43 protein-coding genes and 1 riboswitch (1 of these 44 running past the window's edge) are annotated in these 40,729 nt (G+C 33.7%); of the genes, 7 read left to right on the forward strand and 36 right to left on the reverse strand.

Annotated features, from left to right (window positions below; translation table 11 throughout):
* The 22 genes from BW929_RS05850 to BW929_RS05955 form a co-directional block, all read right to left on the reverse strand.
* Positions 1–368: the start of a flagellar hook-length control protein FliK gene (locus BW929_RS05850; RefSeq protein ID WP_076544437.1), read on the reverse strand. The gene continues 1,267 nt to the left of window position 1, outside the view; the window shows 368 of its 1,635 coding nt (coding positions 1–368); it begins with the start codon at positions 366–368; its stop codon lies off the left edge, out of view.
* A gap of 115 nt (positions 369–483) precedes the next feature.
* Positions 484–1,029 carry a MotE family protein gene (locus tag BW929_RS05855; RefSeq protein ID WP_234978069.1) on the reverse strand — a complete coding sequence of 182 codons (546 nt, stop codon included), beginning with the start codon at positions 1,027–1,029 and terminating at the stop codon, positions 484–486.
* On the reverse strand, positions 1,026–1,460 hold the full coding sequence (locus BW929_RS05860; RefSeq protein ID WP_076544439.1) for a flagellar export protein FliJ: 435 nt from the start codon (positions 1,458–1,460) through the stop codon (positions 1,026–1,028). Before BW929_RS05860 ends, BW929_RS05855 begins: the two co-directional genes overlap by 4 nt.
* Before the next feature lie 26 nt (positions 1,461–1,486).
* Positions 1,487–2,794, reverse strand: coding sequence for a flagellar protein export ATPase FliI (gene fliI, locus BW929_RS05865; protein ID WP_076544440.1), 1,308 nt, complete (start codon positions 2,792–2,794; stop codon positions 1,487–1,489).
* Positions 2,787–3,545 (reverse strand): FliH/SctL family protein, encoded by a 759-nt coding sequence (locus tag BW929_RS05870; protein WP_076544441.1) that lies wholly within the window; start codon positions 3,543–3,545, stop codon positions 2,787–2,789. The genes fliI and BW929_RS05870 overlap by 8 nt, the downstream gene beginning before the upstream one ends.
* Complete coding sequence (fliG, locus tag BW929_RS05875; protein ID WP_076544442.1) at positions 3,538–4,542, reverse strand: flagellar motor switch protein FliG; 1,005 nt, start codon at positions 4,540–4,542, stop codon at positions 3,538–3,540. The genes BW929_RS05870 and fliG overlap by 8 nt, the downstream gene beginning before the upstream one ends.
* A 20-nt stretch (positions 4,543–4,562) precedes the next feature.
* Positions 4,563–6,101, reverse strand: a complete 1,539-nt coding sequence (fliF, locus tag BW929_RS05880; RefSeq protein ID WP_076544443.1) for a flagellar basal-body MS-ring/collar protein FliF — start codon at positions 6,099–6,101, stop codon at positions 4,563–4,565.
* Between the two features lie 44 nt (positions 6,102–6,145).
* A complete protein-coding gene (gene fliE, locus BW929_RS05885; protein WP_076544444.1) occupies positions 6,146–6,442 on the reverse strand; it encodes a flagellar hook-basal body complex protein FliE in 297 nt (98 codons plus the stop codon).
* Between the two features lie 16 nt (positions 6,443–6,458).
* The gene (gene flgC / locus BW929_RS05890) at positions 6,459–6,884 is read right to left on the reverse strand and encodes a flagellar basal body rod protein FlgC (protein WP_076544445.1); all 426 of its coding nucleotides are present in this window, start codon (positions 6,882–6,884) and stop codon (positions 6,459–6,461) included.
* Positions 6,885–6,886: 2 nt separating this feature from the next.
* A complete protein-coding gene (gene flgB / locus BW929_RS05895) occupies positions 6,887–7,273 on the reverse strand; it encodes a flagellar basal body rod protein FlgB (RefSeq protein WP_076544446.1) in 387 nt (128 codons plus the stop codon).
* Between the two features lie 55 nt (positions 7,274–7,328).
* A riboswitch (cyclic di-GMP riboswitch) is annotated at positions 7,329–7,414 on the reverse strand.
* 92 nt (positions 7,415–7,506) lie between these two features.
* On the reverse strand, positions 7,507–7,860 hold the full coding sequence (locus BW929_RS05900; RefSeq protein ID WP_076544447.1) for a response regulator: 354 nt from the start codon (positions 7,858–7,860) through the stop codon (positions 7,507–7,509).
* A 139-nt stretch (positions 7,861–7,999) separates the two neighbouring features.
* Positions 8,000–8,494: a chemotaxis protein CheD gene (locus BW929_RS05905; RefSeq protein WP_084566106.1), complete on the reverse strand. Its 495-nt coding sequence runs from the start codon at positions 8,492–8,494 to the stop codon at positions 8,000–8,002.
* The gene (locus BW929_RS05910) at positions 8,487–9,089 is read right to left on the reverse strand and encodes a chemotaxis protein CheC (protein ID WP_076544448.1); all 603 of its coding nucleotides are present in this window, start codon (positions 9,087–9,089) and stop codon (positions 8,487–8,489) included. Before BW929_RS05910 ends, BW929_RS05905 begins: the two co-directional genes overlap by 8 nt.
* Before the next feature lie 27 nt (positions 9,090–9,116).
* Positions 9,117–9,599 (reverse strand): chemotaxis protein CheW, encoded by a 483-nt coding sequence (locus BW929_RS05915; RefSeq protein WP_158537715.1) that lies wholly within the window; start codon positions 9,597–9,599, stop codon positions 9,117–9,119.
* Between the two features lie 102 nt (positions 9,600–9,701).
* Positions 9,702–10,193, reverse strand: a complete 492-nt coding sequence (locus BW929_RS05920) for a chemotaxis protein CheW (protein ID WP_076544450.1) — start codon at positions 10,191–10,193, stop codon at positions 9,702–9,704.
* Between the two features lie 13 nt (positions 10,194–10,206).
* Positions 10,207–12,198, reverse strand: coding sequence for a methyl-accepting chemotaxis protein (locus BW929_RS05925; RefSeq protein WP_143414016.1), 1,992 nt, complete (start codon positions 12,196–12,198; stop codon positions 10,207–10,209).
* A gap of 25 nt (positions 12,199–12,223) precedes the next feature.
* Positions 12,224–14,215 (reverse strand): chemotaxis protein CheA, encoded by a 1,992-nt coding sequence (locus BW929_RS05930; RefSeq protein ID WP_076544452.1) that lies wholly within the window; start codon positions 14,213–14,215, stop codon positions 12,224–12,226.
* Between the two features lie 33 nt (positions 14,216–14,248).
* The gene (locus BW929_RS05935) at positions 14,249–14,638 is read right to left on the reverse strand and encodes a hypothetical protein (RefSeq protein ID WP_076544453.1); all 390 of its coding nucleotides are present in this window, start codon (positions 14,636–14,638) and stop codon (positions 14,249–14,251) included.
* Positions 14,639–14,652: 14 nt separating this feature from the next.
* Positions 14,653–15,060 carry a flagellar export chaperone FliS gene (fliS, locus tag BW929_RS05940; protein ID WP_076544454.1) on the reverse strand — a complete coding sequence of 136 codons (408 nt, stop codon included), beginning with the start codon at positions 15,058–15,060 and terminating at the stop codon, positions 14,653–14,655.
* A gap of 54 nt (positions 15,061–15,114) precedes the next feature.
* Complete coding sequence (gene csrA / locus BW929_RS05945) at positions 15,115–15,342, reverse strand: carbon storage regulator CsrA (RefSeq protein ID WP_076544455.1); 228 nt, start codon at positions 15,340–15,342, stop codon at positions 15,115–15,117.
* Positions 15,342–15,785, reverse strand: a complete 444-nt coding sequence (fliW, locus tag BW929_RS05950; protein ID WP_076544456.1) for a flagellar assembly protein FliW — start codon at positions 15,783–15,785, stop codon at positions 15,342–15,344. Before fliW ends, csrA begins: the two co-directional genes overlap by 1 nt.
* 32 nt (positions 15,786–15,817) lie before the next feature.
* A complete protein-coding gene (locus tag BW929_RS05955) occupies positions 15,818–16,087 on the reverse strand; it encodes a DUF6470 family protein (protein ID WP_076544457.1) in 270 nt (89 codons plus the stop codon).
* Between the two features lie 202 nt (positions 16,088–16,289).
* Between BW929_RS05955 and BW929_RS05960 the strand changes: the two genes are divergently transcribed.
* The gene (locus tag BW929_RS05960) at positions 16,290–17,057 is read left to right on the forward strand and encodes a glutaminyl-peptide cyclotransferase (RefSeq protein ID WP_076544458.1); all 768 of its coding nucleotides are present in this window, start codon (positions 16,290–16,292) and stop codon (positions 17,055–17,057) included.
* Between the two features lie 67 nt (positions 17,058–17,124).
* Here BW929_RS05960 and BW929_RS05965 read toward each other — a convergent pair whose 3' ends face one another.
* From BW929_RS05965 to BW929_RS06000, 8 genes are all read right to left on the reverse strand, one after another.
* The gene (locus BW929_RS05965; protein WP_076544459.1) at positions 17,125–18,477 is read right to left on the reverse strand and encodes a tetratricopeptide repeat protein; all 1,353 of its coding nucleotides are present in this window, start codon (positions 18,475–18,477) and stop codon (positions 17,125–17,127) included.
* Between the two features lie 143 nt (positions 18,478–18,620).
* The gene (locus tag BW929_RS05970) at positions 18,621–19,733 is read right to left on the reverse strand and encodes a sugar ABC transporter permease (protein WP_084566107.1); all 1,113 of its coding nucleotides are present in this window, start codon (positions 19,731–19,733) and stop codon (positions 18,621–18,623) included.
* Positions 19,734–19,735: 2 nt separating this feature from the next.
* The gene (locus tag BW929_RS05975) at positions 19,736–21,268 is read right to left on the reverse strand and encodes a sugar ABC transporter ATP-binding protein (protein ID WP_076544461.1); all 1,533 of its coding nucleotides are present in this window, start codon (positions 21,266–21,268) and stop codon (positions 19,736–19,738) included.
* A 90-nt stretch (positions 21,269–21,358) separates the two neighbouring features.
* Positions 21,359–22,456 carry a sugar ABC transporter substrate-binding protein gene (locus BW929_RS05980; protein ID WP_076544462.1) on the reverse strand — a complete coding sequence of 366 codons (1,098 nt, stop codon included), beginning with the start codon at positions 22,454–22,456 and terminating at the stop codon, positions 21,359–21,361.
* A gap of 330 nt (positions 22,457–22,786) precedes the next feature.
* The gene (locus BW929_RS05985) at positions 22,787–23,935 is read right to left on the reverse strand and encodes a response regulator transcription factor (RefSeq protein ID WP_076544463.1); all 1,149 of its coding nucleotides are present in this window, start codon (positions 23,933–23,935) and stop codon (positions 22,787–22,789) included.
* 1 nt (position 23,936) lies between these two features.
* Entirely contained in the window at positions 23,937–25,691 is a 1,755-nt protein-coding gene (locus BW929_RS05990) for a sensor histidine kinase (RefSeq protein WP_076544464.1), read from the reverse strand.
* An 11-nt stretch (positions 25,692–25,702) separates the two neighbouring features.
* Positions 25,703–26,725, reverse strand: coding sequence for a substrate-binding domain-containing protein (locus BW929_RS05995; protein WP_076544465.1), 1,023 nt, complete (start codon positions 26,723–26,725; stop codon positions 25,703–25,705).
* Positions 26,726–26,837: 112 nt separating this feature from the next.
* Positions 26,838–27,041, reverse strand: a complete 204-nt coding sequence (locus BW929_RS06000; RefSeq protein ID WP_076544466.1) for a putative motility protein — start codon at positions 27,039–27,041, stop codon at positions 26,838–26,840.
* A 173-nt stretch (positions 27,042–27,214) separates the two neighbouring features.
* Here BW929_RS06000 and BW929_RS06005 point away from each other — a divergent pair, with 173 nt between their 5' ends.
* The 4 genes from BW929_RS06005 (at position 27,215) to gndA (ending at position 31,602) form a co-directional block, all read left to right on the forward strand.
* Positions 27,215–27,850 (forward strand): lactate utilization protein, encoded by a 636-nt coding sequence (locus BW929_RS06005; protein WP_076544467.1) that lies wholly within the window; start codon positions 27,215–27,217, stop codon positions 27,848–27,850.
* A gap of 71 nt (positions 27,851–27,921) precedes the next feature.
* Complete coding sequence (gene zwf, locus BW929_RS06010) at positions 27,922–29,451, forward strand: glucose-6-phosphate dehydrogenase (RefSeq protein ID WP_084566110.1); 1,530 nt, start codon at positions 27,922–27,924, stop codon at positions 29,449–29,451.
* Between the two features lie 56 nt (positions 29,452–29,507).
* Entirely contained in the window at positions 29,508–30,164 is a 657-nt protein-coding gene (locus tag BW929_RS06015; RefSeq protein ID WP_084566111.1) for a cyclase family protein, read from the forward strand.
* A 40-nt stretch (positions 30,165–30,204) separates the two neighbouring features.
* Positions 30,205–31,602 carry an NADP-dependent phosphogluconate dehydrogenase gene (gndA, locus tag BW929_RS06020; RefSeq protein ID WP_076544469.1) on the forward strand — a complete coding sequence of 466 codons (1,398 nt, stop codon included), beginning with the start codon at positions 30,205–30,207 and terminating at the stop codon, positions 31,600–31,602.
* Between the two features lie 108 nt (positions 31,603–31,710).
* Here the strand turns inward: gndA and BW929_RS06025 are convergent, their stop codons facing one another.
* The 3 genes from BW929_RS06025 to BW929_RS06035 are packed head-to-tail and all read right to left on the reverse strand — an operon-like array spanning position 31,711 to position 35,292.
* On the reverse strand, positions 31,711–32,685 hold the full coding sequence (locus BW929_RS06025; RefSeq protein WP_076544470.1) for a YbgA family protein: 975 nt from the start codon (positions 32,683–32,685) through the stop codon (positions 31,711–31,713).
* A gap of 24 nt (positions 32,686–32,709) precedes the next feature.
* A complete protein-coding gene (locus BW929_RS06030; RefSeq protein WP_076544471.1) occupies positions 32,710–33,486 on the reverse strand; it encodes a DUF1295 domain-containing protein in 777 nt (258 codons plus the stop codon).
* A gap of 12 nt (positions 33,487–33,498) precedes the next feature.
* Positions 33,499–35,292 carry a DAK2 domain-containing protein gene (locus BW929_RS06035; protein ID WP_076544472.1) on the reverse strand — a complete coding sequence of 598 codons (1,794 nt, stop codon included), beginning with the start codon at positions 35,290–35,292 and terminating at the stop codon, positions 33,499–33,501.
* A gap of 178 nt (positions 35,293–35,470) precedes the next feature.
* Between BW929_RS06035 and BW929_RS06040 the strand changes: the two genes are divergently transcribed.
* On the forward strand, positions 35,471–36,538 hold the full coding sequence (locus BW929_RS06040) for an ArsR/SmtB family transcription factor (protein WP_076544473.1): 1,068 nt from the start codon (positions 35,471–35,473) through the stop codon (positions 36,536–36,538).
* A gap of 79 nt (positions 36,539–36,617) precedes the next feature.
* Positions 36,618–37,190 (forward strand): hypothetical protein, encoded by a 573-nt coding sequence (locus tag BW929_RS06045; protein WP_076544474.1) that lies wholly within the window; start codon positions 36,618–36,620, stop codon positions 37,188–37,190.
* A gap of 57 nt (positions 37,191–37,247) precedes the next feature.
* Here the strand turns inward: BW929_RS06045 and BW929_RS06050 are convergent, their stop codons facing one another.
* Genes BW929_RS06050 through BW929_RS06060 form a run of 3 tightly spaced genes read right to left on the reverse strand, consistent with a single transcriptional unit; the run spans position 37,248 to position 40,185 of the window.
* Positions 37,248–38,285, reverse strand: a complete 1,038-nt coding sequence (locus BW929_RS06050) for an ATP-binding cassette domain-containing protein (protein ID WP_076544475.1) — start codon at positions 38,283–38,285, stop codon at positions 37,248–37,250.
* Positions 38,285–38,980, reverse strand: a complete 696-nt coding sequence (locus BW929_RS06055) for a GTP-binding protein (protein WP_076544476.1) — start codon at positions 38,978–38,980, stop codon at positions 38,285–38,287. The genes BW929_RS06050 and BW929_RS06055 overlap by 1 nt, the downstream gene beginning before the upstream one ends.
* Positions 38,977–40,185 carry an ABC transporter substrate-binding protein gene (locus tag BW929_RS06060; protein WP_076544477.1) on the reverse strand — a complete coding sequence of 403 codons (1,209 nt, stop codon included), beginning with the start codon at positions 40,183–40,185 and terminating at the stop codon, positions 38,977–38,979. The genes BW929_RS06055 and BW929_RS06060 overlap by 4 nt, the downstream gene beginning before the upstream one ends.
* Positions 40,186–40,729 lie beyond the last annotated feature (544 nt).

Consider the following 40,729-nt stretch of genomic DNA (forward strand, 5'->3'; position numbering starts at 1 on the left):
AGATCTGAAATACTAAGATTATTATTCTGCAAATTTAGCATTAACTGTCCCAACATTGCTCTCTGCTCCCTATTCAAACTAACATTCTGAAGCATTGAGAGAAGTTCTGAAGGAACTTTTTTGCTGTCTTTCTGCAAAACTTTCTTCAACTTTTTAAAGAATCCCTTTTCATCAAGCTTAGCCTTTTTATTCTGACTGGATATAGGTTCTCTGGCAGAATAAGTTTTTCTTTTTTGAGATTGACTGTTAATTTCACGCATAGTCTTAGCAAAACTTTTAGAATGCCCGGATTCAAGATTTTCTTTACCTGGCGAAAAAAAGTCTTTGTTTGAGCTTTGAATTATATTATTGACTATCGCTTCTGTCATTTATTCACCTCCTTTCACAAAGTTTTCTTTTATATACAAAATGATAACTTTGTATTTGGGCATTGAGCCCGTCACACTAAGTTTTCTTTATATATACCTAACTTTCAGAATTAATTTATTCTAAACCCAGCTGGCTGATAAACTTTGCAGCCTGCTGCTGGGGCATAGCCTCTAATATTAAAGCAGCCTGTTCCTCTTTCAATCTACTTAAAACTTCAACTGCCAGATTATTTTCCAGTTCCTGAATTACAGCTGCTGCTGATCCTGGTTCCATCCGGCGATAAATGTTAGCGATTTTTTCTAACCTTGCTTCCCGATTATTCTTTTCAGTCTTTAAAGACTTATAATCTGATTCTAAATTTGCAAATTGATTATTTTGCTCTGCTAATTTTTTATTTAATTCTTCAATTTGAGTTTCTAATTCCGCAATTTTACTATCTTTTTCAGAAATTGTATTTTTAAGAGAATTATTTTCTTCTTTTAAAGAATCAAGCTCTGACTGAGTAATTAAATAATCTTTAACAAACGGAGTATTATTAGCAAGATTACTCACAGTCGCCTTAATATCAATAATTCCCAGTGCATCAAAAGACCAGGATAACATAGCAAATAATATTAAAAATAATAAGAGAAAAAATAAAATCTTTTTTATCAAGTTCATCTCCCACCCATAGAATAAAGTCGTCCCAACTCGTCAAGTTCTTTTTGCTCATCCTCCAGAAATTCTTTAACAAACTTTTCAATTTCCTGTTCCTTTAATTTTTCTAAAGTCTTTCGCTCTTTTTTCTTTTCCAGTAGAATATCAAGCTGCTCATCTACTTCTTTCTTTTTTTCCTTTTTTTCTTTACGGACTCTTTCTTGTTTAAGTTTTAAATTTTTCAAATAACGCCTGAGGCTGATATTTAGTGCAAGATCATTTTCTTGATCTCTTAAATGCTTAAAAATATTTTCTTTTTCCGATTCCAGTGTCTTAATCTTATTTTTAAGAGCATTTAACTCTTTTTTTAAGATTAAATATTTATCTTCTTCCTGTTCTTCCTGTCTGATCCTTAAATTTAAGATTTTTTCAAACTTAAATTTATATCCCTTCATTTTAAGCCACCTCAATAACTATATATCTAATTATTAGCTATTTCAATTAACCGTTTTACAGTCTGCTCATAACTGGCTGATTCATTAACCCCCTGAGTCAAAAAATCATTAATTTCATCTATTTTATTTATTGCTTTATCCACCTCAGGATTGGAACCTTTTTCATAAGCTCCAATATTGATTAAATCTTCAGACTGATTATAAGTTGCAATCATTTTCTGCAAGCTTGCTGCAGCCTGACTGTGTTCTTCGCTCACAATATCTTCCATAATTCTGCTCACACTGCTTAGAACATCAACAGCAGGATAATGACTTGCTTCTGCAAGTTCTCGCGAAAGCGAAATATGACCATCTAAAATACCTCTCACTGTATCTGAAACAGGTTCATTAAAATCATCACCCTCAACAAGCACAGTATAAAGAGCAGTTATTGATCCCCGATCATTGGTCCCAGTTCTCTCTAATAATTTGGGTAGCTCAGCAAAAACAGAGGGTGGGTAACCCCTTGTAGCTGGTGGTTCTCCTATTGCCAGCCCAACCTCTCTCAGAGCCATAGCAACCCGAGTTACAGAATCCATCATTAACAGCACATCTTCTCCCTGATCTCTAAAGTATTCTGCAATTGCAGTGGCAATATTTGCAGCTTTAACTCTCAGCAGAGCCGGTTGGTCGGAGGTAGCAACTACTACAATTGAGCGTTCTAAGCCTTCTTCCCCCAGATCTTTTTCGATGAAGTCTCTGACCTCACGTCCCCGCTCACCCACAAGACCAATAACATTAATATCAGCATTGGTATTCCGAGCAGCCATCCCAAGTAAAGTAGATTTTCCAACACCACTACCTGCGAAAATACCCATTCGCTGGCCTTTACCGCAGGTCAAAAAACCATCAATACAGCGAACCCCTAACGACAGTGGCTCTTTAATTCTTTCCCTGGTTAATGGATTGGGAGGTTTACGATTAACGGGAACTTCACTTAAACCACCAAGATCAGCGTCGGTAATTACATTTCCTGATCCATCAATTATTTTACCAAGCAGCTCTCGTCCCACCTTAACTTTCAATTTCGAATCAGTGGCCACAACTCTCGCTCCGGGCTTAATGCCTTCCATCTCACCAATCGGCATCATTAAAACTTTATTATCATCAAAACCAACAACCTCAGCTTTAATATCACCCTGTTCTCCTTTGATCAAACAGAGCTCTCCCAGTGATGCCTGGGGTCCAATAGATTCGATAACCAGACCAATCACCCGATTGATATGACCAAAATTACGAGTCATATTAATATCCTTAAGTTTATTCTCTAATTTTGACATATCTAAATCAATCATGCTGTTCTACCTCTTTTAACAACTCAGTTTTTATTAAATCAAGTTTATGATCAAGACTTCCTTCTTTGCCACCAAGATTAGTTTCAACTACACAATCACCTTTTCGCAATTCTGGATCTGAAATAAATTCAATATTTTTTTGATTTATATGCTGATAAAAACGATTCTCCTCAATATATGGCAGCAGCTGCGGATTAACCCTGACTACAATATCTCGATGATTATCGTCTACTTTTCTCAGCATATCAGAAATAATATTATTTATCATATCATGCTCTGTTTCTAATTTAACGTCAATAACAATACTGGCAATTTTAACCGCCAGTTCAATCACATCTTTGCGAATACTACTTTTTTCCTTTTCAAACTCTCTCTCAAAACTGGAAATTAAATCAACTAATTGTTTTTCCTTTTTTTCAATTTGAGATTCTGCTTCTGCCAGACCTTCTTTTCGGGCTTCATCTTTAGTTTCCTGATATATTTTATCTTTCTCAGACAGTATTTTCTCTTTTTTAGATTTTGCCTGTTCAATAATTGTTTCCGCTTCTTTTTCTGCTTCTTTAATAATTTTATCTGCTTTTTTTTCAGCCTGGCTCAAAATTTTATTTTTATTACTATTAATTTTATTTGCTTTATTTTCCTCTTTCGAAAAAGATTCATCTCTGTCATCATTATTTAAAGAAATGGTTTTAGGTTTTTGACTTATCTTATATTTACCTGTAACCTGAGATGCCTTAATAACTTTAGACAATTACTTCACTCTCCCCACCTCTGGCTATAACAATTTCTCCACTTTCTTCTAATTCTCTAATCACATTAACAATTCTCTGCTGAGCATCTTCGACCTCTCTAATTCTTACAGGTCCCATAAATTCCATATCTTCTTCCAACATCTCTGCTGCTCGCTGAGACATATTTCCAGTTATAATATTTTCAACCTCATCACTGGCTGTTTTCAAAGCTAATGCAAGGTCGTGAGTTTCAACCTGTCTTAATACAAGCTGTACTGCTCTATCTGATAGAAGAACAATATCCTCAAAAACAAACATTCTCTTTTTAATCTCTTCCACCAGTTCCGGGTCATCCTCTTCCAATTTGTCTAAAATATTCTTTTCAGTACCCCGGTCAACCTGATTTAAAACATCAACAATTGACTGGACTCCTCCTGCACTAGCATATTCATTAGCAGCAACTGATGAAAGTTTCTTTTCTAAGACGGACTCAACTTCCTTGATTATTTCCGGAGAAGTTCTATCCATAACAGCTATTCTTTTTGCTACTTCACTCTGAATTTCTGGTGAAAGTGAGGATAGGACTTGAGAAGCCTGAGTTGGATTAATATAGGCAAGAATCAGAGCAATTGTCTGTGGATGTTCTCCCTGAATAAAATTCAACAATTGAGTGGGGTCTGATTTGCGAATTGAATCAAAGGGCCGTACCTGAAGAGTAGCAGTTAAACGATTGATAATACTTCGGGTTTTATCCTTACCAAATGACTTTTCCAGTATTTTCTTGGCATAATTAATCCCACCAGAATTAATATAATCATTTGCTTTCTGCAGTTGCAAAAATTCTTCCTGAATCTTCTTTTTGGTCTCAGGATCAATTTTATTTTGATTGGCAATTTCTAACGTTAATTTCTCAACCTCTTCGTCATCTAAATGCTTAAAAATATCAGAAGATACGTCCGGTCCCAGTGAAATCAACAAAATAGCCGCCTTTTCTTTTCCTGTTAACTCTTCTCTCATAACAAAAACCCCTTTGACATTTATTCATCAACTAACCAGCTGCGTATCAACTTAGCTGCATTTTCTGGATCAGAATGAATCATATTTTCAAGTTCATTTTTAACTCTGGCTCTTTTTTTCTGGTCTGCATCTGGTTCAAATAAATCAATTTCTTCTTCATCTTCTTCAACTGAAACATCAACTTTACTTCCTCTGTTTGCCGCGGGTTTTTTGCGATATAAATAAATAATTAAAGCAGATGTTAGTAATAAAACTAATAATATAAGGCCACCATAAATATACATCTGTCTTCTTTCCGCTGCTGCACGAGCCTGAATAGCATCCTGAGCTGCCTGTTCAAGTGAATCGTCAAAAGCCATCGAGCTGATATTTAAAACATCACCTCGCTGCTCATTATAGCCAATTGCTGCACTAACCGCATCCCTAATTTGTTGCATAGTTTCTTCATCTGTACTCTGATCTACAACTACAGAAACAGATAAACGCTGAACCTCACCTGGCGCATAAACATGATGTTCAATTCTTTCATTTATTTCATAATTAGTAATATTATTTTTTTTCTCATAACTGCTATTTTCTCCGGTGCCATTCCCTTGATATTGAGGAATATTTGTATCTGTGCCCGGAGCACCACCTGAAGCTCCATTTTGCTGAGTTTCAGTATTTATTTCTTCACTGCGAACAATTCCACTTTCATCAATTACAGGTGAATATATTTTGCTTTCTGACTCCCTCTGATCAAAATTTAAGTTTGCGTTAACCTGAACTGCAAAGTTATTTGGTCCTAAAACCTTAGTTAACAGGGTATTTAAATCATTTTTTAAAGCAGATTCGAATTCCTGCTGCATTGCAAAATTCTGGGGATCAGACCACTGATCATTATTAGGATTAGAAGGATGAGACAGCAGGTTTCCGTTTGTGTCAACAACTGTCACCTCTGTTAAAGGTAAATCCTGAACTCCACTTGCAACTAGATTCTGAACAGCATTAACTCTTTCTGCACTCATATTATATCCAGGAGCCAGTTTAACCATAACTGAAGCCGTAGCCGACTTCTCCTCATCTAAAAATAGACTTTCCTCTGGTGGTGTGATCTGAACACGAGCAAATTCTATCCCTGAAATTGACTGAATAGAACGGCTCAATTCTCCACCCAGTGCGCGATAGTAATTAACTCTTCTTTCAAATTCTGTTGTACCAAATTCACTATTATCAAAAATTTCAAAACCGACAACTCCCTGATCCGGGAGACCTGCCGAAGCCATATCAAGTCTTAATCTATAGATCTCGCTTTCTGGAACTAAAACTGTATTACCATTACCCCCAAGCTGATAATCTACATTATTTTCATCCAGTCTTTCTACAATAGCTGCAGTATCATCTGTAGACAGGTTGGTAAAAAGAGGTTGATAGTTTGTAGAAGTTCCTCTAAATATAAGATAGCCAAAAGCTCCAGCCATTAATATTGTGAGAACAATAATTAAGATTTGAATGTTTCTATTCAATTTTTGCCACGTGTTTTGAATCTCTTCTTTATATTTTGCGAAAAATTCGGCCATCACTATACCTCTTCCATAAATACTCTTTGTTTTACCATCTTATACTATACCTGCAGACGCATAATTTCATTATATGCATCAATCACTTTGGTCTGAACTGCAGTTGTCAGATTAACTGCTACCTTAGCTTTCTCGGCAGCAATCATCACATCATGTATATTGTCTGTTTCTCCAGCAGCAAAACTGGCTGTCATAGCCTGCGAATCTTTTTGCAGCTGATTAACTTCGTTCATTTTTTCTCTAAACAAATCCGAAAAAGCTTCGGTTTTTTTGTTTTTATTCTCATTTTCAAGAGAAAAGTTTTCAAATCCACTCTGAAATTTAACTGGATTAATCTCCATTTTCTTCCCTCCTTAATTAAGTACTAATATTTAAAGCACTATTTGCCATACTCTTATAATTAGAAATTGCCTGAATGTTTGCCTCATAGGCTCTTGTTGCATCTATCATATTAACCATTTCGGTCATAATACTAATATTAGGAAGCTCTACATAACCGTCCTCATTTGCATCAGGGTGCTCAGGACGATACTCAAGGCGAAATGGAGATTGATCTTCTGCAATTTCTGCAACTTCTACTCCAGCCGATTTAAGATTATCAGAATCAATTCCAACTTCCATCTGATTTTCTATTTTTTGTCTAAAAATCGGAACTTTTCGTCTGTAGGTATTGCCATCTTCATCCCTGGTTGTTTCCGCATTAGAAATATTTGATGATATGGTATCCATTCTTAATCTCTGAGCAGTTAAACCGGAAGCACTAATATCTATTCCTTTAAACATTATTATTTACCTCCCTGCTGGATAACCTGGTTTAAGGTGGAAAAATGTCCGGCAGCTCTATTTGACATTACATTATAATAAATACTATTTTTTGCCAGTTCTGCCATCTCAACCTCAACATCCACACTATTTTCGTCATTTCTACTATTCCTATTATTCTGACCGCTGCGAACAGAAGTATATTGTTTACTAAAAGCTATATGGTTACTCTGAGTAGTTTTCAGACTAATAGAATTAGAAGAATTTATTTCCTTTTTCAAGGCAGTTTTAAAATCAATATCCTGTCTTTTGTAGCCCGGGGTGCTCACATTTGCCAGATTATTAGCAATTAATTCACCTCTCCGAGCAGAACCATTAAGTGCTCTGGTTATAATTTCTAAATTGTCCATATATTTAAACCCCTTTCAAGCAAAAAAATCTACAGTCACAGCTATAGATTTTTGAATGTGCAGTCTGGCAATCATAATACAAAATATCTTAGACCCATAACTTTGCGTCATTAGCTTTCGCTAATTTTGCTAATATTTTAAATACATATATTAATTTTTTAAAAAAATAATTTATATTTAAATATATTAAAAATAAATATAATCAAAGATTTATTAAATATTATAATTCAATATTACAGCAGCTTTTTAAGCGATTCCATTACCCTATCTTTTTTAAATGGTTTGACAATAAAATCTTTTGCTCCCATTTCAATCGCCTGAATAACAATTTTTTGCTGACCCATAGCACTACAAACAACAATCTGAGCACTGGGATCTATATCCTGAATTGCTTTAATAGCTTCCAGTCCATCCATAACTGGCATTGTAATATCCATAGTAACTATATCGGGATTTAATTCCTGGTATAATTCAACTGCTTCTTTTCCATTTTCGGCTTCACCGGCTATTTCAAATTCATCTTTTAATATATTTTTTAAATTTAATCTCATAAATGCTGCATCATCAACAATTAACACCCTAGGCATTTAAAAATTACCTCCTCTAGATTATATCTACTGTTATATTATATAATAACAGAAATGATTCTTGTTTACAATAGTAAAAAAATAATTTATCTAAAAATACTAATAATGTCTTTTTTCCATCTATTACTATATAATAAATTTATATGGTAATCAAGTCTCTGCTGAATGATTTAACTTCAACTCGACCATCATCAGGATAAAAATACATTGAACGTCCATAATCTTTGCCAACATCACTACCTATAACTTTTATTCCCTCATTTTTTAAAACTTCTTTAACTGCTTCAATATTTCTTTCACCAATCTTCATTACTGAGTCTCCACTTTCCGACTTAAACATTCCTGCCCCACCTACAATCTTAGCTGAAAGCCGCCTTTTTTTGGCACCTGCAGCCTCCATTTCCTCAATCAAAAAAGGAATCCCTGTATCTGCATATTTTACAGTTTTTTTGCCCCCTGGATTTTCAGGCAGCATAATATGGACAAGTCCCCCTACCTTAGAAAATTTATCATAAAGCGCAATTCCAATACAGGAGCCAAGTCCCAGAGTTGCTAAAACTGTATTTTCATCACCTATGGCATGATCTGCCATTTTAACAACCATTTTTTCTGCTACCAGATCCGAACTAGGCAAAACTACCACCTGCCAGTCGCTGAAAAAGAAAATCCAGGGAATCTTTTTCCGGAATGAAAAAATAAAAGAGTTCCAATTTCTCTTTACCAGCAACAAATTCTGTTTCCAGAAGCAAAATAAAATCTTCAGTCTGACTGTAATCAATAACAGAAGAACTTAAAACAGCTCCAGCCATGTCGTAAGCCATCGCTGGTACACTTTGATCAAGGTCTAAATCAGTAAAATCATTGATTGCTTTTAAATAAGCTCCACTTAGTATATTTCCCAATTCATTAAGAGCAGAATTCTGCATTTCTTTTCCGGGAAGATCATCCGTAGAAAAAATTAATTTTAACATTTTTTCAACATTTTCCATATCAACTACAAGTAAAATTTTACCCGATATTTCTCCAGAAAAATTAATCATAATACAGGCAATATATTCTTCTTCATCACCGGTAATTGCAGGTAAATCCTGGATATCAATTAACTCCACTTTAGGAACAGTCATATTTATTTCATGACCAATCATCCCTGAAAAAGCAGTGGCTGCGTTTCCCGCCCCGATATTTGCTACTTCTTTAAGTATATCTTTTTTGGTCCTATCTAATTCCATAAACTCCTCCTCCTGGCATTATTTATTTTAACTATCGACTTTTTTTAGTTCTTCTATTTCGCGATTACTTAAAACATTTTTTAGGTCAAGAAGCAGGAGAAGCTCACCATCTTTATCAGCTCTACCAACTCCCTCAATATAATCACTATCTACTTTTCTGGCTAAATCAGGAAGGTTTACAATATTTTCTCTGGTTAAAGGCTCAATTTCTTTAACATCATCAACCATCATCCCCGCAGTTAAACCATCCAGCTCTACAATTATTATTTTCTCTTCTCTATTTTTTTTCTGCCCTTCAATATTAAGACGCAACTTTAAATCAACAACCGGAACAACAGCTCCCCTTAAATTAATTATTCCGCTGATAAAATCTGGACTATCAGGAACAAAGGTCATTTCTGTATTAGAAAGGATTTCTTTTGTTTGATTGATATTTACTCCAAATTTTTTGTCTGCCAGATAAAAAATAACATACTGTTTTTTATCCCGGGTTATTTCTTTAAGCTCCAACACCATCACCTCCTGTACATTTATAAAACCTTTTTTCAGAATAAAACTTTCCTCTGCTTCATTTATCAGCTAAAAATTTAGCAAAGGAAAGCTCTTGATAACTTATTGGGTAAAAAGTGTTTTTTCTAAGTCCAGCAGAATCAAAAGATGATCCTCATCACGAGCGCAGACCCCGCGCAGGTAATCCTGACGCAATCCACTTTCCACATCAGGAGCCGGAGTAATACTATCTTCTTCTAACCAGACAATACCTTCAATATGATCTACCTGGATTCCCAGCAACATATCGTTAACTTCCACGGTAATAGTTCGCTGTTCATCTTTTTCAAAATCTCCACTATCCTGATCTATTTCAAAGCGGCTGTGCAGATCAACAACTGGAACAATTATCCCCCTCAAATTAATAACACCTACAACATGTTCATCCGTATTGGGAACATTTGTTATTTGAGCAGATTTGATAATTTCTCGAGTATATTCTATTTCTATCCCGTATTCTTCTTCTCCAATATTAAAAACTACATATTGAGCCTGACCGCTTTTTTTATTATTTTTAGCATTTTCTAAATCTACGCGTTCTTGAGCTGTCTCCATAATCACACCCCATTTATGAAATTTTAAATTCTCCAACTAATTCTTTTAATTCAACTGTCATCTCAGTCAGACTATCAACTGCCTGGTTAAGATTTTCCATCGACTCTGATTGTTGCTGAACAGAATCGGAAATCTGATCACTATTAACTGCCTGCTCTTCTGTAACTTTAGAAATATCCTGACTTCCTTTTGAAAGCTCGTTAACAGAGGCAGCTGTTTCTTTAACCTGAGCAACAACATCCTTAATTTTATCAGTAATATTGTTGAAGGTTTTACCAGTTTCAGAAACAGAATTTGCTCCTGTTTTAATCTGGTCATTGGTATTATTGATAACACCAACTGTAGCCTTTATTTCATCCTGCAGGTTATCAACTAGGCCTTTAATCTCATCGGTTGATCCCTTAGTTTCTTCAGCTAATTCTCTAATTTCGTCTGCCACTACTGCAAATCCTCGCCCGGCTTCTCCTGCTCGAGCAGCCTCAATAGCAGCATTTAAAGCCAACAGATTTGTCTGTTCTGCAATTGAAGAAATCATATTAACAATCCCATTAATTTTCCCGGCAGACTCATTAAGGTTATTAATTTTATCAATTGATTCAGCAGAGACTTCCATTACCTCTTCCATCTCTTTTTCTGTTTTCTGCATCTCTACCAGACCATTTTCTGCCAGATCATTAACCTGATCAGTATAATCAGTAATCCCCTGAACATTTTCGTTAATCTCAGTGCTTGAAGAAGCAAATTCCTCTGCTGAAGCAGCCACTTCCTCAATTGAAGCAGAAAATTCTTCTACTGTAGCAGCAACATTATCAATAGACTCAGAAGTTTGAGCAGCGGTTGCTTTTAACTCCTCACCTGTCTGATCAGTTTTTAAAGCAGAATCATTAATGTTTATAACCAGTTTTTTAATGTTTGCTACCATTTGATTAAAGGCATCTGCAAGTTCGCCAATTTCATCTTTGTTATCAATATTAACAGTTTCTGTTAAATCTCCACCGGCTATTACATTTGCAGAATCACGTAGTTTTAAGATTGGTTTTGCAATATACCCCGCAATATAATAAGCAACCACAATTCCGATAATCACTGCAATAATGCCAATTAATAAACTCATATAGCGCATTGTGGTAATTGGAGCCATAACATTAGCATTTTTTGCCTGAATTGCAAGTGCCCAGTTGGCAGATTTTAAGGGAGCAAAAGCAACTCCACGTTCAGCTCCCAGCAGATCATAGAATTCTATCTCACTGGCATCTGAATGCATTTGCTCAAATAAAACTTTCATCTCCGGTCCACCGGCTTCAAGTATCGACTGGTTTCCCTGATATTCAGGATTTTCATGAGCAATCACATGGTTATTTTCATTAATTATAAAACCAGATCCCTCACCATTTATATTCATTGAAGTACTCATCTGATTAAATACAGAAAGAGGAATTGATCCCCCAAAAATCATGGTTAAATTTTCGCCTACAAAGTAGGGCTCGATTATTAAAACTGATTGTTCTTCAGCCCCCGGGGTCTGCACCGGATCACTAATAAAAGTTTCTTTACTTTCTAGAGCTCTCTTAAAAAAATCCATTTCTGATACATTTATTTCTTCGTCAGAATAAGTTGTACTCATCTGTCCATTTAAATCAATTAAAAAAAGTGAAGATAGATAAGGGTGTTCTTCCACTATAGTTGCAAAATGTTCATTATTACCCATATTAAAATAAAGCTGTCTTGCCAGTTCGGTATCCAAAGTTGTGCGGCTGTCAAACCAACTGTGGTCCAGATTTTTGACTGAACTTATGCTCTGATCAATAACCATATCCAGCTGTCTGGCATTATTACGAACTTTGTCTAAAGCTGACTGATAAATACTTTCCTCCAGAATACTCCTCGACTGAAAATAAGTAAAAACTGAAGAAAGTAAAATTAAGGCTAAAACTAAAATACTTATAATTATTATTAATTTTGTTCTGATACTCTGCCAGTTAATTTTATCGATACTAAGGTCCATCTTTTTATCTCCCCTATTTTTATATTTAAGCAACAATATCTCTTACATCAATAATTAGAGCAACATCACCATCACCAATAATTGTCGCACCACTGATATACTCAGTATCCTGCAGATAATTACCTAGAGATTTAATTACAATCTCCTGCTGGTTTAATAGTTCCTCTACAATGAGACCAATAAAACGATCACCACTTTTTAAAATCACTACCGAAAGGTCAGACTCTGATTTTTTAAATGAATCAAGGCTTTCATGACCAAAAATTTCGGCAGCCGAAACAAGTGGAATTGTATTTTCTCTTAATACAATTACATCCTTACCTCTTACCTTTTTAATATTTTCCGGGCTAATTGTAAGTGTCTCACTTACAGCATTCAGAGGAATTGCAAAAGTGTCTCCATCTACTGTAATCATCAGCGCCTGAGTTATTGCAAGAGTTAGAGGGAGAGAAATTGTAAATGTACTTCCCTGACCCAGTTCAGATTCAATACTAATTTGTCCATCAAGTTTTTTAACTACATTACGAACTATATCCATCCCAACACCACGGCCAGACACATCTGTAACTTCAGCAGCAGTACTAAAACCAGGATGGAAGACAAAATCAAGAATATCTCTTCTCTCCATCTGTTCCAGTTCTTCTTCAGTCACTATTCCCTTTTCTATGGCCTTACGTCCAATTTTTTCAGCATCAATACCCGCTCCATCATCTTTAACTTCTATGATGATTTCGCTGCCTTTTTGATAGGCTCTAAGCTCTATTCGACCTTCCTCATTTTTGCCTTTAGCTTTTCTGGCTTCAGGCTTTTCAATTCCATGATCAATGGCATTTCGCAGTAAATGAGTAAGCGGATCTGATAATTCATCGATTATCGAACGATCCAGTTCAGTTTCCTGACCTTCCATAACAAAATCAATTTCTTTTTCCATTTTATTAGAAAGATCTCTAATCATTCTTGGAAATCTACTGAACATTACACCTACTGGAACCATTCTAATCTGCATTACTATATGATGCAGCTCCATTGTCACTCTATCCAGCTGAGGAATAATCTCATTAAATTTTGATTTTTGAATATCAAGTGACTGCAGCCGGGTCTTATTAATTAAAAGTTCCCCGACCATATTCATTAAAGTATCAAGTTTAGAAATATCAACTCTAACTGTAGAACTACTCTGAAAAGAATTAACCTTATGCTCAGCATGCAGACTTCCCTGTTCATCTGCCGCACTTTCTTTATCCAGTTCTAAGTTTTCAATCTCATCAAAATTGAGAACTTCCGCTCCAGAAACTTCAGCCAGTTCTTCTTTAAATTCATCTGTCGGCAGCCAGCTTAAAGCATAAATATCAAGCTCAGAAATTGACTCTTCAGAATCTTCGATTTCCTCTTTTGCAGGTACAGATTTAAATAATGTTCCAATCTCTTCAATTTTTTTAAGAACCATAAAAGCACGTACACTCTGAAAATCCTGATCATCTAAAACAACTTTTAAATGATAAATTCTTTCTTTGTCTTTCTTCTGGCTTTCAAGTTCCTTTTTTTCCTGCTGGTTAAGTCCAACTCTAAAATCACTTTCTTCATCAGCATCCAAACCAGCTGTTCCAGCATCAGATTCAGAAGACGAAGCTGACTGTCCATAACTGGCGAGTTCCTTAATAAAGCCTTCTAAATTAATGCCATCAGGTTCTTCACCTTCATTTTCTCTAATTTTTTCTACCAGAAACTGAATATTGTCAAGTCCCTGTAATAAAAGATCTATAAAATCTGTTCTAACTTCCAGTTTACCCTCTCTAACTCGATCAAGCATGTTTTCCATCTTATGAGTCAGCTCGGTTAAATTTTCAAACCCCATAGTCGCAGCCATCCCCTTAAGAGAATGTGCTGCTCTAAATACTGCATCTATAGTTTCTTTATCCCCGGGATTATTTTCGAGGGTTAAGATACCGTTGTTAAGGGTTTCAACATATTCTTTTGCCTCATCAAAAAACATATCTAAATAACCATTATCCTGCATTAACTTCCCCCCTGATTTTAATTATTAAAATTATTAACTTTTTTGATCAAAAAACTTTGCCTCATATTTATCAGAATTGAGATAGCCTTTAATACTCTTCTCCCGACTGTATAGAGAAATCATTCTTTCTTTATTTTCTTTCTTTTTCTCTTCCAGTTCCTGCATATTTTGAGCCTGAAGTTCAGCTATCTCCTTTAATAAATTATGAAGTTTAGTTTTTTTCTGCTGCAGTTCATCTTTAGTTAAAGATAAAGCAAGCTGAGCAAAGTAATCTTCCTGCTCAACCTTATCAATCTCTGCAATGACCTCATTTTTACTAGCTAATTTTTCTTGTAAAATATCAAAATCACCAGCTTCAATCAGATCTGCCTCTGCTTTAGTCAGTGATTTTAACTTTTGATATAATTTAAATAAATCTTTCATTATCAACCTCCAGCCTAAACACCAACATTTACTCGTTTATCTTCGCCAGAATTTTGATTAATTACAATTTCTTTATAGGTAGTAAATAATTCTTCTACCAGAGGAATTACATTATCAAGGTGTCTGGTATTTTTGTTAAGATTAGCCTGTATTAACTCTCTGTAGATAAAATCATAGAGACTTTCGAGCTGAACAGCGATTTCTCCACCCTGTTCTTTATTCAAAGTACTCTGTAATTCTAAAATAATATTTTGCGCCTTAATTATATTTTTATGGCTTTCTTCAATTTTTCCTTCTTTTATATTCTTTTTTGCTAATTTCATAAATTTAACCGCACCCTGATAAAGCATCAGCAGAAGCTTACCCGGACTTGCTGTCTTAATTTGCATCTGTTTGTACTGATCGGCGCTTCTTCCCTGCATAAAAATTACCTCCTAAACATATTTTATAATTTTTTGCTTAAAATAGCAATAAATCTAGAGTTTAAATTTAATATTATTTAATTCTTCCAATAACTTTTTGTTTTTAACAGCTTTCTTATTCTCTTCTTTAACATCTTCCAACAGCTCTTTGCGCATAATTTCAATTTCCTGAGGAGCTTCAATCCCAAGCTGTACTTTACCATTCTCAATTCCAACAACAGTAATTTCTATCCTCTCATCAATAACAATTTTTTCATTTAATTTTCTAGTTAATACCAGCATTATTCTGCCACCTCTTCTACAGGAGCAAATATTTTATATCTAACCTGATAGCGGCTATCATCAAGAATTACCTGTTTTCCCAATTTATCTTCTATGTTAATTACTATTGGTGCTGATAGATTGGCAGTACTCTTTTTTATCTCATTCTTTAGAGTAATAATGTTAAGTATCAGTACATCCGAGACTTTTTTGATTTCTAATTCCTTTTCAGTCTTATCGCTGATCTCAAATTCGTAATTTTGAATTAAATTCCCTGGTTCCACAGTTACAAAGGCAATATCCGGATTATCAACTGACTGCATAACTATAAAAGGAGATTCTTCCCCCAGCGGTAGTAAAACAAACTCTTCTAAATTCTCAAAACCAGGTAAACCTGATTTAAAAATAATTATATCTGACTCTGCTATTTCCAGTCTTCCAAAATCACGGGTCATTATTTCCATTTAAATACCTCCAATTTTAACTTACTAATATTTTAAGCCTTGAAATTTATATTTGGTCCCGGTTTGTAAGCTATAACCAGTTCCTTCTGCTCACTGTACATAATTTCTGCACCCAGATCTGAGATTTTATAATTTTTAAAATCACTCAATTTATCACCGGTTGCTGCATAGAAAGCTGCTGCTTTTTTGGCGGTTTCCATTCCTTTTTTTGAAAAATTATTTGTACTATCTTTCAATTTATAAAAACCCATTGCTTTTCTGGATGGATAACTATCAATCTGCAAATCTAAATTCTGCAGCATTAGATCACATCCTCTCTTAATTTAAGCATCGGCAATGATGGATTAAATATTAAATTGAATTAAATACACTTATATAAGATTAAAGCAACTTAAATATGTTATACTTCAATTTACTCCCAGTTATTATTATCTAAAAAAGGTTTTGAAATATTAATAGCGAATAAATAAAATATGCAATTAAAAAATTTTGAGGTGACTGAAAATGAAAAATAAAATTATCTTTTTAATACTTATTCTGCTTTTTATACTTACTTATCCAGTTTCAGCCCTGGAAACTGAAACAGTAACAGAACTAAATTACCAGGTTATAGAAAGTTATCGACACGATCCAAAAGCATTTACCCAGGGGCTGGAAATTTTTGATAACAATTTATATGAAGGTACAGGTCTCTATGGTAAATCAAGTTTAAGAAAGCTCGAAATTAAAAGCGGCCGAATTTTAGATAAAATAAATCTAAGTTCGGATTATTTTGGGGAAGGAATTACTATTTTAAATAATAAAATTTATCAGCTCAGCTGGAAAGAAAATATAGCTTTCGTCTATGATCTTAATTTTAATTTAATCAAAAAAATTAACTACTCGGGAGAAGGCTGGGGGCTAGCCAATGACGGAAAATACCTGATCATGAGCAATGGCAGTGAATATCTATATTTTAGAGATCCAGACACATTCGAATTAGCCAAAAAAATCAAGGTCAGAACTAAAGACCGGCTGATAAAAAACATTAATGAATTAGAATATCAAAATGGTTTTATCTATGCAAATATATGGCAAACAGATTATATTATTAAAATCGATGCTGCAAGTGGTAAAGTTTCAGCATATCTTGATCTGAGTGGAATTTTGAAAACAGACTATACAGGCGAAATAAATGTCTTAAATGGAATTGCTTATGATTCAACAAATAAAACATTTCTGGTTACAGGAAAATTATGGCCCAAAATTTATAGAATTAAAATTATCGATTAAAACTAAAATCCTTCTGGAAAATAGCTTAATAACCATTTCCCAGAAGGATCGATTTAAACTCTGCTTATTAATTTAAAATCTCATAAACCTGTGAGTTATTATACTCGCTGTAAGGCTCTTCCTCTCTTAATCTTTTTAATACCTCTTTGCTTTTTTCTACTTTCCCGGCCTCATTAAGCATTAAACCAAGATTATAAAGAGCCTCATCATAATAATTGCTTTCCTTATATTCATTTAAATAAATACGATAAAAATGCTCTGCAGACTGATAATTATCTATTTTTTCGTGACTTCGGGCCAGTAAAAATAAACTTTCGCGCCTTAAATAGTCTGTTTCAGTCAAATTATATATACTATTAAATATATCAATTGCATCCTGATAGTCCTGACGGGAAAAATAATCCATTCCCAAATTAAACAGCTGCTGTTCAGTTCCATCTTCCAAAAATGTATTTGCTGCTTCCAGTCTATTTTTTTCTCTTTCTTTTTCTTTTAATTCTCTAATATTTTCTAAGGAAATCAACGGAGAATCTTTCTGATAATCAAGCAGCTTATTTTTGGTTAAAATACTGGTGCTGCCTGTCTTTACCTGCTCTTTTTTATTTTGTTCTAACTTGCTTGCTTCATTAGAACCATTATCCGGCGAAGAATTACTCTCTTCTGAAGTTTTTATCTTTTTCGGGGATGAATTAACCTCTCCAGATAAATTCTGACTTAAAGCCGGATTTTCACTTTCCTCTTCTTTAGCGGAATTTGCAAATTCAAATCCCTGAAGGTTATTTCCAATCCAATTTAAAGGACTGACTCCACTTAAATTTAGAAAAATTGCAAATAAAGCTAAAGCAATTACTCCTGCAATTAAAGCACTCTTTTTATTTGTCTTTGATTTAAAATTAAATGCACTGCTATTTTTATCTTCTTTTTCACACTGCATAATATAATTTTTTATATTCTGATTACCACTATCCAGCTCATATGCCTGATAAAAATATTTTAAAGCTTCTTCGTAATTTTCTTCTTTTTTATATAAAAGTCCAAGAATAACATAAGGTTCAATTAATTCATCATATTCTTCAATTAATCTTTTTAAAAATTTAATCTTCCTGTTCTTTTCTGTTTCATCATTAAAAAGAATCTCCTTATATTCTTTTCTAATCTCTTTAAAATCCTGTTTAGTAATTAATTCCAGATAATCTCTGGCTTTATTTTTATCTTTTTGCAGAGACAGACTTTTCCGCCATGTTTTTTCTGCTTTATCAAACCTGCATTTAAGATAATAGGCCAGACCAAGTAAATTAAGAGCAGATACACTCTTGGAATTAAATTTTAAACATAATTTTAATTCATCAATGGCATCTGATACATTATTATTTTTTATAAGTTTCATTGCTTCTCGATAATGAGCATTATTTTTATTCATTATAACAACCTCTCCAGATTTAATATCTGCCTCTTTTTTACTATTTTATCACATATTAATTAATCTGAAAAGAAAAAGAGATAGCCACAAAGTAATAGTCGGGCTATCTCCAGAATTTATATTTTTATGTTTAGTTTTATATTCTATGCTGTTTCTCTTCTGTTTAAAACATCAATCATAACAGCCAGAATTATAATAAAACCTTTGACAATCATCTGATAAAACGTATTAATACCCAGTAAACTCATTCCGTTATTGATAACTCCAATAATTATGGCACCAATAACTGTTCCGGTTATGGTTCCAACACCACCCATAAAACTGGTACCCCCAATAATTACTGAGGCAATAGCATCAAGCTCAAAACCGTCTCCTAAGTTAGGAGATGCACCATTCAATCGAGAAGCAAGCAAAATACCGGAAGCAGCACTTAAAACACCTGTGATGACAAATACCATGGTTTTTGACTTTAAAATATTAATACCAGACAGCCAGGCTACTTTTTCATTCCCACCAATTGCATATAATTTACGACCAAAGCGAGTTTTACGCAGAGTATAAATACCGGCCATTACAATTACTGCAAAAATAGCTACTGGAATCGGAATTCCCTGATAGCCAATAAAGGTAAAGAATCCGGCAATAAATCCAGCGATAGTTAAAATTATTCCACCTGTTAATCTGGCTTTGTTTCTAACTTTTTCGCCATTTTTTAGCTCAATACTGGTTTTAAATACAGCAAAAATACCCAGAACTAATGCGACTACTAAAATAATTAGAGAAGGTAATTTAGGAATATATCCACTACCTATTTCCGCGAAGGTTAAATTAGTAACCGGAACTGAAACTCCCTGAGTTAAAACAAGACTTAAACCTCTAGCAATAGTCATAATACCCAGAGTAATAATAAAGGGGTGAATATCAAACTTTGCACTCATAAAACCATTGAAAAATCCAATTACACCACCTACTCCAATCAGAGTAACTAAAATTGCGAGCCACATACCAAATCCAGCCTGCATTAAAAGAGTTACTGTTACAGCGGATAGTCCAACTACAGAACCTACAGAAAGGTCAATACCAGCCAGCAGAATTACCATAGTCATTCCAACTGCAATAATCCCATTAATTGTTACCTGACGCACCAGGTTAGTTAAGTTTCTTGAACTTAAAAATGAAGGTGATAAAAAACTTAATATAATAACTAAAAAAATTAAAGCTATAAATGTACCATTATTCTTGATAAACTTCTTCAAATTTATTCAACTCCTTTATTACCAGTAGCATATTTCATTATTGTTTCCTGATCTGCTTCAGAACGTTCTAACTCAGCAGTCTTTTTACCTTCAGACATCACAACTATCCGATCACTCATTCCCATAATTTCTGGCAGCTCAGAAGAAATCATAATTACTGTAACTCCCTGTTCAACCAGCTGATTCATTAATCTATAAACCTCAGTTTTAGCTCCAACATCTATTCCCCGGGTCGGTTCATCTAAAATCAGAACATCAGATTCTGTAATCAGCCACTTTCCAATAACTACTTTTTGCTGATTACCACCGCTTAATTTTTCTACGAATACATCCAGAGAAGGTGTCTTAATATTTAGTTCATCAACGTATTTTTCAGCTACAGCCCTTTCGGCATGCTTATCCATTGCCAGTTTAGAACTGAATTTTTTGATTGAAGGTAAAGTCATATTCATTACCAAATTCTTATCTAAAAGAAGCCCAAGTTCCTTTCTATCTTCAGTGACCAGAGCTATTCCATTGTTTATTGCATCAGCAGGAGATTTAATATCCAGTTTCTTTCCATTTAGAAAAATTTCTCCTTCTCGCTTTTTTCCATAAACTCCAAAAATAGCATTTACAAGCTCAGTCCTACCTGCCCCCATCAAACCTGAAATACCAAGAATTTCTCCTTTATGGGCAGAAAATGAAACATCATCTACCAGCTTTTTCTCAGGGTTAAAAGGATCAGGAACTGATATATTTTTTGCTTCCAGCGTTTTTTCTCCCCGTTTAAAATCATGACTGGGAAAAAGATCTTCAATATCACGACCAACCATTCTGGCAATAATTTCATCCAGAGTAACCTGATCAATATTTATTTTGTCACCAATAGTTGAGCCATCTCTTAAAACAACAACGGAATCTGCTATTTCTTCTATTTCTTCCATTTTATGAGATATATAGATTATTGAAACACCACTGGCTCTTAATTCATTAATTACTGTAAAGAGTTCATTTACCTCAGAATCTGTTAGTGCAGAAGTAGGCTCATCAAAAACTAAAATTCTGGTATCTAAGGAAAGTGCTTTTGCAATCTCAACCATCTGCTGTTTACCAACAGTTAAATCTCCAAGTTCTATTCTCGGGTCAATATCCATGTTTAACCTTGCCAGTACCTTTTCGGCATTATGATATAATTCTTCCCATTTTATTCCACCAAATTTGTTTAAAGGTTGTCTATCTAAAAATATATTTTCAGCAACAGATAGGTCAGGCAGCAAATTTAATTCCTGATGAATGATTCCGATTCCGGCTTCTTCCGCTTCTCTGGTATTGTCAAAACGAACAAGCTGATCATCAAGATAAATATCTCCTTCATAGGTAGGATAGGGCCAGACACCACTCAAAACCTTCATCAATGTTGATTTCCCGGCACCATTTTCTCCAACCAGAGCCAGGACTTCTCCCTGCTCCAAAGTAAAATTAACATTGTCTAGAGCTCGTACACCGGGGAAATCTTTAATAATATTTTTCATTTCCAGAATTACTTCAGCCATCTATTTTACCTCCAGAATTGATTATTTACAGAGCAATCCCATCCTAATGGATGGGACTGCTATATTATTTGTTCTTATATATTCTTATATTTACTCATCTTTGAAAATTTCTGTTGCTTCATGATATCCATCTGCTACAACAGTATCCATAATATTATCTTTATTAACAACTACAATTTCTGTAATTACAGTTGGTACTTCAATCTTACCATTGTCAACATAGCGATCAATTTTTACAATTTCATCAATTGGCTTATCAGGATTCTTAGCTAAAGAAACTGCTACTTCAGCAGATCTATAAGCTAAAGGTTTAATCTTTTTAAAGATCTCAACAGTCTGCTTACCCTGAGCTATATATCTAATATTTAATAAATCAGCATCAGACCCGGCAACAAAAACTTGATCACTGTCTGCCATACCCTGAGCTTCGAGAGCTCTTACAGCACCGGAAGCAAGACCACTATTATTTGCTACAACAGCATCAATATTGTTATCATATTTTGTTAAAGCATTTTCAGTTGTAGCCATAGCCAGATCTGGAGACCAACCTTCATGACTCTGATCGACTACTAAGTTAAGTCCATCATATTTAGCTACTGTGTCCAGAACTCCCTGAGAAAAAGCATTGGCATTGGAGTCACCAGGCTGTCCTCTTAATAAAACGACATTACCTTTGACTTCACCACGATTTTCTTTAAACCATTCAACCATTGCTTTACCCTGCAGTTCACCAACAGCCCAACTGTTTTGGGTTAAAAATACATCTACATTACTATTCATAATTAAAGAGTCATAGTTAACTACTGCAACTCCAGACTCATGAGCCATTTTTACCATATTACTTGCTGTACCTGTATTAACAGGTTGTAACACTATAACATCAGCACCCTGAGTTAACATGTTTTCAAACTTAGAAAGCTGAATATTTTCATCATTGTTTGCTGAATCAAAAATTACCTCATCAGCACCTAATTCTTCTGCTTTTTCAATAAAAGCATCTCTATCTTTAATATATCTTTCTTCCTGCATTGTCTTCAGAAGGAAGCCAACTTTGATTAGACCATCATCTTCTTTTTTGTTATTACCAAGAAGATTATCCAACCAACCGCCACCATCCTGAGCAAAAGCCGCCATTGAGATTGAGGAAACAAGTAAAACTACTACCAACAAAATACTTAATTTTTTCATTATTAACCCCCTAATAGTTTTCTCAATGTGAACCATTATTAACTTATATTTGCTTATAATTCTCAAAGAGTTATTTGATTTATCTAAATTGTATATAATAATCTGAGCATTAACCATAGAATATTTTTTTAAACCCTTGAATATTTTTTGTATTGATTAATTTAGGCTCATATGAATGTTTTTCTAAAAGCAACTATTATACTACTAAATTCATTAAAATAAAAATATGACAAGAATTTATAAAATAGAGAAAGTCCCCAGCTAAAATTCCAGCTGAGGACTCTAATTATTTCTTGATTATATTTTCAGTAATTACCAAAAATACGTTTATTACAAAAGATTAATGTTATCTCGATATGTTGTGGGAGAGGCTCCGACCAGTTTTTTAAACCAGGAACTGAAATAGTAGGCGTCATTAAACCCCAGTTGATCGGCAATCTGATAAATTTTATCATCAGTTGTTTTTAAAAGTTCTTTTGCTTTATTTAATCTGATCATATTAAGATAATCACTAAAACTTTCTCCCGTTTCCTCATGAAAAAGATTACTTAAATGACCGGTGCTTAAATTAAATTTGCGGGCCATCTCACTTAAGGTGATCCCATCCTGATAATTGGCTGCTATATATTCTTTCATCTCACTAATAATTTCAGCATTTTTTTCTCCCGGACTAAAAGAAATTAAATCATGTAATCTCAACAGAAACTCTTTTAGCAAAATTTCAATTTCTTTTAAATCATTATAATCTAAAGCCTCAATTCTCTTCTTGTTAATAATCTCCATCAAATCTTCCGCTTCATAATCCAGATCTTTAATAATTTTAAAGCTTTCTAAAATCAGATTATTTAATACCACATATAATTTTTCTTTGTTAAGTTTTACACTTTTTAGTTCCTCAATAATTTTATTTACGGTTTTTAAAATATCATCTCTACTACCTCTTTTTAAAACAGCGTTTAAATCAATGCGGTCCATTATTAAAGACTGATGCTGAAAAAATTGATCATCAATTAACCAGTTATAGATTGTGTTAAGTTTATGATCATTAATATAACTGGATATTTCTCCTCTTAAAACAGCAAGCCTCTGCTCATCATTTTTTTCCTTAATGAGCTCATCTCTAGCTTTATTAACCACCTCTAATAATTTTTTTGAACGAAAAGGCTTTAATAAATAATCATTAACCCCAAAACGAATCGATTTTTGAGCGTATTCAAATTCTGCAAAACCTGAAATAACAATTACTTTTAAATGAGAACTATTTTTTCTGGCTTCTTCAATTAAATTCATTCCACTTAATTTAGGCATCTGAATATCAGTAACCAGAATATCTATTCCTTTTTCTTTAATAATATCTAAAGCTTCCCTGCCATTAGCAGCAGCAAATATTTGATAGCCCTCTCCGGCCCAGTCTGTATTATTAATTAATTTTTTTCTAATCGGTTTTTCATCATCAACCAGCAGTAATTTAAATTCCAAATTACTTTCCTCCCCTCTGATCAATCCTAATAATGACCGTTGTTTTTTCACCTTCAATACTTTCCACAGTAAGACCTGAACTACCACCATACATTAATTTTAAACGCTGATCCACATTACGAAGACCAAAATATTTTTTCTGATCATCAGTTTTTAATTCACCAGTTAATATTTTATTAATTTCCCTCACTTTGGCAGTTGGGATCCCGACCCCATTATCCGCAATTTTAAAATATATATTTTTATTTTTCCGATAACCTTTAACGATTACCAGGCCATTTTTTTCGGCCGGTAATAAACCGTGATAAATAGCATTTTCTACTATTGGCTGCAGTATTAGTTTAGGAATATGTTTTTCCATTATTTCAAAATCCTCAATGTCAATTATATATTCATATTCTTCTCCATGTCTAAACTGCTGAATAAACAAATAATTTTTTACATGTTTAATTTCATTTCTGATTAAGACCATTTCCTTACCGTGGCTTAAACTTAAACGAAAGAATTTACCCAGAGCTTCCACCATATGAGTTGCTCTATCAAAATCTTTATTTTCCAGCAGACCAATAATTAAATCAAGTGTATTATATATAAAGTGAGGTTTGATCTGATTATCCAGACTTTCCATTTCCAGTTTTCTCAAAAGCTTCTGTTCTCTAACATTCTGTTCCATTAACTTATTTATTCGCCTGATCATCTTATTAAAACTCTGACCGAGCTCAGCAATCTCATCATTACCACTGATATCAATTTTTACTGAAAGATCATTTTCAGAAGCACGATGTGTTAATTCCTGCAGTTTTTGAATTGGTTTCGAAAGAGAATAAGAAAGATAAACAGTCAGCAAAATAATAATCAAAAGTACTACTAAAGTTAAATATACTGTAATATCAGTAATATAATTCAATTCTGCCTCTACTTCATCAGCCGAAGCCATACTGATTATATACCAGCCAGTAGATTTAGAAAAAGTGGAAGTTAGAATATACTGTTCTCCATTTAAATTTACTTTGCGATTAGGAAAACCGTCACTATAAAGCAAACTCCGCTTGCCAATCTTTTCCTGATCAGGATGATAGACAATATCACCATTTTGATCAGCAATTAAAAAATAGCTCTTTTCTCCCAGATTAAAATCTGTCAAATTTGCCAGTACATCCAGATCAATATCAGCAGAAATTAATACATTTTCTTCCGCGATTTCTGGATAATATGAACTAACTATTGTAATTACTTCCTTTTGCAGATAATTGCTATAGGGTGGTGTGAAAAATATATCTCCACTTAAATTTGAATACATCCTGTTTTTAAATTCATTTATATCTATACTAAAGGTACCATAGCTGCTGATTCTGCGGCCGTCCTGAAAAGTAATTGCAATATCTTCCAGGCCGGGTTTCATCTGTTTTAAATTATTAAAATCCTCCCAGATTCGAAAAGCATATTTTCTATTATTTCTAAAATCATTTGCCTGGGTAAGCTTGATAAACTGATTAATATAAAAATCCTGTTCTCTACTTAAAAAAGTTTCTATTTCACTAACATAATCCTCCAGATCTCTTTCCATCCTGTTTACCATTTCCTGTGAGTAATCACTAATGCGATCATTAATCGCACCTCGATAAATATTAAAAGAAAGCAGCCCGGATAATAAAATGGGCAGCAGACCAATTATCAAAAAAGAAATAATTAATTTAGTTCTAATGGTATGGATTTCTATTCTATTAAATAATTTTTTGAAAAATTTATTAAACATTAATTCCCACCTTATTTTACTCTCCAGGGGCGATGAGTCTGGAGAAGCCTCTCTAAATTTTGTTCATTAGCAACTTCTACCCCGGTTTCAATATATTCCTGGGGAAGGGCATCATACATTATATAATTATACAATGTTGATAAACCTTTAGAGCCCATAGTTGCCATATCCTGTCCCACTAAGTACTGCAGCAGACCTCTTTGCTGTAATAATAGAGCATCATAAAAAATATCTATCCCAACTGCAATACCTCCATCTTCTGCCCACTGTTGAAAATTAGGTAAAGCTTCTGCAGGAACATAAAAGGGCCAGCCTCCCACAAAAAATATAATATCAATATCCGGATTTTGCTGTAAATACTGCTCCAGTAATTCCACAGAAAGATTGACACTATCCTGATTTTCAATTATATCTTTAACTCTTATATTGGTATTTTCTACCCTATCCAGAAAGCCTTCGATTCTACTATCTAGATTTAAAGCCCCTCTGACTCCTGTCATAATCATTGTATTTAGATGTTTTCCCTGCTGCCTGTAATCAATATTATTATTTTTTAAGACATCAAGCAGTCCTTCTGCAGTCACTCTGCCAGCTTTATAATTATTAATACCTATGTGAAAAAGTCTTTTGCTATCAGGAGCATCAGCATCAAAAGTTGCGACTGCTATTCCTGCCTCGACTGCCTTATTAATTACATTAATATATTCAGGTGTATTATTAACACTAATTACCATTCCATCCACTTTCCTGGCAATTAGACTTTCAATAATATTTATCTGCTCTTCCGCATCATAAGCAAAAGGAGCCACCCATTCAAGATTAATCCCCAGATCAATTGCTTTCTCCTGAGCATGCTCATAGGCATCAAGAAAAATTGGATTATCCAGTGATCTTGGAACATATGCTATAGTAATTTCCTGCTCATTTTTCTGGTCTTCCTGCTGATCAATATTTTCTGCCGCTGCCGGCAAATTTAAAAAAGTAATAAATATTAAAATAAAAATTATTAAAATCCTATTTTTTTGAGCAAACAATATTTGTCACCCCACAAATTTATTCATCTATCTAAAAATTGAAAAAACTATAAATAACACATAAAAAAAGGCCCTTTTAAAGGCCTTTAATCTTTAAGTTTAAATCTTAAAACTATGCCATCAGATTAATATTTTGACCTCTACCTGGCCCTGCGGCTCTGGCCTGCTGTACCGCCTGTGAAGTTTCTTTCATACCTTCAACCAGTTTAGAAACCTGATCAGCACTCTGACCCATAGCCTTCTGCATGCCAGAAATACTTAAAGCCTGCTGAATACTTGCTATCTGATTCTGCATTGCAGCGTTCACACTGCTCATAATATCAACTCCTCTACCATTAATTCAAATTTAACAGTGTTAGTAGTTTAATAATAGCAGATTTTATGCTGTTTTTCCACTATTTTGAGTAATTAATTAAATAAAGAAGGTAATTTGAGTACTTTTGTACAATTATTACTAGTGAGAGAATAAATTTTGAAAGGAGAATTATGATGACTATTAAGAAAGACTACTACAAAATTAAAGCAGAGAATATTATTAATAATTTTAAAAAGAGAAATATTGAAGGTTTTTATGTAGAAAATTCAAAAGCAGCCAGAGAAAAAATTCTTAACCTAATTCAAGAAAATTCTTCTGTTTCCTGGGGAGGCTCAATGACTCTAAAGGAAATTGGAATTTTTAGTGATTTGAAATCTGGTAACTATAATTTGCTGGATAGATCGACTGCCCAAAATTCAACTGAAAAAGATAAAATCTATCATCAGGCACTAAGTGCAGAATATTATTTAATGAGTTCTAATGCAATTACTCAGTCAGGAAAGCTAGTAAATGTTGATGGCAACGGCAATCGCCTGGCAGCTTTAATTTATGGACCAAAAAATGTAATTATTGTAGCAGGCATGAATAAAGTTACCGCAGATGAGGAAAGTGCAGTTAAAAGAGTTCGTAATCAGGCAGCACCTGCAAACTCAGTTAGACTTGATCAAAAAACTCCCTGTGCTAAAACTGGCCACTGCAGCAGCTGCCAGATTGAAGATACTATCTGCTGTCAAACTGTTATTACCCGTCGTTCTCGCCATGAAGGAAGAATTAAAGTTATCTTAGTTGGAGAAGAGCTGGGATTTTAAAATGTTAATCTATTTACAGTAATAATTAGATCACTGTGTTAAGTTTATTATAGTTATGGGAGGTGCTTTCAATGAACAAAACAGCAGATAGACTATATAGAAGCCCTGAAGATAAAAATATTGAAGACAATTTTCAATTTATATTATTTGGTGGTACTGGTGATCTGGCACATAATAAAATTATCCCTGCTTTTTATAACTTAGCAGCCAAAGATATTTTACCAGATCATTATACAATAATCGCTACCGGCCGCCGCTATGATAATAAAAATGAATATCTTAATAATTTATATTCTTCAATTGAAAACAAGAAGGAGAAAATTGATAACAGAACCTGGCAGTCCCTGACAGATCATATAGAATATTTTCAACTTTCCTTTAAGGAAAATAATGACTTTGAAAGACTTAGAAAAAGACTTTTACAGAAGTCTAAAGAAGACAAAATTTCCAATCGAATTTTTTATCTGGCTACTGCGCCTAAGTTTTTTGCTGAAATCGCAAAAAAACTAAAGGAATTTAACTTATTAAATGCTGGTTTTGAACACAGTGATTCGAGACTGGTCATTGAAAAACCATTTGGACATGATTTTGAATCAGCCAAAAAGTTAAATAATACTCTAAATGATATTTTTTCTGAAAAAAATATCTTTAGAATAGACCATTATCTGGGCAAAGAAATGATCCAGAATATAATGGTTATCAGATTAAGCAATCCAATTTTTAGAGCTCTCTGGAATAGAGAGCATATTGATAATATACAAATTTATTTAAATGAATCAGAAGGAGTTAAAGACCGCGGCAAATACTATGATGATACAGGAGTAATTAAAGATATGTTCCAGAACCATATTCTACAGGTATTATCCTTAATTGCTATGGAAGAACCAGCTAATTTAAGTGCTCAGGAAATCTCAGATAAAAAAGTAGAGGTTTTCAAAGAACTGGCTGACAATGATTTAAGCGATATAGACAAACATATTGTCCGAGGCCAGTATGACTCAAATACTGTTAATGGAGAAAAAATCAAAGCTTATCGCCAAGAAAAACAGATTAATTCTGAATCTCAGACCGCTACTTTTATGGCACTTAAACTGTTTTTAAATAATGACCGCTGGCGAAATGTACCTATCTATCTTAAATCAGGTAAGAGATTGAATAAAAAAGAGGCTGCAATTGCAGTTGAATTTAAAGATAATTTTCATTCTTCTTATCTTCAAAATCAGAAATTGGACAGCAATCTTTTGCTAATTAAAATCCAACCTGAAGAAGGTGTCTCACTCAGGTTTAATACTCGTAAACCGGCAAGCAATAACAAAATTATTCCTGTTAAAATGGAATTCTGTCAGAGCTGCCAACAGTTCTTTAACTCTCCTGAAAATTATGAAGGTCTAATCTATGATATGATCGAGGGGGATAAAACTCTCTTCACAAGCTGGGAGGAAGTTTCATATTCCTGGAAGTTTATAGACAAGATTCAACAAAAATGTGAAGAAGAAAATATTGAACTCCATAATTACCCAGCCTTAAGCGAAGGTCCTGAAGCAGCTGACCGGCTGCTGGAAGCAGATGGAAGAAAATGGCTGGACAAAGAATTGTCGTAAAAGATATAGATATAATTTAATATTAACGGTTGTAAATTATTTAAGGGGGAATTTTTATGTATGATATTTCAATGACAATTAGAAAAAATATGCTGGTTTATAAAGGTAAAGACGAAATTAGACCCCGTCTCAAAACTGTCAGGGGTTTTTCCGGAGGAGATGCACACGAATCTGAATTACAGATGAATGTCCATACTGGAACTCATGTAGATGCGCCACTGCATATGCTGCAGGATGGAGAAAATGCCAATTTGTTTTTTGCTGAAAATCCATTTTATCAGGCTCAACTGCTGGACTTAACTCAGCTTAATGAAAAAATCACGGCAGCAGATCTAAAAGAATATAATATTGAAGAAAACTCATTTTTAATTTTAAAAACACGCAACTCCGAACCTGGTTTTCTGGAAAAAACTCCTGAGAAATTTATCTATCTGGCAGAAAGTGGTGCTAAATATCTGGCAACCAAAAAAATAAAGGGAGTAGGTATTGACACAAATGGAATAGAACGAGCTCAATCAGAACATCCAACCCATAAAAAACTCCTGGGAGAAAAAATCATGATTTTAGAAGGACTGCGATTAAAAAAAGTTCCCTCAGGAAAGTATATTTTATTACTTTCTCTTCTAAAAATTGCAGATAGTGATGGTTTACCAGGTAGGGCTTATTTATTTGAGCCTGGAGAAATTGAAACTATGCTCAAATTATTTAAATAAATTATTTTTTTAAGTTTTGTTATTAAGGAGGTAATTATTAATGAAGAAATATGAAATTGGATTGATTGGGCTTTCAGTCATGGGTCAAAATTTGACTCTAAATATTGCTCGCAATCATTCTATTGCAGTTTATAATCGTACAAAAAGTAAAATTAGAAATTTTATGGAAAATAAAGTACAAAATCAAAATGTTAAAGCCACCTATGAACTTGAAGAATTTGTAAGTTCTCTTAAAAAGCCTCGTAAAATAATGCTGATGATTAAGGCCGGTAAACCTGTAGACTTAGTTATTGACAGTCTACTGCCCTATTTAGAAGAAGATGACATTATTATAGATGGTGGAAATTCTCATTTTGAGGATACCAATAGGAGGTTAAAAAATCTCAATGAAAAAGGAATCCGATATCTAGGAGTAGGAATCAGCGGTGGTGAATATGGTGCTCTTCACGGTCCTTCCATTATGCCGGGCGGCAATGAAAACGCATATGCAGAGGTTTCTGATATCATGGAAAATGCAGCTGCCAGCACCGAAAAAGGGGCCTGTGTCAGCTACTTAGGTCCCCGGTCAGCCGGACATTATGTGAAAATGATTCATAATGGAATTGAGTATGGTATTATGGAGGTACTGGCCGAGATATATGACTACATGCGTAAGGTGATGCAGTTAAAACCGGTGGAAATGGGAAATATTTTTGCCAAATGGAACCAGGAATTTGATTCTTATCTGGTAGAAATAACTGCTAAAATCATGCAGAAAGATGATCCTAAAACTGGGCGGAAATTAATTGATTTAATTCTGGATAAGGCAAAACATAAAGGAACTGGTAAATGGAGTGTACAGAGTGCCTTAGATCTTGGCACAGCTATTCCCACTATCAATGCGGGTGTAAATGCCCGTTTAATGTCAGCAATTAAAACTGAAAGAGTTGAAAATTCTGCCCAATTTGCAAGCAGTTCCAGACCTGTAGTTAATAAAGAGGAATTGCTGCCCCTGCTCAAATCTGCTCTTTACTTTGCTTCGGTAATTGCTTATGCAGAGGGATTTAAGCTTTTAAAAACTGCTTCAAATGAATATGAATATAATTTAAATTATAAAGAGATTGCTCGCATCTGGGAGGATGGCTGTATAATCCGCTCTGGGCATTTAGAACCAATCCAGGCTGCTTTTGCTGAAGATATGCAGTTAAATTCTTTAATTACTGCTCGTCAGTTTAAATCACAGCTTAATGCAGCTGCAGATAAAATAGACAAATTAATTACTACTGCAGCTCAAGCGGGAGTACCATTAACTGCAATTCACTCTGCTCTTGATTATTTTAACAGCCTAAAAGCAGAGGAACTTCCAGCCAATTTAATTCAGGCCCAGCGTGATTTCTTTGGTGCACATACTTATCAGCGCCGGGACCAGGAAGGAACTTTCCATACTGAATGGGAATAATTGTCCCAGTTATTTGAAAGTTTAAGATAAATGATTTTACTTTTAATTAAATATCTAAAAAAGGTGCTCCCCAGTAATTAAAAAGTGGAGCACCTTTTTGATTTAATTTTAAAATCTGCCATTACCCGAGTCACTTAAGTCAATCAATCCTTCGGGATAAGGATTAAAAATTGTCTGTGTCATTAAATAATCGACTTTAAATCTAATAACCCAGGATCTCAGCAGGGCGAGAGGTAATGAAAATGGTACTTTTTCATTTCTAAAATCCTGAAGAGTTTCTAAAAAATATTCCCGCTCATCTCGACTAATATCTGATGATACATAACCAAAAATATGCTGCAGCATATTAACCCTCTTACCTGAGTCAGGCAGCACATTTAAAGTTTTTAACATTTGCTCTCTATATTTATGCATTGTCTCCTCAGTCTTTCCTCTTACATGAGCTGCCACAATTCTTCCCAGTTTATTTAAACCATCCTGATTATAAGACATTATTAAATATTTATTATTACTGTGAAAATCAATTAAATCTTTGATATTTTCTCCTTCAATAACATGCCGCAAATCTGCCAGCAAAAAGATCTTAATTAAAAAGTTTTCCCGTAATTTAAAATTTTTGAGTCGACCTTCATTTTCAATAACCAGTGAAGAAAATTTTTGAGCTAAATTATCGGTAAAATAACCTGCTCGTTTTTCTCCCAGAGCTGGTACCTTTCCGGCTTTAGAGTAGACTTTGGAGTCATTACTCCCACACGATGGTGAGCGATTCTTCGCAATAAAGCCTTCTATTTCTTCCTCCTTCCATTCTGAAGTGAAGCTTTCAATATATTTATCCATTTTTTCCGTATGATCCTCACCTGTCATAGAATCTACAAGTCTATATTGATCATTCTTTTTTATTAAACGAACCGAATTACGGGGAACCCCCAGTCCTATTTCAACTTCAGGACATATTTTAATATAATTAACATGTTTTTCTAAAGCCCGCACAAATTTGTCCGGTATCAAATCTCCATTATACCGACATTTACAGTATTCCAGACATTTACTTAAAATTAAATTTGGTTTTCTAAACTCTCTCAAAATAAATCACTCCTATTTTTATCTTTATTTTTTAGGAAACCAGGGAAAGAATATATTTGTTTCTTCTGCATATTGCTGATATTCCTCATCATCAGCATATCTCTTTTCTAATAGCGGTACCCCCGAAACAAAACGAAGCAAATAGTTCATTATTATAGGACTGTAAATAAATTTCCAGCCACCACTTACAGCCAGGGCAATAATATAATATCCCCACCAGACCAGAGCATCACCAAAATAATTAGGATGTCTGGTATATTTCCAGACTCCTTCTTTCATTATATGTCCATCTTTTTTAGAGTCAGATTTAGACTTAAAATCTTTAAGCTGTTTATCCCCAGCTGCTTCAAAGGCAAAGCCAATCCCCCAGATAAATAAACCAATAAAATCTATAATTTTTAAGCTCTGATAAGGCGAAGAAATAATTTTAATTATTGGGGTTGAGATAATAAATAATAATACTCCCTGCAGCATAAAAACTCTTAAAAATGACTTTAAATAAAAATTATCCCATTCTTCTCTCCATTTGGCATAACGAAAATCTTCGCCCTTACCAAGATTTCGCTTAAAAATGTGATAACTTAATCTTAATCCCCAGATACTAACCAGAAAAGTTATAATAAAAGAACGCAGATTATAATTATTAGTTAAGTACAGAGCCATATTTGCTGTATAAACATAACCCAGACCCCAGCCAATATCAACAATTGAATTATCTTTTTTTAAGACAGCAATCACAAAGAAAAGTGAAAAATAAAGCAGCACCAAAAGAAATAACTGAAAGTAAATTGAACTTAACATTTTAACAACCCCTTAATTTTTTTCTAGTAATGCAACAGCAGTACTTCCACGTCCAGCATTCATTGCCACAATTGGAGAAATCGCTTCCAAAAAATCAGCTTCTATACCCAGTAATTCTTTAAAACTATCTCGATACCTCTCAGCTCGCTCCAGATCATCCCCATGTACAACTGCAAAGCGTTTAATTCCATTTCCCTGCTGATGATCCTTTAAAATTGATTTGATTTTTTTGAAATTACCTTTTTTACTGAATGCTGTAGCAAAAGCAATTCCATTACCTTTTCGATCAATTGAAATAATGGGTTTTAGATTAAGAAATCCAGCAAGTCTTCCTTTGAGAGGACTGACCCGTCCTCCGCGAACCATGTATTTAAAATCACTCACACTGACATAAATATAGAGTCTTTCTCTGATTGATTTAAGATAGGTTATTGTTGCTGCAAAACTTTTCCCTGATTCTATCTGCTCTACTGCTTCTATTACCAAAAGTCCTTCAGCTCCCGAATTTGTTCTGGAATCTATAACTTCAATTTTAAGCTCACTATTTTCCCGGCTGACATTTTCTGCTGCTCTGGCTAAATTATTATAAGTGCCACTCATTTTAGCAGACACTGTAATTGCAATAATTGAATTATAATGTTCTGCCAGATAACTCAGCTGATCTTCAATCTTTTTAACTGCCGGTTGAGCTGAAGATGGATATTCCTCAGCATCATCAATAATCTCAAAAAAGTTCTTACTGTCTATGGTAAGTTTGTCTAAATAATTAGTTCCATCAAGCAGAATATTTAGTGGTAAAATATGAATCTGATGTTTATCTATATATTCTTCTGGCAAATCTGCAATTGAGTCTGTCAAGATAGCAATCTCTGACCGCTTATTATACTTCACTCCCTGCTGTAACAGCATATCATCCGCCTTTTGGTCTAAAATATGAGAAAATTGTTTTAATCTAATAAATAACTCAGGTGGATTATTGGTATGAATATGAACCCTGAGTTTATTTTTATCCCCGGCAATAATTAAAGAATCTCCCAGATTTTCAATTTCTTTTCTCAGTTTGGGTATTTCTATCATTAAATTTTCTAAATACGCTTCTGTACAGTAGCGAAACTTAATCTCTTCTTCTTGACCTATTTCTTCTTCAATAACTTCAATTTTAGCTGCTGAATCAATTTTAAGTTCTTTTAGATCTCCTCTTTTTATAAAATCTACAATTCCTTTTAGAAATAATACAAAAGCCTGAGCTCCCGAATCTACAACATTTGACTTTTTTAAAACTTCAAGCTGGTTTTTGGTATTTTCCAGAGAAGTGGATGCGATTTTAAGAGATTCTTCCATTACTTCCGCAAAATCACTGCTCTTATTTTTTAATGTTTTTAAAGATTCTGACCAGTCTTTCATTACAGTTAAAATTGTTCCTTCAACTGGATTATTAATTCCCTGGTAGGTATGCTTAACTGCTCTATCTATTGCCAGAGCAAACTTATTTACATTGATACTTTCTGCACGATCAACACTGCTTTTGAAACCATTAATAAACTGAGCAAAAATAATACCAGAGTTCCCAATTGCTCCTCTCAATGCAGCATCTCCCATAGAGTCTAAAGTTATAGTTAAAGAATTATCCTTTACTGCTTCATTTTTAACAAAACTTAAAGTTCTCGATAAATTACTACCGGTATCTCCATCTGCAACTGGAAATAAATTTATGCGGTTTAATTCTTTTTTATTGGCGATAACTTCTTTTGCTCCAGATAAAAAAGCATAATATAATCTTTTTCCATCAAGATAAGTTATTTTCATCCCTATCTCCTCCTGCTTGATCAAATTAATAATCTTTACTGTTAAATTTATTATATCCTTAAATGCTAAAAATTGAAAGTTATTTAAAACAATTTTCTAAAGATTTTAGAAATAAACTTGACATTAGATAGATATCTAATTATACTATAGTTAGAAGTTTATTAAAGGAGTTGTTATGATGAGTAATAATTATATTCTGGATCGATCAATTATTTATGAGGTATTTTTAAGTCTTTTTCGATTAAATAACAATAAAACAATCAATTTAGAAGATTTAGAATTAGAAAAAGAAATCAAACTTGATAAAGAAATAGTTAATTGGACTGCAGAAACACTGGAAAAAATTCCAGAAAATAAAAAAGAAACAATTACAAAATACTTTAATGAAGAAAGCTATTTTGGCCTCTGCCTAATTTCAGAAATACCAGTACTTGAGATAGATAAAATGGAAGATTATTTAAGTTATTTAAGAGAAAAAGAAGCTTCAGATTTTCTTTATCGATTTACTCAGTCAGGATATGGTCCAGCTCCTTCAGAGAAAATTGATCTGGCAAAAGTTAAGAATCTAATCAAAAATGAAAAACAGGCTGCAAAATTTGTTAATGAAAAACTTAATTTTTCTTCTGCTCAAAAATGGAATTTACTGCAGTTTTATTTTGAACCTGAGGCAATGAAAAATGAATTTATTGAACTTTTAGAGTGGTATTATAAAAACATATTCAGCAGTAATCTGGAATGGATAAAAAATAAATTAGAAAAAATTAATGATAATTACCAGGAAAATATCAAACGCTATGGTAAAAAATATCTGGAAAATATATTAAGCAAGTTAATTGATAATCCGCTAAGTGGAGAGCAAAATTATATAGCCTTCTCCTATTTTTATGAAACTAGAATTTTAAACAGTAGTTTAAATAATGGCGATAGTTTTTATTTGATCGGTTTCCGCTTTCCTGAAATTTTTGCTGCTGATGAAGAAGGTCTCTTAGGAAGCCTGGAAATTTTTAAAGCACTGGCTGATGAAACAAGACTTAATATTATCGCGCTTTTGGCTGAAAAAACAATGTATGGTAATGAGCTTGCAGAAAAATTAAATCTTTCGAATGCTACTATTTCCCATCATGTCAGTAAATTATTAATGAATAATATTATTCAGGCACAGAAAAAAGAAAATAAATTATATTTTAAGTTAAATAAAAACAAATTTAAGACAGCTGTTTTAAAAGCCGTTAATAATCTAATTTAATTTTTTTAAAATTATATTAGATGTTTATCTAAATATTATATATTAGATTTTTATCAAATTAATATTAGGGGGAGTTAAAATGACTCGTATGCCAAAATCAGTAAAATTTAATTATCCTGCTTCTGTTTTACTAAATCTCTGTATTTATCTTTTTATCAGCTCTGTAATTTATTATCTCTGTAGTTTAAACATTAAGCTGCCTAAAATTGTCTTACTCTGCAGCAGTTTTATTTTAGTCTTTTACCTGAGTTCCAGAAAAATGGACATACTGCTTCCCAAAATGAAGTTAAAAAATATAGTTATTCTTTCAAAATTTTTTTTAGGGATTATCACTTTAACCACAGCAATTTTAATCTATAATAACTTTAGTTTGACTTCTAGCTATCTTTATCTATTAATCTTAACTACCGCTATCTTATATGCAATTTTAAATAGAGCTTATAATCTTCACTACAAAAAAATCAACTCCAAAAAAGAAAGTACCAGAAACAGCGAATTAATATCTCAGTTTAATCTGGAAAAACTATTAATAATAATTTTGGCCGCGGCCACTGCTGTCTTTGTAAAACTAAATCTGATTCCTCTGATTTTGCTGGGAACAGCAGTCTACTATTTTATCTCAGCATATATCAATACATTTCAAAAAATTTAGCTAGATACATAAACATCCCGGTAGACTGCAGAACAGTACCGGGATGTCATTATACCTTTAAGTATTTTTAACTGCAGCCAGTTCTTCACTGATTCTTGATAAATTCTTACCATAACGCAGATCATTTCTTAAATCAGTCAGCACTTTATCCAGAACCTTTAATTCCTGCATTAATTCTTTTTCTTCTGCAGTAGTATCAATTATATTCTTAATTCCTCCATTATTTATAATAATTCTTTTATCTCCCATCAGAGCTAAGATTGGATCATGGGTAGCCATCAGAACTATTTTTTCTTCACCAACTAGCAGCTCAAGTGCTTTTTCACGATCAATACCAGCATTTTCGATCTCATCAATTAAAATAATCGGAGATGAACTTAATATTGCAGTGTCAGCAATCATTAAAGCTCTTGACTGACCACCACTCAAGCTCGTGATCTGAGCCTCTCTGCCAAACTGCTCACCTGCAAGTCGATTGGCTTCATTAAAAATTCTTTCTACAACCTCTGCCTGATTATCAATTAAACGGCTCTCAGCGTGTAGATTTAAAAATTCAATTACCGAAAGATCCATCACAAAGTTCATATTCTGTGAAAGCTGAGCCACCAGTTTTTTACCGCCGGTAAAGCGCCATTTTTTATCCGGTACCTCATCATTTATTAAAATTTGCCTTTCTGTTGGTGTATCTCCCTGGGCGGTCCATTCTATATCCGCCAGCAGACGACTTTTCCCTGAGCCAGTTGGCCCAACTATCGAGATAATTTCTCCACTGTGTATATCCAGCTTATCATAATTTTCTTTTTTTCCATCCTTATTATTACCGGCAAGAATAGAGAGCTTTGCTACTACAGAATCATTCTCCCCTAAAAACTCCTGCATATTTTTTATATGTGAACTCAAACTGTCTGCAAATTGATCTAAATCAAATACCACATCTTCTCTTTCCTCAACTGTTAATCCGGCATAAATTTCTTCAAGAGTTTTTTCCTGATCATCCACTGCCAGCTTTTGATCCTCAAAAAAACTTTCGGTATAGGGATATTGCTCAATAATTTCATTTACTGTCGAACTTTTCAATTTATCTTTAATGATCATTATTCATCACCCAGTTCTATTTTTCTAACATTTCCTAACTGATGTTCTTCACCAATTCTTGTTTCACCAAGACAGTAAGAACACATAGCAGAAGGCATAGAAAATCTTAATTTTTTACCTGTTACTGTATCTATATGATCATTTTCATCAAACAGTAAAGTCGAAAACTCATAAGCGCCCTGTCCTGTCAGACCATTAACATTCATCACCATAGCATCAGGATTTACTGTACTGACTCTGGAAGCAAAAACTTCTCTTTCTGCCTGAGAAACAATATCTCCCTTGGTAATTACCACAATATCAGCTGTCTTTAACATTGGTCCAATTTTTTTAGGAGTATTAATCCCACTCAAATTGTCAATTACACAAATCGCCTTAATATCTTTAATATAAGGAGAGCAGCGATTACAGAGGCCTGCACTTTCTGTAATCAAAAGATCAAGTTCTTTTTCTCTACCCCACTGAACAACTTCTTCAATATTACTAACAAAATAATGATCCGGACAGAGAGAACCTGATAAACCTTTTTTAACCGGTACTCCCGCTTTACGATAGAGTTCATCATCATCTGTATATAAACAGTCAAACTTGACAACCCCAACATTAAGTCCCCGCTGCTGAATTGCTTCTATAGTCTTTAAAATAACAGCAGTTTTACCAGAGGAAGGTGGGCCGGAGAAGGTGACTAAATTCATACTGCAGCCACCTCCACAGCTTTGTTAAATTCTGCTTCTAAATCTTTTAAGAGTTCACCTGGATTTTCCCCTCTTAAGAAATCCCAACCGGGCCACATAAATTGAGCATTTTCGGGCAGTCCGTTATCTACTTCTGGCAATACACTGGGGAATAATCCCTGTTCAGCCAAAATCTTACCCATTTTTTCTGAAGCCATTAAATCAATTAAAGGTTTCATCTTTTCATTTTTTTCCGCTTTAGTCAGCATAAAGATTGGAGAAACAATTGCTCCATCTTCAGGCCAGACAAATTCCATATGGGGGAAACGCTTTGCCATTCTGGTGAAGAAATATGGCATAATTGTAATCGCTGGTTGATCATCGGCTTTACGACCTCCATCTTTAACCATCTGAGATGGATGAAGAGCTTTTTTCATTGAACGTCCCAGCTTCTGAACCCCTTCTCTACCATATGCTTTATAAATATTTAATAAGATTGCATTAAAAAGATCAAAATCACTAACTGGCAGACTGACACTGTTGGCAAATTCTTCACTTAAAATATCTTCCCAGCTTCCAGGAATTTCTCTACCATCTAATTCTTCTTTATTCACCAAAAATACTGCCGGTACAATACTTAAAACAGAATAATCACCTTCGGGATCCAACAGATCAACACCGGCTTCCATAAAATCTTTGTTCAATTCTGTAATTCCTGTTGCATCCTTAAAAACATCCTGGCGGCGGAAGCGATCCATCAAATTTTTATCAAAGAAAAGATCAAAACCGGCAGAAATAAAGATATCGGAGAGTTCAGCAGCTGAACTGATTTCCTCAAAACCATTCTGAAGCCATTCCAGCCCCTGAGAAGCAGACTTAAGATCGAGCTCAACCTCATAATCCAGTTCGGCAGCTGTTTTTTCCAATTCTTCTGTCATTGGAATTTTTACCGGACAGGGTAAAGAACCAGCAACTTTAATTTTCTCTCCCTCAGTTTTTGTAACAGATTTTTTTGCTATTTCATTTTCCATCAGTTCGATAAGCTTTTCCAGATCCAAATTTTTAAGCCTGGCAGCCTGTTTTAAAGTAATTTGTTTACCAAAACTTTTTCTTTTTTCCTCTTTATCTAATTGATTAAAACCTTTATTAACCAGTACAGAAATAACTTCCGGATATGCTTCAGTTATTTCAAATAAATTTTTATTAACATCAATTTTTCTTTCCATTTTTATAAACACTCCTTTATTGATAATTATACCGATTATCTAAAAATAACTTGCGAATAACCTGTACTTATATTATTTACTATTTAAAGTTTAGCATTTTACTCAAGTTTGTTCTGTGACCTATCTCACTCAGCTTATTTTTTTTTATCAAAAGTTTGTCTTCTCATAAAATGATATGGAAACAATATTTTAACTTGAATTCGGCAAGTAAAAAGTTAAAATAGTTCTTTTTAGATTTTTGCCGTTAAAAAATAATTTCAATCTATTAAAATTAAATATTTAGTCTCAATTTAAATAGCCAGTTAAATAAATTGTCCAGCTTCCAGATTTTAGACGCACTTAACTAAACTATGGTTTTCATAGCTTAAAAAATTAGTCTAAACTGTACTGGTGGTTTTAATTTAGCACCACCTTCTTTCTAAAATCTGTTAGTGCTTTTCTAAGATATTTAATTGTTTTTTCCAGCAGTTTATTTGGGGCAAAGCGGATGTGTTTGTACCAGCCGCTGCCGCAGATATTACCTGCTATTTTGTAAAATATCCTT

The organism is Halanaerobium kushneri, from assembly GCF_900156285.1.
GTDB lineage: Bacteria > Bacillota > Halanaerobiia > Halanaerobiales > Halanaerobiaceae > Halanaerobium > Halanaerobium kushneri.

What these genes read in the sequence shown, in the direction of transcription:
- BW929_RS05900 (WP_076544447.1), bottom strand. Translation starts at nt 7,860, where the DNA reads ATGCCTAGGGTGTTAATTGTTGATGATGCAGCATTTATGAGATTAAAT.
- BW929_RS05975 (WP_076544461.1), bottom strand. Translation starts at nt 21,268, where the DNA reads ATGGCTGAAGTAATTCTGGAAATGAAAAATATTATTAAAGATTTCCCC.
- BW929_RS06045 (WP_076544474.1), top strand. Translation starts at nt 36,618, where the DNA reads ATGACTCGTATGCCAAAATCAGTAAAATTTAATTATCCTGCTTCTGTT.
- BW929_RS05920 (WP_076544450.1), bottom strand. Translation starts at nt 10,193, where the DNA reads ATGGAGACAGCTCAAGAACGCGTAGATTTAGAAAATGCTAAAAATAAT.
- BW929_RS05860 (WP_076544439.1), bottom strand. Translation starts at nt 1,460, where the DNA reads ATGAAGGGATATAAATTTAAGTTTGAAAAAATCTTAAATTTAAGGATC.
- BW929_RS06040 (WP_076544473.1), top strand. Translation starts at nt 35,471, where the DNA reads ATGAGTAATAATTATATTCTGGATCGATCAATTATTTATGAGGTATTT.
- BW929_RS05980 (WP_076544462.1), bottom strand. Translation starts at nt 22,456, where the DNA reads ATGAAAAAATTAAGTATTTTGTTGGTAGTAGTTTTACTTGTTTCCTCA.
- fliS (WP_076544454.1), bottom strand. Translation starts at nt 15,060, where the DNA reads ATGCAGGGAAGAAGCGCCGATCAGTACAAACAGATGCAAATTAAGACA.
- BW929_RS05990 (WP_076544464.1), bottom strand. Translation starts at nt 25,691, where the DNA reads ATGTTTAATAAATTTTTCAAAAAATTATTTAATAGAATAGAAATCCAT.
- fliE (WP_076544444.1), bottom strand. Translation starts at nt 6,442, where the DNA reads ATGGAGATTAATCCAGTTAAATTTCAGAGTGGATTTGAAAACTTTTCT.
- BW929_RS06035 (WP_076544472.1), bottom strand. Translation starts at nt 35,292, where the DNA reads ATGAAAATAACTTATCTTGATGGAAAAAGATTATATTATGCTTTTTTA.
- BW929_RS06005 (WP_076544467.1), top strand. Translation starts at nt 27,215, where the DNA reads ATGACTATTAAGAAAGACTACTACAAAATTAAAGCAGAGAATATTATT.
- BW929_RS05855 (WP_234978069.1), bottom strand. Translation starts at nt 1,029, where the DNA reads ATGAACTTGATAAAAAAGATTTTATTTTTTCTCTTATTATTTTTAATA.
- gndA (WP_076544469.1), top strand. Translation starts at nt 30,205, where the DNA reads ATGAAGAAATATGAAATTGGATTGATTGGGCTTTCAGTCATGGGTCAA.
- BW929_RS06015 (WP_084566111.1), top strand. Translation starts at nt 29,508, where the DNA reads ATGTATGATATTTCAATGACAATTAGAAAAAATATGCTGGTTTATAAA.
- BW929_RS06050 (WP_076544475.1), bottom strand. Translation starts at nt 38,285, where the DNA reads ATGATCATTAAAGATAAATTGAAAAGTTCGACAGTAAATGAAATTATT.
- BW929_RS05935 (WP_076544453.1), bottom strand. Translation starts at nt 14,638, where the DNA reads ATGAAAGATTTATTTAAATTATATCAAAAGTTAAAATCACTGACTAAA.
- fliI (WP_076544440.1), bottom strand. Translation starts at nt 2,794, where the DNA reads ATGATTGATTTAGATATGTCAAAATTAGAGAATAAACTTAAGGATATT.
- BW929_RS05930 (WP_076544452.1), bottom strand. Translation starts at nt 14,215, where the DNA reads ATGCAGGATAATGGTTATTTAGATATGTTTTTTGATGAGGCAAAAGAA.
- BW929_RS05965 (WP_076544459.1), bottom strand. Translation starts at nt 18,477, where the DNA reads ATGAATAAAAATAATGCTCATTATCGAGAAGCAATGAAACTTATAAAA.
- zwf (WP_084566110.1), top strand. Translation starts at nt 27,922, where the DNA reads ATGAACAAAACAGCAGATAGACTATATAGAAGCCCTGAAGATAAAAAT.
- fliG (WP_076544442.1), bottom strand. Translation starts at nt 4,542, where the DNA reads ATGAGAGAAGAGTTAACAGGAAAAGAAAAGGCGGCTATTTTGTTGATT.
- BW929_RS06030 (WP_076544471.1), bottom strand. Translation starts at nt 33,486, where the DNA reads ATGTTAAGTTCAATTTACTTTCAGTTATTTCTTTTGGTGCTGCTTTAT.
- BW929_RS06055 (WP_076544476.1), bottom strand. Translation starts at nt 38,980, where the DNA reads ATGAATTTAGTCACCTTCTCCGGCCCACCTTCCTCTGGTAAAACTGCT.
- flgB (WP_076544446.1), bottom strand. Translation starts at nt 7,273, where the DNA reads ATGGACAATTTAGAAATTATAACCAGAGCACTTAATGGTTCTGCTCGG.
- fliF (WP_076544443.1), bottom strand. Translation starts at nt 6,101, where the DNA reads ATGGCCGAATTTTTCGCAAAATATAAAGAAGAGATTCAAAACACGTGG.
- csrA (WP_076544455.1), bottom strand. Translation starts at nt 15,342, where the DNA reads ATGCTGGTATTAACTAGAAAATTAAATGAAAAAATTGTTATTGATGAG.
- BW929_RS05955 (WP_076544457.1), bottom strand. Translation starts at nt 16,087, where the DNA reads ATGCTGCAGAATTTAGATTTGCAGATTGATAGTTATCCATCCAGAAAA.
- fliW (WP_076544456.1), bottom strand. Translation starts at nt 15,785, where the DNA reads ATGGAAATAATGACCCGTGATTTTGGAAGACTGGAAATAGCAGAGTCA.
- flgC (WP_076544445.1), bottom strand. Translation starts at nt 6,884, where the DNA reads ATGTTTAAAGGAATAGATATTAGTGCTTCCGGTTTAACTGCTCAGAGA.
- BW929_RS06000 (WP_076544466.1), bottom strand. Translation starts at nt 27,041, where the DNA reads ATGAGCAGTGTGAACGCTGCAATGCAGAATCAGATAGCAAGTATTCAG.
- BW929_RS05910 (WP_076544448.1), bottom strand. Translation starts at nt 9,089, where the DNA reads ATGGAATTAGATAGGACCAAAAAAGATATACTTAAAGAAGTAGCAAAT.
- BW929_RS06060 (WP_076544477.1), bottom strand. Translation starts at nt 40,185, where the DNA reads ATGGAAAGAAAAATTGATGTTAATAAAAATTTATTTGAAATAACTGAA.
- BW929_RS05925 (WP_143414016.1), bottom strand. Translation starts at nt 12,198, where the DNA reads ATGGACCTTAGTATCGATAAAATTAACTGGCAGAGTATCAGAACAAAA.
- BW929_RS05960 (WP_076544458.1), top strand. Translation starts at nt 16,290, where the DNA reads ATGAAAAATAAAATTATCTTTTTAATACTTATTCTGCTTTTTATACTT.